The organism is Streptomyces sp. NPDC002671, assembly GCF_053592475.1.
On record NZ_JBSFVU010000022.1, the window covers coordinates 115,343 to 163,288 of the forward strand.

Annotated in this window: 44 protein-coding genes and 2 pseudogenes (1 of these 46 running past the window's edge); 30 read left to right on the forward strand and 16 right to left on the reverse strand. The window is 71.2% G+C overall.

All coding sequences use genetic code 11. The features are described 5' to 3' along the window. The 9 genes from ACWD35_RS30315 to ACWD35_RS30355 form a co-directional block, all read left to right on the forward strand. A protein-coding gene (locus ACWD35_RS30315) for a S41 family peptidase (RefSeq protein ID WP_451354553.1) crosses the window boundary here: on the forward strand, positions 1-1,752 show its 3' portion. Its footprint begins 1,395 nt before the window's first position; 1,752 of the gene's 3,147 nt are visible here — the last part of the coding sequence; its start codon lies beyond the left edge, outside the window; the stop codon is at positions 1,750-1,752. Positions 1,753-1,912: 160 nt separating this feature from the next. Next, the gene (locus ACWD35_RS30320) at positions 1,913-2,266 is read left to right on the forward strand and encodes a histidine triad nucleotide-binding protein (RefSeq protein ID WP_451354554.1); all 354 of its coding nucleotides are present in this window, start codon (positions 1,913-1,915) and stop codon (positions 2,264-2,266) included. A gap of 6 nt (positions 2,267-2,272) precedes the next feature. After that, entirely contained in the window at positions 2,273-3,178 is a 906-nt protein-coding gene (locus ACWD35_RS30325; RefSeq protein WP_451354508.1) for a ribonuclease Z, read from the forward strand. Between the two features lie 21 nt (positions 3,179-3,199). Further along, positions 3,200-4,192, forward strand: coding sequence for an adenosine deaminase (locus ACWD35_RS30330; RefSeq protein WP_451354509.1), 993 nt, complete (start codon positions 3,200-3,202; stop codon positions 4,190-4,192). 155 nt (positions 4,193-4,347) lie between these two features. Next, positions 4,348-5,487, forward strand: a complete 1,140-nt coding sequence (locus ACWD35_RS30335) for a carbohydrate kinase family protein (protein WP_451354555.1) — start codon at positions 4,348-4,350, stop codon at positions 5,485-5,487. 134 nt (positions 5,488-5,621) lie between these two features. Then, positions 5,622-6,701 (forward strand): PhoH family protein, encoded by a 1,080-nt coding sequence (locus tag ACWD35_RS30340; RefSeq protein ID WP_451354510.1) that lies wholly within the window; start codon positions 5,622-5,624, stop codon positions 6,699-6,701. A 12-nt stretch (positions 6,702-6,713) separates the two neighbouring features. Then, positions 6,714-7,211, forward strand: coding sequence for an rRNA maturation RNase YbeY (ybeY, locus tag ACWD35_RS30345; protein WP_451354511.1), 498 nt, complete (start codon positions 6,714-6,716; stop codon positions 7,209-7,211). 16 nt (positions 7,212-7,227) lie between these two features. After that, a complete protein-coding gene (locus tag ACWD35_RS30350) occupies positions 7,228-8,529 on the forward strand; it encodes a hemolysin family protein (protein ID WP_451354512.1) in 1,302 nt (433 codons plus the stop codon). Further along, positions 8,526-8,885, forward strand: a complete 360-nt coding sequence (locus ACWD35_RS30355; RefSeq protein ID WP_451354513.1) for an MmcQ/YjbR family DNA-binding protein — start codon at positions 8,526-8,528, stop codon at positions 8,883-8,885. Before ACWD35_RS30350 ends, ACWD35_RS30355 begins: the two co-directional genes overlap by 4 nt. A gap of 62 nt (positions 8,886-8,947) precedes the next feature. On the opposite strand, the gene ACWD35_RS30360 is transcribed toward ACWD35_RS30355, so the two are convergent. After that, the gene (locus ACWD35_RS30360; RefSeq protein ID WP_451354514.1) at positions 8,948-10,369 is read right to left on the reverse strand and encodes an MFS transporter; all 1,422 of its coding nucleotides are present in this window, start codon (positions 10,367-10,369) and stop codon (positions 8,948-8,950) included. Positions 10,370-10,479: 110 nt separating this feature from the next. Here ACWD35_RS30360 and ACWD35_RS30365 point away from each other — a divergent pair, with 110 nt between their 5' ends. The 5 genes from ACWD35_RS30365 to ACWD35_RS30385 all read left to right on the forward strand — a co-directional run bounded on the left by ACWD35_RS30365 (position 10,480) and on the right by ACWD35_RS30385 (position 14,957). Continuing rightward, the gene (locus ACWD35_RS30365; protein WP_451354556.1) at positions 10,480-11,340 is read left to right on the forward strand and encodes a helix-turn-helix transcriptional regulator; all 861 of its coding nucleotides are present in this window, start codon (positions 10,480-10,482) and stop codon (positions 11,338-11,340) included. 28 nt (positions 11,341-11,368) lie between these two features. After that, positions 11,369-11,731 (forward strand): cytidine deaminase, encoded by a 363-nt coding sequence (locus ACWD35_RS30370; RefSeq protein WP_451354515.1) that lies wholly within the window; start codon positions 11,369-11,371, stop codon positions 11,729-11,731. Positions 11,732-11,915: 184 nt separating this feature from the next. Further along, positions 11,916-12,392, forward strand: coding sequence for a hypothetical protein (locus ACWD35_RS30375; RefSeq protein ID WP_451354516.1), 477 nt, complete (start codon positions 11,916-11,918; stop codon positions 12,390-12,392). A gap of 166 nt (positions 12,393-12,558) precedes the next feature. Beyond that, positions 12,559-13,887 carry a beta-xylosidase gene (locus ACWD35_RS30380; RefSeq protein WP_451354517.1) on the forward strand — a complete coding sequence of 443 codons (1,329 nt, stop codon included), beginning with the start codon at positions 12,559-12,561 and terminating at the stop codon, positions 13,885-13,887. 59 nt (positions 13,888-13,946) lie between these two features. Then, the gene (locus tag ACWD35_RS30385; RefSeq protein WP_451354518.1) at positions 13,947-14,957 is read left to right on the forward strand and encodes a WxL protein peptidoglycan domain-containing protein; all 1,011 of its coding nucleotides are present in this window, start codon (positions 13,947-13,949) and stop codon (positions 14,955-14,957) included. On the opposite strand, the gene ACWD35_RS30390 is transcribed toward ACWD35_RS30385, so the two are convergent. Next, positions 14,851-15,189, reverse strand: a complete 339-nt coding sequence (locus ACWD35_RS30390) for a P-II family nitrogen regulator (RefSeq protein WP_225836951.1) — start codon at positions 15,187-15,189, stop codon at positions 14,851-14,853. The genes ACWD35_RS30385 and ACWD35_RS30390 overlap by 107 nt on opposite strands. Positions 15,190-15,284: 95 nt before the next feature. Between ACWD35_RS30390 and ACWD35_RS30395 the strand changes: the two genes are divergently transcribed. Continuing rightward, positions 15,285-16,478: an RNA-guided endonuclease InsQ/TnpB family protein gene (locus tag ACWD35_RS30395; RefSeq protein WP_451354519.1), complete on the forward strand. Its 1,194-nt coding sequence runs from the start codon at positions 15,285-15,287 to the stop codon at positions 16,476-16,478. Positions 16,479-16,537: 59 nt separating this feature from the next. Here ACWD35_RS30395 and ACWD35_RS30400 read toward each other — a convergent pair. Continuing rightward, positions 16,538-16,822, reverse strand: a pseudogene (locus ACWD35_RS30400) (ammonium transporter); the annotation flags it as partial. A 125-nt stretch (positions 16,823-16,947) separates the two neighbouring features. On the opposite strand from ACWD35_RS30400, the gene era reads away from it, so the two are divergent. Beyond that, the gene (era, locus tag ACWD35_RS30405) at positions 16,948-17,901 is read left to right on the forward strand and encodes a GTPase Era (protein WP_451354520.1); all 954 of its coding nucleotides are present in this window, start codon (positions 16,948-16,950) and stop codon (positions 17,899-17,901) included. 278 nt (positions 17,902-18,179) lie between these two features. Here era and ACWD35_RS30410 read toward each other — a convergent pair whose 3' ends face one another. After that, entirely contained in the window at positions 18,180-19,028 is an 849-nt protein-coding gene (locus ACWD35_RS30410; protein ID WP_451354521.1) for a helix-turn-helix transcriptional regulator, read from the reverse strand. A 135-nt stretch (positions 19,029-19,163) separates the two neighbouring features. On the opposite strand from ACWD35_RS30410, the gene ACWD35_RS30415 reads away from it, so the two are divergent. Beyond that, positions 19,164-20,018, forward strand: coding sequence for an NAD-dependent epimerase/dehydratase family protein (locus ACWD35_RS30415; RefSeq protein WP_451354522.1), 855 nt, complete (start codon positions 19,164-19,166; stop codon positions 20,016-20,018). 19 nt (positions 20,019-20,037) lie between these two features. Here ACWD35_RS30415 and ACWD35_RS30420 read toward each other — a convergent pair whose 3' ends face one another. Genes ACWD35_RS30420 through ACWD35_RS30435 form a run of 4 tightly spaced genes read right to left on the reverse strand, consistent with a single transcriptional unit; the run spans position 20,038 to position 24,024 of the window. Next, complete coding sequence (locus ACWD35_RS30420; protein WP_451354523.1) at positions 20,038-21,300, reverse strand: MFS transporter; 1,263 nt, start codon at positions 21,298-21,300, stop codon at positions 20,038-20,040. Beyond that, positions 21,297-22,610, reverse strand: coding sequence for a GH1 family beta-glucosidase (locus ACWD35_RS30425; protein WP_451354524.1), 1,314 nt, complete (start codon positions 22,608-22,610; stop codon positions 21,297-21,299). Before ACWD35_RS30425 ends, ACWD35_RS30420 begins: the two co-directional genes overlap by 4 nt. 58 nt (positions 22,611-22,668) lie before the next feature. Beyond that, a complete protein-coding gene (locus ACWD35_RS30430; protein WP_451354525.1) occupies positions 22,669-22,935 on the reverse strand; it encodes a protealysin inhibitor emfourin in 267 nt (88 codons plus the stop codon). Between the two features lie 21 nt (positions 22,936-22,956). After that, positions 22,957-24,024 carry a M4 family metallopeptidase gene (locus tag ACWD35_RS30435; RefSeq protein ID WP_451354526.1) on the reverse strand — a complete coding sequence of 356 codons (1,068 nt, stop codon included), beginning with the start codon at positions 24,022-24,024 and terminating at the stop codon, positions 22,957-22,959. Between the two features lie 361 nt (positions 24,025-24,385). Between ACWD35_RS30435 and leuA the strand changes: the two genes are divergently transcribed. Together leuA and ACWD35_RS30445 are read left to right on the forward strand one after the other, a co-directional pair. After that, a complete protein-coding gene (leuA, locus tag ACWD35_RS30440) occupies positions 24,386-26,107 on the forward strand; it encodes a 2-isopropylmalate synthase (RefSeq protein WP_451354527.1) in 1,722 nt (573 codons plus the stop codon). A gap of 205 nt (positions 26,108-26,312) precedes the next feature. Further along, positions 26,313-27,008 carry a TerB family tellurite resistance protein gene (locus ACWD35_RS30445; RefSeq protein WP_451354528.1) on the forward strand — a complete coding sequence of 232 codons (696 nt, stop codon included), beginning with the start codon at positions 26,313-26,315 and terminating at the stop codon, positions 27,006-27,008. 27 nt (positions 27,009-27,035) lie between these two features. Here ACWD35_RS30445 and ACWD35_RS30450 read toward each other — a convergent pair whose 3' ends face one another. Both ACWD35_RS30450 and ACWD35_RS30455 read right to left on the reverse strand, forming a co-directional pair. Beyond that, entirely contained in the window at positions 27,036-27,671 is a 636-nt protein-coding gene (locus ACWD35_RS30450; RefSeq protein WP_451354529.1) for a response regulator, read from the reverse strand. Between the two features lie 320 nt (positions 27,672-27,991). After that, positions 27,992-29,191, reverse strand: a pseudogene (locus tag ACWD35_RS30455) (sensor histidine kinase); the annotation flags it as partial. Positions 29,192-29,362: 171 nt separating this feature from the next. Here ACWD35_RS30455 and ACWD35_RS30460 point away from each other — a divergent pair. The 3 genes from ACWD35_RS30460 to ACWD35_RS30470 all read left to right on the forward strand — a co-directional run bounded on the left by ACWD35_RS30460 (position 29,363) and on the right by ACWD35_RS30470 (position 32,424). Next, positions 29,363-30,451, forward strand: coding sequence for an ABC transporter permease (locus ACWD35_RS30460; protein ID WP_451354530.1), 1,089 nt, complete (start codon positions 29,363-29,365; stop codon positions 30,449-30,451). Next, positions 30,448-31,131, forward strand: coding sequence for an ABC transporter ATP-binding protein (locus ACWD35_RS30465; RefSeq protein WP_451354531.1), 684 nt, complete (start codon positions 30,448-30,450; stop codon positions 31,129-31,131). Before ACWD35_RS30460 ends, ACWD35_RS30465 begins: the two co-directional genes overlap by 4 nt. An 81-nt stretch (positions 31,132-31,212) precedes the next feature. Next, positions 31,213-32,424 carry a sialidase family protein gene (locus tag ACWD35_RS30470; RefSeq protein ID WP_451354532.1) on the forward strand — a complete coding sequence of 404 codons (1,212 nt, stop codon included), beginning with the start codon at positions 31,213-31,215 and terminating at the stop codon, positions 32,422-32,424. Here ACWD35_RS30470 and ACWD35_RS30475 read toward each other — a convergent pair whose 3' ends face one another. Then, a complete protein-coding gene (locus tag ACWD35_RS30475) occupies positions 32,425-32,886 on the reverse strand; it encodes an N-acetyltransferase family protein (RefSeq protein ID WP_451354533.1) in 462 nt (153 codons plus the stop codon). A gap of 239 nt (positions 32,887-33,125) precedes the next feature. Between ACWD35_RS30475 and ACWD35_RS30480 the strand changes: the two genes are divergently transcribed. The 6 genes from ACWD35_RS30480 to ACWD35_RS30505 are packed head-to-tail and all read left to right on the forward strand — an operon-like array spanning position 33,126 to position 39,710. After that, a complete protein-coding gene (locus ACWD35_RS30480) occupies positions 33,126-33,896 on the forward strand; it encodes an SCO2525 family SAM-dependent methyltransferase (protein WP_451354534.1) in 771 nt (256 codons plus the stop codon). Positions 33,897-33,952: 56 nt separating this feature from the next. After that, the gene (locus tag ACWD35_RS30485) at positions 33,953-35,794 is read left to right on the forward strand and encodes an SCO2524 family protein (RefSeq protein WP_451354535.1); all 1,842 of its coding nucleotides are present in this window, start codon (positions 33,953-33,955) and stop codon (positions 35,792-35,794) included. A gap of 3 nt (positions 35,795-35,797) precedes the next feature. Further along, positions 35,798-36,715: an SCO2523 family variant P-loop protein gene (locus tag ACWD35_RS30490; protein WP_451354536.1), complete on the forward strand. Its 918-nt coding sequence runs from the start codon at positions 35,798-35,800 to the stop codon at positions 36,713-36,715. After that, a complete protein-coding gene (locus tag ACWD35_RS30495) occupies positions 36,712-37,692 on the forward strand; it encodes an SCO2522 family protein (RefSeq protein WP_451354537.1) in 981 nt (326 codons plus the stop codon). Before ACWD35_RS30490 ends, ACWD35_RS30495 begins: the two co-directional genes overlap by 4 nt. A gap of 1 nt (position 37,693) precedes the next feature. Then, entirely contained in the window at positions 37,694-38,674 is a 981-nt protein-coding gene (locus tag ACWD35_RS30500; protein ID WP_451354538.1) for an SCO2521 family protein, read from the forward strand. Between the two features lie 46 nt (positions 38,675-38,720). Next, complete coding sequence (locus tag ACWD35_RS30505; protein ID WP_451354539.1) at positions 38,721-39,710, forward strand: hypothetical protein; 990 nt, start codon at positions 38,721-38,723, stop codon at positions 39,708-39,710. A gap of 100 nt (positions 39,711-39,810) precedes the next feature. Here ACWD35_RS30505 and ACWD35_RS30510 read toward each other — a convergent pair whose 3' ends face one another. From ACWD35_RS30510 to ACWD35_RS30530, 5 genes are read right to left on the reverse strand one after another with little or no spacing between them, the layout of a single operon-like run. Then, positions 39,811-40,737: a dihydrodipicolinate synthase family protein gene (locus tag ACWD35_RS30510; protein ID WP_451354540.1), complete on the reverse strand. Its 927-nt coding sequence runs from the start codon at positions 40,735-40,737 to the stop codon at positions 39,811-39,813. Further along, a complete protein-coding gene (locus ACWD35_RS30515) occupies positions 40,734-41,741 on the reverse strand; it encodes an oligopeptide/dipeptide ABC transporter ATP-binding protein (RefSeq protein ID WP_451354541.1) in 1,008 nt (335 codons plus the stop codon). Before ACWD35_RS30515 ends, ACWD35_RS30510 begins: the two co-directional genes overlap by 4 nt. Then, positions 41,738-43,717 carry a dipeptide/oligopeptide/nickel ABC transporter permease/ATP-binding protein gene (locus tag ACWD35_RS30520; RefSeq protein WP_451354542.1) on the reverse strand — a complete coding sequence of 660 codons (1,980 nt, stop codon included), beginning with the start codon at positions 43,715-43,717 and terminating at the stop codon, positions 41,738-41,740. The genes ACWD35_RS30515 and ACWD35_RS30520 overlap by 4 nt, the downstream gene beginning before the upstream one ends. Continuing rightward, positions 43,717-44,673 (reverse strand): ABC transporter permease, encoded by a 957-nt coding sequence (locus ACWD35_RS30525; RefSeq protein ID WP_451354543.1) that lies wholly within the window; start codon positions 44,671-44,673, stop codon positions 43,717-43,719. The genes ACWD35_RS30520 and ACWD35_RS30525 overlap by 1 nt, the downstream gene beginning before the upstream one ends. A gap of 4 nt (positions 44,674-44,677) precedes the next feature. Further along, a complete protein-coding gene (locus ACWD35_RS30530) occupies positions 44,678-46,309 on the reverse strand; it encodes an ABC transporter substrate-binding protein (protein WP_451354557.1) in 1,632 nt (543 codons plus the stop codon). A 281-nt stretch (positions 46,310-46,590) separates the two neighbouring features. Between ACWD35_RS30530 and ACWD35_RS30535 the strand changes: the two genes are divergently transcribed. Further along, positions 46,591-46,866 (forward strand): hypothetical protein, encoded by a 276-nt coding sequence (locus ACWD35_RS30535; protein WP_451354544.1) that lies wholly within the window; start codon positions 46,591-46,593, stop codon positions 46,864-46,866. A 166-nt stretch (positions 46,867-47,032) separates the two neighbouring features. Continuing rightward, positions 47,033-47,770 carry a hypothetical protein gene (locus ACWD35_RS30540; protein ID WP_451354545.1) on the forward strand — a complete coding sequence of 246 codons (738 nt, stop codon included), beginning with the start codon at positions 47,033-47,035 and terminating at the stop codon, positions 47,768-47,770. The last annotated feature ends 176 nt before the right edge of the window (positions 47,771-47,946 follow it).

The window sequence follows — 47,946 nt, forward strand, 5'->3', positions numbered from 1 at the left end:
CTCTCCAACCGCGCCTTCGACCCGGTCTACGACGAGCACGTCTTCGACCTGGCGTTCGTGGTCGGCGCCCGCCCGCACCTGATCACCCTGGCCGCCACCACCCCGTCCCCGTTCGGCCCGCAGCGGCACGGCCGCCCCTTCGAGACCCCCGACAAGGACGAGACCCCCGACAGCGAGGGCACCCCCGCCACCCGGATCGACCTCGACGGCCTCGCCGACCGGATCGTCCCTTTCCCGGTGGAAGCCGGCCGGTACTCCACGCTCCGCGCCGCCAAGGACGGCGTGCTCTGGCTGCGCCACCCCGTCCACGGCGTCCTCGGTGCCTCCCGCGCCCATCCCGAGGACCCCGACCCGCACACCGAGCTGGAGCGCTACGACCTCGCCCAGCGGCGCCTGGAGCACCTGGCCTCCGACGCCGGCCACTTCGAGGTCAGCGGTGACGGCAAACGGGTCCTGCTGTGGACCGACAGCCGCCTCCGGGTCGTCCCCAGCGACCGCCGCACCGGCTCCGACGACGACGGCGACAACAGCGTCGGCGTCGACCTCGCCCGCGTCCGGCAGACCGTCGACCCGGCCGCCGAGTGGCGGCAGATGTACGACGAGACCGGCCGGCTCATGCGTGACCACTTCTGGCGGCCCGACCTCGGCGGCGTCGACTGGACCGCCGTCCTCGACCGCTACCGCCCCCTGCTGCACCGCCTCGCCACCCACGACGACCTGGTCGACGTGCTGTGGGAGGTGCACGGTGAACTCGGCACCTCGCACGCCTACGTCAGCCCGCCCGGCCGGTACCGCGGCGGCCCCCGGCAGGGACTGCTCGGCGCCGACATCTCCCGCCACCCGGACGGCAGTTGGCGCATCGACCGCATCCTGCCGTCGGAGACCTCCGACCCGGACGCCCGCTCCCCGCTCGCCGCACCCGGCGTCGCCGTACGGCCCGGAGACGCGATCGTCGCCGTCGCCGGACACCCCGTAGACCCGGTCACCGGCCTCGGCCCGCTGCTCGTCGGCACCGCCGGACACCCGGTGGAGCTGACCGTCTCCCCGGCGGGCGGGGGCGAGCTACGGCACACCGTCGTCGTGCCCGTCGCCGACGAGGAGCCCCTGCGCTACCACGCCTGGGTCGTCGGCCGCCGCGCCCACGTCCACGCGGCCTCCGGCGGCCGGCTCGGCTACCTCCACGTCCCCGACATGCAGGCCCCCGGCTGGGCGCAGATCCATCGCGACCTGCGCGTGGAGGTCGCCCGCGAGGGGCTCGTGGTCGACGTCCGGGAGAACCGGGGCGGGCACACCTCCCAGCTCGTCGTGGAGAAACTCGCCCGGCGCATCATCGGCTGGGACATGCCGCGCGGCATGCGGCCCACCAGCTACCCGCTGGACGCGCCCCGGGGACCGGTCGTCGCCGTCGCCGACGAGTTCTCCGGCTCCGACGGCGACATCGTGAACGCGGCGATCAAGGCCCTCGGCATCGGCCCGGTCGTCGGCACCCGCACCTGGGGCGGGGTCGTCGGCATCGACAGCCGCTACCACCTGGTCGACGGCACACTGATCACCCAGCCGAAGTACGCGATCTGGCTGGAGGGTTACGGCTGGGACGTCGAGAACCACGGCGTCGACCCGGACGTGGAGGTCGTACAGCGCCCACAGGACTGGGCGGAGGGGCGAGACGCCCAGCTGGACGAGGCAGTGAGGCTGGCGCTGGAGGCGCTGGAGACGGCGCCTGCGAAGACACCGCCGACCATGCCCACCTGAGGGGCGCGGGACTGTATCGATATGCGGCTCCGCCGCGATGGGGGTACCTCCCTGCTCGAACGTAGTTGAGAGCTTGGGGGAGCGACCAGCCCCCACCGACCTGCAGCCGACCGACTACCATGCCCCCGTACTGATCACCGGCGAAAGCGAGCGCAGCGCAATGGCGGGAGAACCGCAGGACGACTGCCTGTTCTGCAAGATCGTCGAGGGGCACATCCCGGCGACGATCGTCCGAGAGACGGAAACCACCGTTGCCTTCCGGGACATAAACCCCCAGGCGCCCACACACGTCCTGGTGATCCCCAAGGTGCACTACAAGAACGCGGCCGAACTCGCCGTCGCGGAACCGGCCGTCGCCGCCGACATACTGCGCGAGGCGCAGGCCGTCGCCGACGAGGACAAGCTGGAGAGCTATCGCATCGTCTTCAACACCGGCAGCGGCGCGGGCCAGACCGTCTGGCACACCCACGCGCACGTCCTCGGCGGCCGTGGCATGCAGTGGCCCCCCGGATAAGTCGCCATGTCGGTCCGTGAATTGGTGGTCCTCGGCACCGCCAGCCAGGTCCCGACCCGGCACCGCAACCACAACGGCTACCTGCTGCGCTGGGACGGCGAGGGCATCCTGTTCGACCCCGGCGAGGGCACACAGCGGCAGATGCTGCGCGCCGGGGTCGCCGCCCACGACCTGAACCGGATCTGCGTCACGCACTTCCACGGGGACCATTCGCTGGGCCTCGCGGGCGTCATCCAGCGGATCAACCTCGACAAGGTCCCGCACGAGATCACCGCCCACTACCCGCGTTCCGGTCAGCGCTTCTTCGACCGGCTGCGGTACGCGACCGCATACCGGGAGACCGTCGAGCTGACCGAGGCACCCGTGGACGCCGACGGCGATCTCGCGGTGACCCCGTCGTACACCCTCGAGGCCCGCAAGCTGTCCCACCCCGTCGAGTCCTACGGCTACCGGCTGACCGAGCCCGACGGGCGCCGCATGCTGCCCGAGCGGCTCGCCGAGCGCGGGATCAAGGGCCCGGACGTGGGCCTGCTCCAGCGCGAGGGCAGGCTCGGGGACGTGACCCTGGACGAGGTCAGCGAGGTGCGGCGCGGGCAGCGGTTCGCGTTCGTCATGGACACCCGGCTGTGCGACGGGGTGTACGCACTCGCCGAGGGCTGCGACATGCTCGTCATCGAGTCGACCTTCCTCGACGAGGACGCCGAAATGGCCGTCGACTTCGGGCACTTGACCGCAGGGCAGGCGGCGGCCGTGGCGCGGGACGCCGGTGTGCGCCACCTGGTCCTCACCCACTTCAGCCAGCGCTACTCCGAACCGGAGGAGTTCGAGCGGCAGGCACGGGCGGCCGGCTTCGAGGGCGAGCTGACCGTGGCGCACGACCTCCAGCGAGTGCCGGTTCCGAAACGGCGATAAAACGCCCCGTACGATGCTTTGATGCCCCTTCCGAAAGCAGAACTGCACCTCCACATCGAAGGCACCCTGGAGCCCGAGCTGGCGTTCGAGCTGGCCGCCCGCAACGGCGTGACCCTTCCGTACGCGGACACGGGCGAGCTTCGCAAGGCGTACGACTTCGAGGACCTCCAGTCCTTCCTGAACCTCTACTACGAGCTGATGGCCGTCCTGCGCACCGAGCAGGACTTCGCGGACCTGGCGAACGCCTACCTCGCCCGAGCCGCCGCGCAGGGTGTGCGGCACGCGGAGATCTTCTTCGACCCGCAGGCCCACCTCGCCCGGGGCGTGGCCATGGGCACGGTCGTGGAGGGGCTGTGGCGGGCGCTCGGCCGCAGCGGGGAGAACCACGGGATCTCCACCCGGCTGATCCTGTGCTTCCTGCGCGATGAGTCCGCCGAGTCCGCCATGGCGACCCTGGAGGCGGCCAAGCCGTACCTGGACCGGATCACCGGCATCGGGCTCGACTCCGCCGAGGTCGGACACCCGCCGGTGAAGTTCCGGGAGGTGTACGAGGCCGCCGCCGCGCTCGGGCTGCGGCGCGTGGCGCACGCCGGTGAGGAGGGGCCGCCGGAGTACATCACCGAGGCCCTGGACGTGCTCGGCGTGGAGCGCGTCGACCACGGGCTGCGCTGCATGGAGGACCCGGCGCTGGTCGAGCGGCTGGTGCGCGAGCGCGTCCCGCTGACCCTGTGCCCGCTGTCGAACGTCCGCCTGCGCACCGTGGACACGCTCGCCGACCACCCCCTCCCGGCCATGCTCGACGCCGGGCTGCTGTGCACGGTCAACTCCGACGACCCGGCCTACTTCGGCGGCTACGCGGGCGACAACTTCCACGCCGTGCGCGCCGCCCTGGGCCTGACCGAGGACCGGATGCGCGAACTGGCCCGCAACTCCTTCCTCGCCTCCTTCCTGGAGGACGACGAGGAGCGGCGGGCCCGTTACCTGGCCGAGGTGGAGGCGTACGAGTTCGGGTGACGACGGCCCGGCGTGGGAGGCACCCCCAGGCCTGCCCGCTTTCGCTCCGCGTCCGGGCGCCTTCTGTGTGATCGGCCGTGCCGGGAGTGTGGTGTGGTGCACACTGGCCAGGTCCGCACCACCGCAGGGAGCGCACCGTGAGCCCGTCCCGCACCATCGCCGGAGAGGAACCCGAGCACCTCACCCGGGCAGCGCGCTGTCAGGCCCAGGTCGATCCGCTCGCCGCCCTGCGCACACCGGGCGACCCGCCCTGGGACGTCTACCTCACCGGCACGGTCTTCCTGGACATCATCTTCACCGGCCTGGACTCCGCGCCCGTGCGCGGCACCGAGTCCTGGGCCCGGGGCATGGGCTCCAGCCCCGGCGGAGTCGCCAACATGGCCACCGCGCTGGCCCGCCTCGGCCTGAAGACCTCCCTGGCCGCGGCCTTCGGCGACGACCACTACGGCGACTACTGCTGGAACGCGCTCGAACAGGGCGAGGGCATCGACCTCACCGCCTCGCGGACCGTGCCCGGCTGGCACTCCCCGGTGACCGTGTCGATGGCCTACGAGGGCGAGCGCACCATGGTCTCCCACGGTCACGAGCCGCCCCCGGAGGCTGTGCTCATCCAAGAGGGCGCCCCCGACTGCCCGCCCCGCGCGCGGGCCGCCGTCGCCTCCCTCACCCCTGGCAGCCGGGCCCACTGGATCGCCCGGGCCGCCCGCGAGGGCACCCGGATCTTCGCGGACGTCGGCTGGGACGACACCGGCGCGTGGGATCTGGGCGGGCTCGCCGATCTGGAGCACTGCGAGGCGTTCCTGCCCAACGCGGAGGAGGCGAAGCGGTACACGGGCGCCGACTGCCCGCGGCTTGCTGCGCACGCCCTGGCCGAGTACGTGCCGGTGGCCGTGGTGACGCTGGGGCCGGAGGGGGCGTACGCGGTGGACCGGCGGACCGGGGAGGCCGCCGAGGTGCCCGCGATCGCCGTGGAGGCGCTGGATCCGACGGGGGCGGGGGATGTGTTCGTCGCCGGGTTCGTGACCGGGTCCCTGGCGGGGTGGCCGCTGGCGGACCGGCTGGCGTTCGCCGGGCTTACGGCCGCCTTGTCGGTGCAGGAGTTCGGGGGGTCCCTGTCGGCGCCGGGGTGGTCGGAGATCGGGGCGTGGTGGCGGCGGGTGCAGTCCCTTCCGGGGCAGGACCCGGCGGCGTTGCAGAGGTATGCGTTCCTTGAGGGGCTCGTTCCCCAGCAGCTGGACCGGCCCTGGCCGCTGCGGCGGGCTGTGCCGACCATCGGGTTCCGGCGGGCCGGCTGACCCGGTTCGCTGAGCAGTGGCCCCGTGAAAAGCCCTTCGGGCTTGTCAGTCCACCGTCGTACCCTGGAATCGCGAGGCCGCCCTCAGCCGTGCGGCCGTGACGAGGAGGAACCGCAGGCCTACAGCGCCGGCCCATGACTCAGACACCCACAGCTCACACCTCCGCGCAGGAGCGGGCGAGAGCACAGTTCACCGTCCCCGCCCAGCACCCGATGGTCACCGTACTGGGATCCGGCGACTCCCTGCTGCGCGTGATCGAGAAGGCCTTCCCGGGGGCCGACATACACGTCCGGGGCAATGAGATCAACGCGGTCGGCGATCCCGCCGATGTCGCCCTGATCTCGCGCGTGTTCGACGAGATGATGCTGGTGCTCCGCACCGGGCAGCCGATGACGGAGGACGCAGTGGAACGCTCGATCGCCATGCTCAAGGCGAGCGAGAACGGGACGAGCGACGGGGCGGAGACCCCGGCGCAGGTGCTGACGCAGAACATCCTGTCCTCTCGCGGCCGTACGATCCGCCCCAAGACCCTCAACCAGAAGCGCTACGTCGACGCGATCGACAAGCACACCATCGTGTTCGGCATAGGGCCCGCTGGTACCGGCAAGACCTACCTGGCCATGGCCAAGGCCGTGCAGGCCCTGCAGTCCAAGCAGGTCAACCGGATCATCCTGACCCGCCCGGCGGTGGAGGCGGGCGAGCGGCTCGGCTTCCTGCCCGGCACGCTCTACGAGAAGATCGACCCCTACCTGCGCCCGCTGTACGACGCGCTGCACGACATGCTCGACCCGGATTCCATTCCGCGGCTGATGGCCGCCGGGACCATCGAGGTCGCGCCGCTCGCCTACATGCGCGGACGCACGCTCAACGACGCCTTCATCATCCTGGACGAGGCCCAGAACACGAGCCCCGAGCAGATGAAGATGTTCCTCACCCGCCTCGGCTTCGACTCGAAGATCGTGATCACGGGCGACGTGACCCAGGTCGACCTGCCGAACGGCACCAAGTCCGGTCTGCGGCAGGTGCAGGAGATCCTGGAGGGCGTCGAGGACGTCCACTTCTCGTGGTTGTCTTCCCACGATGTCGTCCGGCACAAGCTGGTGGGCCGTATCGTCGACGCGTACGAGTTGTACGACAGCAAGCACGGCACCGAGAACGGCACCCACAAGGGCGGCCATGGCAAGACCGGTGCCAAGGGCACCAAGGGGAAGTAGATCAGTACGGCCATGTCGATCGACGTCAACAACGAGTCCGGCACCGAGGTAGACGAGCAGGCGGTCCTGGACATCGCCCGCTACGCGCTCGCTCGGATGCGCATCCACCCGCTCTCCGAACTGTCGGTGATCGTCGTGGACGCCGACGCCATGGAGCAGCTGCACATCCAGTGGATGGACCTTCCGGGTCCGACCGATGTCATGTCCTTCCCGATGGACGAGCTGCGCCCGCCCACGAAGGACGACGACGAGCTCCCGCAGGGGCTCCTCGGCGACATCGTGCTGTGCCCGGAGGTCGCCGCCAAGCAGGGCGCCGAGGCGCCGACGCAGCACTCCATGGACGAGGAGCTCCAGCTGCTCACCGTCCATGGTGTGCTGCACCTGCTGGGGTACGACCACGAGGAGCCCGACGAGAAGGCGGAGATGTTCGGGCTCCAGGCCGCCATCGTGGACGGGTGGCGGGCCGAGCGCGGGCTGACCGGGCCGTCGCCGGCGCCGACCGTCTCGTAAGCGAAACGGTCCTCCCATGAGTCCGCAGATCGTCCTCGGCGCGATCGCGCTCGTCGTCGTCGCCTGGCTCGCCGCCTGTGCGGAGGCGGGCATCGCACGCGTGTCCAGCTTCCGCGCCGAGGAGGCCGTGAAGTCCGGCCGCCGGGGCAGCGCCAAGCTCGCCCAGGTCGCGGCCGACCCCACGCGCTATCTCAACGTGGCCCTGCTGGTCCGCGTCGCCTGCGAGATGGCCGCGGCGGCCCTGGTCACCTACGCCTGCCTGCAGGAGTTCGCGGCCACCTGGCAGGCGCTGCTGGTCGCCATCGGCGTCATGGTCCTGGTGTCGTACGTCGCCGTCGGCGTCTCCCCGCGCACCATCGGCCGCCAGCACCCGCTCAACACCGCGACGGTGGCGGCGTACGTGCTGCTGCCGCTCGCCCGGGTGATGGGCCCGATCCCGTCGCTGCTGATCCTCATCGGCAACGCGCTGACGCCCGGCAAGGGCTTCCGTCGCGGGCCGTTCGCCTCCGAGGCGGAGCTGCGCGCGCTGGTGGACCTCGCCGAGAAGGAGTCGCTGATCGAGGACGAGGAGCGCCGCATGGTGCACTCGATCTTCGAGCTGGGCGACACCCTCGTCCGCGAGGTCATGGTGCCCCGCACCGACCTCGTCACCATCGAGCGCTTCAAGACCATCCGCCAGGCCCTCACCCTCGCCCTGCGCTCCGGGTTCTCCCGCATACCGGTGACCGGGGAGAGCGAGGACGACGTCGTCGGGATCGTGTATCTGAAGGACCTGGTCCGCAAGACGCACATCAACCGTGACGCGGAGGGCGACCTGGTCTCCACGGCCATGCGCCCCGCCGTGTTCGTGCCCGACACCAAGAACGCCGGCGACCTGCTGCGCGAGATGCAGAAGGAACGCAACCACGTCGCCGTCGTCATCGACGAGTACGGCGGCACCGCCGGGATCGTCACCATCGAGGACATCCTGGAGGAGATCGTCGGCGAGATCACCGATGAGTACGACCAGGAACTCCCGCCCGTCCAGCGCCTTGGCGACGACCGCTGCCGGGTCACCGCCCGCCTGGACATCACCGACCTCGGCGAGCTGTACGGCCTGGACGAGTTCGACGACGAGGACGTGGAGACCGTCGGCGGACTCCTCGCCAAGGCCCTCGGCCGGGTGCCGATCGCCGGCGCGTCGGCCGAGGTCGAACTGCCCGACGGCCGCAGGCTGAAGCTGACGGCGGAGGCCGCGTCCGGCCGCCGGAACAAGATCGTGACCGTGCTGGTGGAGCCGGTACCCGCGCCGGCCGCGGAGGAGACGAAGCCGGAGTGACCCCCGAGAAACTGCGCGCCTTCTGCCTGTCCTTCAACGCGGCCGTGGAGGACTTCCCGTTCAGCCCGGAGGTCTCGGTCTTCAAGGTGCTGGGCAAGATGTTCGCCCTGAGCTGGCTGGACGCGCGGCCCCTGACGGTCAACCTCAAGTGCGACCCGGAGGACGCGGTCCGGCTGCGGGGCGAGCACGAAGGGCTGATCATCCCCGGGTACCACATGAACAAACGGCACTGGAACACCGTGACCGTGGACGGCGGGCTCCCCGACCGGCTCGTGAAGGAGCTGATCGAGGACTCGTACGACCTCGTCGTCGCGGGGCTGCCGAGGGCGGAGCGGCTGCGGCTGGACCGGCCGTAGGCCGTTGGTGAACGACGCTGCGCGCGGCCGTGTTGTGCACACGGCCGCGCGCAGCGGGTCGTTCAGGCCCTGGAGTCGGCTCCGCGCAGGCCCAGGGCGACCAGGACCGCGGCGGCGAGGACGAGTGCCGCGTCCAGGGCGAGGACCGTGTGGACGCCGGTCAGCAGGTTGCCGGAGGTGGTGGCCAGCACGCCCAGCAGCGGGATGCCGACCGTGAGGCCGACCTGCTGGGTGGAGGTCACCAGGCCCGTGGCCAGGCCCTGTTCCTCGTCCGGGACGCCGGAGGTGACGGTCAGGCCGTACGAGATGATCGCGCCCAGGTGGCACATGCTGGCCAGGGACACGGCAGCCGTGGCGAGCCAGACCGACCAGTTGTGGGTGTTCAGCGGCAGCAGCGCCCCCACCAGCACGCCCTGTCCGGCCAGCGAGCCCACCAGGGTGCGGCGGGCGCCGAAGCGGCCGATGGCCTTCGGGGCGAGCGTGCCCGCGACCGCCGAGAGCACGCCCTGGACGCCGAAGACCAGACCGGTCTCGAACGCCGACAGATGCAGGATCTCCTGGAGGTACAGGGTCAGCACGAAGACCACCGTCGACATCATCGAGAAGGTGACCAGGCCGCCCAGGTTGCCCCACGCCACCGTGCGGCGGCGCAGCATGGGCAGCGAGACCAGGGGGGCCTGCGTGCGGGATTCGATCACCGTGAACGCGGTCAGCAGGGCGAGGCCGGCGATCAGGGCCGTGATGACGTCGGGGCGGCCGAAACCGTGGTCGGCGGCCGTGGACAGGGCGTAGATCAGCGACAGCAGGCCGGTGGTGACGGTGACCGCGCCGGGCACGTCCAGGCGCGGGCGGTCCGGGGTGCGGGACTCCGGCAGCAGGCCCGGCGCCAGCGGCAGCACGATCAGCGCGAACACGGTGAGCAGGGCCATCGTGGAGCGCCAGCCGAGCGCGTCGGTGAGCCCACCGCCCGCGACCATGCCGACGGTGAAGCCCAGCGACAGCAGCGTGCCCGAGATGCCGAGGGCGCGGTCGCGGGCCGGCCCCTCCGGGAACGTGGTGGTCAGCAGGGACATGCCCGTCGGAACGATCGCCGCCGCCGCGAGGCCCTGCAGGGCGCGCCCGGCGAGGAACGCCGCCGGATCCCAGGCCAGGGTCGCCAGCAGCGAGGCCGCGCCGAACAGGCCCAGGCCGGCGAGGAACAGCCTGCGGCGGCCGTACAGGTCGCCGATCCGGCCGAACAGGAGCAGGAAGCCGCCGGACGGGAGCGCGAACGCCGTGACCGCCCACTGCAGGGCGGAGCGGCTCATGCCGAGGTCGGTGCCGAGGTCGGGCAGCGCCACGTTCAGGACGGAGAAGTCCAGGGCGACCATGAACTGGGCCGCGCACAGGACGAAGAGGACGAGTTTGTCGCGCGTCGACAGCCGGGGGGCGCCGAGCGGTTCGCCTACAGGGGTGGTGGGTCGGGTGGTGGTGTCGATCGCCATGGAACGAGCTTCGGGCCCGCGGAATACGGGTGGGGAGTCGGAACTTATGGTGGTGGTGGCACCACCAGACGCGACGGGGGAGGAGCGGGTACGTGCCTGCTGCGGAGGCGATGAAGAACCACCGGCGGAACGAGCTGCGCGAGTTCCTGATGAGCCGGCGGGCCCGGGTCAGTCCCGAGGATGCCGGACTGCCGGTCGGCGGCGGCCGGCGCCGTACGCCCGGGCTGCGCCGCGAGGAGGTCGCCGTGCTCGCCGGGGTGGGCGCCTCCTGGTACCAGTGGCTGGAGCAGGGGCGGGACATCTCCGTCTCCCCGCAGGTCCTCGACTCCGTCGCCCGGGTGCTGCGGCTGAGCAACGCCGAGCGGCGGCACCTGTACCTGCTCGCCGGGCTGAACCCGCCCGCGCCCGAAGTGGCGCCCGAGAAGCGGGACATGTGCGACGGGCTGCGGCGGCTGATCGACACCTGGATGCCGTATCCGGCGCACATCATGGACCGGTACTACAACTGCGTGATGTACAACGAGGCCGCCGCGCTGGTGCTCGGCATGCGGCCCGGCATCACCCAGAACTGTCTCATCGACTTCTTCACCGATCCGCTGTACCGGTCGCGGAGCAGGAGCTGGGAGCGGAACGCGCGTACGGTCGTCGCTCAGTTCCGGGCCGCCTGTGCCGCCCGGCCGGACGACGAGGGGTACCGGGCGGTGCTCGCCGAGGTGAGCGAGGCGAGCCCGGAGTTCCTGGCGCTGTGGGCCGAGCAGGGCATCGAGGACGCCGGACAGGTCCGCAAGGAGCTGCACCATCCTGTGGTCGGGCTGCTGGCGGTGGAGTCGACGGTGCTGACGGTGCCCGCCCGGCCCGATCTGTCGATCGTGCTGCACACCCCGCTGGACGAGGCGAACACCGCCGCGAAGCTGGAGTGGCTGGCCTCCCCGGAGGGCAGGCGCGGAACGATGTACCCCGTGGCGGGGTGAGCGGCCCGTGTCTCCGTATGCTCGGGGCATGACCGAGAGCAACGCGCTTGACCCCGAGGACCGCAAGATCGTGACCCTGGCCCGCTCGGCACGGGCCCGCAACGGCGTGCCCGAGGGGGCGGCCGTACGGGACGAGACCGGGCGTACGTATGTCGCCGGGTCGGTGCAGCTTGAGCATCTTCAGCTGACCGCGCTGCAGACCGCCGTGGCCATGGCGGTGGCGTCGGGGGCGCAGTCGCTGGAGGCGGCGGCCGTGGTGAGTGAGGCGGCGGAGGTCGCTGCCGGGGACCGGGCCGCTGTGGCCGACCTCGGTGGCGCCGAGACGCCGGTGCTGCTCGCCGGGCCCGACGGAGCCGTGAAGCTGACGGTCCCGGCGGGCGCCGCGGAGTAGTCCGGATTTCATCCTTGCCGTCGCCTGCCTCTCGCGCATCAATGGAGCCGTAAGTTCCGACGACCCGTCAGATCCGCACCGCCGCCGCAGCGTGCCGCACCCACCTGCTCAGGCCTGCCGTTCGTCGGCGCACCTTCCGACCATCCCCACATGGCATCCTCACAGGGAAGGGAAGCGGATCCCCATGAGAGGCAAGCGCACGGCAACAAGTGCGGCGTTAGCGGCCGGGGCCCTCGCGGCCGTCGGGCTCGCCTTCGCGCCCACCGCGGTCGCCGTCACCCCACAGTCGGCGACCATCAACGCGAACTGCGGTATCTACGGCGGCGGAGCGGCCACGCTCACCGCCACCCAGAGCGGCACCTCGGCCACCATCACCATCAAGTCCTCCGCCATCACCGTGCCGATCGCGGTGTCGCGGGACTCGGTCTCGTCCGCCCTCACCCTCGTGAAGGGGAGCGGCGGTACGAGTGTCTTCAGCGGCAGGAAGAACCCGGCCATGGCCGCGGGTTCCACCGTCACCGTCGGTCCGCTCAGCGGCACCGTGGCCTCCGGTGACCGCCTGGAGGCGTACGGCGGCTCGCTGAAGATGACCGTCTTCGGGATCACCATCACCTGCACGGCGACCGCCAAGCAGTCGCCCGGCCCGTTCGTCTTCAGCTGAGCCATGACCAACCCGGTGAACTGAGCGATCTGTTCCGGATGCCGCAGAATCTGATGATCCGTCAGATTTCTGCGGCATCTCCATTGACTTCTCACCCCTGCTCCACATCAATGCCCCCTGTCGGCGCAGACGAGCCGCTGCGCCCGCAACCCTCAGGAGGGGGCCCATGGGTCCGACACCCCACAGATCCCGACGGTGGCGCTGGGCGTCACTGTTCGGGGCGACCGCGCTCGCGGTCACCGCGGGCGGCGCGCTGGCCGTTCCGGCCGGTGCCGCCGGCACGAACGTGGACTTCGCCACGCACTGCATCCCGCCCGCCGTCGCCGGCATCCCGCCGATCGACGGCACCACCACCGCCAGTGTGTCGGTGGACAAGACCAGTCCGAAGGTCGGCGACACGGTCAACGTGACCTACACGGTGGTCACGGCCGCCGCCAGCAACCCCACCGACCTGGCCCTGCCGGCCGACATCATGACCCCGACCGGCAAGGTCACCCTCGGTGGCGCCCAGACCGGTGGCGTCACCGTCGCCGGACCGAAGAAGAACCCCCCGGTGCCGGGGAAGGCGGCCTTCCCGTCCTTCTCCATGACCGGGTCGTTCACCGTCACCAAGGCCGGCCAGATCACCCTCTCGCCGGGCGACTACAACATCCACACCAGCTACATCATGGAGCTGGACACCCCGTGCACGGTCATCAACCCGCCCGCACCGGCGTCGGAGACCATCACGGCGAGCGACGGCACACCGGCCAACACCCGTGCCATCTCGCTCGGTTCGGCCTCCGGTGACCCGGGCGCCAGTGTCGCCGTCAGCGGCAGCAACTTCACGCCGGGCGCCACCGTCACCCTGGCCGGGCGGTCCGGGGGCAACCAGACCGCGGACACCGCCACCGTGACCGCGAACGCCCAGGGCTCCTTCAGCGGTTCGCTGGTCGTCAAGGACAAGACGACGACCGGGATCGTGGCGTACGAGGGCGCCTCCTGGAACGCGGACAAGGGCGCGGGCCCCGCGGCCTACGTCGTCAACGACAACACGCCCGTCCCGCCCGGCAGCCAGAAGCTGACCACCACGGTCAAGGCGGGAACGCTGTCCATGTCCCAGGCCGGGGACGCCGTCGCGCTGTCGGCGGTCGACTTCGGCAAGGGCGGGGCCTCGACCGGGTCCCTGCAGACGGTGACCGTCAAGGACTTCCGTGGCGGGCCCGCGGGCTGGTCCCTGACCGGCAAGGTCACCGACTTCACCGGCCCCGGCGCCAAGATCGATGCCGGGAAGCTGAGCTGGACCCCGGCCTGCGCGACCAAGCCGGGCAGCCCCAGCACCTGCAAGGCCGGTTCGGCGGGCACGGTGGGCACCTCGGGAGCGACCCTCGCGTCGACCTCCGACGCCACGCTCACCGGCGGTGAGTTCACCGTCGACGCCGGACTCTCCCTGGACGTACCGGCGTTCACGCCTCCGGGCTCGTACTCCGGCGTGCTCACGCTGACGCTCACCTGAGCGTGCGGGCGTCCGCACCCGCCCGTTCCCCTGTCTTCCGTCCGTGGGGGTCCGCACTCATGCGCAAGCTGTACGTCGTCCTCCTGGGCCTCCTGCTGGCATGGCAGGCCACGCCCGCGCACGCCGCCGACAACGGCAGCTGGTCCGTGTACCCGCTCGCCTCGAAGGTCGCCGCGCGGCCGTACTTCTACCTCTCCGCCGACCCCGGCCAGACCCTCACCGACAAGGTCGCCGTCCAGAACAAGACCGGGCGTCCGCTCACCTTCCGGCTCTACGCGGCCGACGCCTACAACACCGCCCGCGACGGCGGGTTCGCGGTACGCACCCTGAAGGAGCGGATGCTAGGGGTGGGTGCGTGGGCGCGGATCGCGAAGACGCGGGTCACCGTGCCCGGGCACAGGACCGTCACCGTGCCCTTCACCCTGCGCGTGCCCCAGGGCGCCGAACCCGGCGACCACCCGGGCGCGATCGTCGCCCTCGACGAGCGGATCGACCCCGGCAGCGGTTCACTGGCGCTCGGCGTGCAGCGGGCCGTCGGCGCCCGTGTCTACCTCCGGGTCAGCGGACCCGCACTCCCCGCGCTCTCCGTCGGACAGGTGCGCATCAGCCACCACCAGCCGCTCGTGCCGGGCCTCGGCGACAGTACGGCGACCGTCTCCTACACCCTGCACAACACCGGGAACGTCACCCTCGACCCGAAGGTGGAGCTGAAGGCGCGCGGGCTGTTCGGCCGTACGCTGCTCGACCGGGACCTCACCCGAGTCCCCTCCGAGCTGCTGCCCGGCCAGCGGGTCCGGCTCACCGAACGCTGGTCCGGGGCACCCCAGCTGGACCGGGGCCGCGTCACGCTGACCGCGAGCGCCCAGGGCACCCGCGACTCCGCGGGCGCGTCCTTCCTCGCCCTGCCCTGGCTGCTGACCTCGCTGGTCCTCGGCGCGGGCGCGGTGGGCGGGGTGCTGCTGGTCAGAGCGCGTCGGGGCCGCGCTCGCCGGTCCGTACCCGTACGACCGTCTCGACGGGGACGGACCACACCTTCCCGTCCCCGATCTTCCCCGTCTGCGCGGCCCTGACCACCGCGTCGATCACGTCGTCGGCGACCGCGTCCTCGACCACGACCTCGATCCGCGCCTTCGGCACCAGGTCGACCCGGTACTCGGCCCCCCGGTACACCTCCGTGTGGCCGCGCTGACGGCCGTAGCCGCTCGCCTCGGTCACGGTCAGCCCGTGCACACCCAGCTCCTGCAGGGCGGTCTTGACCGCGTCGAGGCGGTACGGCTTGACGATCGCGGTGATGAGCTTCATCTGATTCCTCCGTGGATACTCCGCCCTTCAGGGCGGACCGCAGTGCTCTGATCCGCAGGTTTGATCTTTACCGATTGCCAGCCTAGTTTGTGAGGATGACCACTCGCGTGAAGCGGGCGTTCAAGTACCGCTTCTATCCGACCGATGCGCAGGCAGCGGAGCTGTCGCGCACGTTCGGATGCGTGCGCAAGGTCTACAACATGGCGCTCGCGGCCCGCACCGAGGCGTGGGCGCGTCAGGAGCGGATCAACTACAACGCCACCTCGGCGATGCTGACCGCGTGGAAGAAGACCGAGGAACTCGCGTTCCTGGGCGACGTGTCGTCGGTCCCGCTCCAGCAGTGCCTTCGGCATCTGCAAGGGGCTTTCGTCGCTTTCTGGGAGAAGCGGGCGAAGTATCCGCGGTTCAAGTCCCGGAAGAGGTCGCGGAGGTCCGCCGAGTACACCACCAGCGGTTTCCGCTTCCGGGACGGCAAGCTGACGCTGGCGAAGATGAGCGAGCCGCTGGACATCGTGTGGTCGCGTGCCCTGCCAAAGGGCGCGGCCCCGTCGACGGTGACCGTGTCCCAGGACAGTGCGGGGCGCTGGTTCGTGTCCCTGCTGTGCGAGGACCCGTCCGTCACGCCGCTCCCGGCCGCGGGCGCGGCGATCGGCGTCGATGTCGGCCTGGACCACCTGCTGACCCTGTCCACCGGCGAGAAGATCGCCAACCCGAGGCACGAGCGCCGCGACCGCGCCCGCCTCGCCAAGGCTCAGCGGGAGCTTGCCCGCAAGGCCAAGGGCGACGGCACCAACCGGGCCAAGGCCCGGCACAAGGTCGCGAAGATCCATGCCCGGATCGCCGACCGGCGCCGCGACGGCCTGCACAAGCTGACCACTCGTCTCGTTCGTGAAAACCAAACGATCGTGATCGAGGACCTGACCGTGCGGAACATGGTCAGGAACCGGAGCCTGGCCCGCGCCATCTCGGACGCGGCATGGAGCGAGTTCCGGAGCATGCTGGAGTACAAGGCCGCCTGGTACGGGCGGGAAGTGATCGCGGTCGACCGCTTCTTCCCCTCCTCCAGGCTGTGCTCCCACTGTGGCACCCTGCAAGAGAAGATGCCGCTGAACGTGCGCACGTGGACGTGCGACTGCGGCACCACGCACGACCGCGACGTGAACGCGGCACGCAACCTCAAGGCCGCCGGGCTGGCGGTGTCGGCCTGTGGAGCCGGTGTAAGACCTCAACGGAGCACTCCGGGCGGGCAGTCGGCGACGAAGCAGGAACCCCCACGGCGCGAGCCGTAGGAATCCCCCTCGTTCACGAGGGGGAGGAAGTCAAGCCTGGGTGACCTTCTGGGCGCGCGGGCGCTGGGGACGGAGTGGCAGACCGGGGCGCCGTGGCCCAGGACGCCGTTGGCGCGCACCGTAAGGTCCAGGCCGGTGTGCTCCTGCTCCTCGCTCGCCCGGAAGCCCAGCGCCTTGTCGAGCAGCTTGCCGAGGCCGTACGTCACCGCGAAGGCGTACACGGCCACGACCACCACGACCACCACGGCGACCAGCTGCTTGCCGAGCGGGGCGAGTCCGCCGCCGTAGAAGAGGCCCTCCGTGCCGCCGGTCATCGCCTTCTCGGCGAGCAGGCCGATCGGCAATGCCGATGACGGGGTTGTGGTGCTCTGTTACGTTCGGTGACTACGATTCCGTGACGTTTCATTGCCTGAGGGTTACGAACCCTCACGGTGCGGCCGGGCCTCGTGGATCAGGGACAATGAACGGCATGAGCGTTCGTACCCAGTCATCCGAAGAGCCGGCCGAGACCGCCCACCGCGCCGGCTTCGCCTGCTTCGTGGGCCGTCCCAACGCGGGCAAGTCCACCCTCACGAACGCTCTGGTCGGGCAGAAGGTGGCGATCACCGCGGACCAGCCGCAGACGACGCGGCACACGGTGCGTGGCATCGTGCACCGGCCCGACGCCCAGCTGATCCTGGTGGACACCCCGGGGCTCCACAAGCCGCGCACCCTGCTCGGTGAGCGGCTCAACGATGTCGTACGGACGACGTGGGCCGAGGTCGACGTGATCGGCTTCTGCCTTCCCGCGATCGAGAAGATCGGCCCCGGCGACCGCTTCATCGCCAAGGAGCTGGCCGGGATCCGGAAGACCCCGAAGGTCGCCATCGTCACCAAGACCGACCTGGTCGACTCCAAGACCCTCGCCGAGCAGCTGATCGCGATCGACCAGCTGGGCAAGGAGCTGGGCTTCGAGTGGGCGGAGATCGTGCCGGTGTCGGCGGTCGGCGACAAGCAGGTGGGCCTGCTGGCCGACCTGATCGTCCCGCTGCTGCCGGAGGGCCCGGCCCTCTACCCCGAGGGTGACCTCACGGACGAGCCCGAGCAGGTCATGATCGCGGAGCTCATCCGCGAGGCGGCGCTGGAGGGTGTGCGCGACGAGCTGCCGCACTCCATCGCGGTGGTCGTGGAGGAGATGCTCCCGCGCGAGGACCGCCCGGCGGACCGGCCGTTGCTGGACATCCACGCCAACGTCTACATCGAGCGCCCCAGCCAGAAGGGCATCATCATCGGCCCCAAGGGCAAGCGCCTGAAGGAGGTCGGCATCAAGTCCCGCAAGCACATCGAAGCGCTGCTGGGTACGCCGGTGTTCCTGGACCTCCATGTCAAGGTCGCGAAGGACTGGCAGCGGGACCCGAAGCAGCTGCGCAGGCTGGGCTTCTGAGTCCTCTTTGCCATCAAGCCCAGCGCGCACATCGAGGCGCTGCTGGGCACGCCGGCCGCGCGGCGGTAGCCGCACGTTGATGCAGCCTGGACCTCCATGTCAAGGTCGCGAAGGACTGGCAGCGGGACCCGAAGCAGCTGCGCAGGCTGGGCTTCTGAGTCCTCTCTCCCGCCATAGGTCGGGGGAGAGGGCGGGATCAAGTCCAGCGCGCACATCGGGACCCGAAGCAGCTGCGCAGGCTGGGCTTCTGATGCACTGGGGCTCTGCCCCGGACCCGGTCAGGGCCGGCTCGGTGACAGGTCCTGGAGGCCCACCACGCGCAGCAGTTGGAGCCGTTCGTGGGACTCCGTGCCCGGGCGGGCGGTGTGGATGATGAGCAGGTGGTGCTGGGCGTCGTTGAGGAGGACCGCGCAGTCCAGCTCCAGGAGGCCCACCAACGGGTGCTGGAAGCGTTTCGTCGACGCGCGGCGCACCGCCACCTCGTGCTCGTCCCACAGCTGGGCGAACTCCTCACTCACCGCCCGCAGTTCGGCCACCAGCGCCGCCGGTTCCGGGTCCGAGGGGCGGGCCGCCGCCACCGCCCGCAGGTTGGCCACGTGCTGGCGCGCGTGCTCCGCCCGGTCCTCCGGCGGGAACAGCTCGCGGGCGGTCGGGTCCAGGAAGTAGCGGCGGACCAGGTTGCGGTCCCGCGGCGGGCGGGCGGACGCGTCGCCCGTCAGCGCCCTCGCCAGCGCGTTCTGGGCCAGGACGTCCCCACAGTCCGTCACCACCTGTGCGGGAGTGTCGTGCAGCCGGTCCAGGACCAGGAGCAGCCCGGGGCCGACATGCCCCGACGCCGCCGTACGGCGCGGTGGCTCCTCGCCCGCCAGGTGGAAGAGGTGGTCGCGCTCGTCGTCGGTCAGGCGCAGCGCCCTCGCCAGGGCCGTCAGCATCTGGCGGGACGGGCGCGGGCCCCGGGACTGCTCCAGGCGCGTGTAGTAGTCGGCGGACATGCCGGCCAGGGACGCCACCTCCTCCCGGCGCAGCCCGGGCGTACGGCGGCGGGCGCCCGCCGTGAGGCCCACGTCGGAGGGTTCCAGGCGGGCGCGGCCACGGCGCAGGAAGTCGGCGAGTTCGGCTCGGTTCACGCCTCAAGACTGGCCGAGTCCGCCCGGCTTATCCAGGGAGTGCCAATCCCCCGATCAGGAGGTCTCTCCCGCCGGGCCCGGATCGCGCCGAAGCTGGAGGCACCCCAGAGGAACGGATCATCGGAGGAGCACATCATGCTGACACTCGTCACCGGCACCACCGGCCAGGTCGGCCGCGCGTTCGTCACCCGCCTGCTGGCGCAGGCCCGCCCCGGAGAGCAGGTGCGCATCCTGGTGCGGGACGAGAGCCGCGGGGCCGCCCTCGCCGACCTCGGCGCACAGGTCGCCGTCGGTGACCTCCGCGACAGTGAGGCCCTCGGCAAGGCGCTCGCCGGAGCCGACGCCGTGGTCAACCTCGCCGCCGCCTTCCGGGGCGTGCCGGACGAGGAGATGCGGGCCGTCAACCGTGACGCCGCCGTGGAGCTGGGGCGAGCCGCCGTGGCCTCCGGTGCACGGCGTTTCGTGCAGGTCAGCACCAACCTCGTCTACGGCGAGGGGCGTGCCCGCCCGCACGACGAGGACGACGCGAGCGTCCCGGGCGGGCCGCTGTGGGGCGCCTACCCGGAGTCGAAGGCCGAGGCCGAGTGGGAGTTGCTGGCGCTCGACGGCCTCGACGTGCGCGTCGGCCGCCTCGCCTTCGTCTACGGCGAGGGCGACCCGCACCTCGCCCAGTCCCTGCGCTGGCTCGCGCACTGGCCCGCCGCCAAGCGCTTCCACCTGGTCCACGTGGCCGACGTCGCCCAGGGACTCATGCGTCTGCTGTACGCCCCCGGTGCCGACGGCCGCGTCTACAACATCGCCGACGACGCCCCCGTCACCGCCCTGGACGTCCACCGACTTCTCGGCGTCGACCTCCCGGCGGAGGCCCACACCCGCGTGGACGAGGACCCCTGGCACGGCATCGTCTCCACCGACCGCATCCGGCGCGAGCTGGGCTTCCGCCCGCAGTACCCCACGATCTGGACCGCCCGGGACGCCGGAGCCCTCTGACCCCGCCCGCGGCCCCGCCTCAGTCCACTCCCCGGATCCGGCCCACCAGCCCCGCCCCCGCCAGCCCGATCACCGCCGCCACCAGGTACAGCACCCGGTAGCCGCCCAGGTAGGTGACGATCGGTGCGGCCAGGGCGGGTGCCGCGACCTGGGGCAGGGCGTTGGCCACGTTGATGACGCCGAGGTCCTTGCCCCGGTCCCCGGCCTTCGGCAGGACGTCCGTCATCAGCGCGAAGTCGACCGACGTGAACACGCCGAAGCCGATGCCGAGGAGCGCCGCCGCCACGATCGCGCCCGGCCAGGTCTGCCACCCCGACAGCGCCGCCGTCGCCACCGCCATCAGCGCACCCGACCAGAGCACGAACGGCTTGCGCCGGCCCACCCGGTCCGACCAGACGCCCCCGACGACGACCGTCGCGAGCAGCGTCAGCCCGTTCACCGCCGTCAGGATCAGCACGCCCTGGTCGGGGTCGTGGTAGTGGATGCGGTCCCGCAGGTAGTAGAGGAGGTAGAGCAGGACGAGCGAGTTGCTCAGGTTGATCAGGAACCGGGTCAGCCATGCCCAGCCCAGGTCCGGGTAGCGGCGCGGGCTGAGCCAGAAGCCCGCGAGAAAGCCCCGCCAGGACCAGGACGGCCGTGCCTCGGGCGGCAGCCGCAGGTCCTCGTGGCGCAGGACGTACGGCAGCACGCCCACCGCCGTGAACACCGCGCACGCGACGTACCCGGCCCCGACCCCGCCCGCCGCGGTCGCAAGCCCCGTCCCGCCGACCACCCCGAGGATCTGTGCCGCCCCCAACCAACCGCCCACAGCGCCCCGTTGGAGCCGCGGCACGCGGTCCGGCACCGCCGCCGTCACCGCCGCGAAGGCCGCGTTCAGCGTCAGCTGGACCAGGCACCAGCCCGCCGCCATCGTCCACACCCCGCCCGCGCCCGCGAGCAGCAGCAGCGAGAGCGCGCCACCCGCCGTCCCGGCCACGATCCATGGCGTACGGCGGCCCCGGCGGGAGGTCGTGCGGTCGGACAGCGCGCCGAAGACCGGGTTCGCCACCAGCGACACCACCGCGCCGGCCCCCGTCACCCAGGCCAGCATCGTCTCCTTCGACATCCCGGAGCCGGGCGCGAAGTCCTTGGCCTGGGAGGCGAGCAGGATCTGCAGCGGTCCGAACCAGCCCACCCATATCGCCCCGTTGGCCAGCGACAGGGCCGCCGTCCAGCCCCGGCCGACCGGTTCGACGGGCTCGGCGAGGGCGAGGGCCGGGCCCGTCGGGCGGGTCGTGGTCATCTCTGCGCCCGCAGCACGTCCCGGAACCAGTGGTACGAGGCCTTCGGGGTGCGCTGCTGGGTCGCGTAGTCGACGTGCACGAGGCCGAAGCGGCGCGCGTAGCCCTCCGCCCACTCCCAGTTGTCCATCAGGGACCAGACGAAGTAGCCGCGCACGTCCACACCCGCCTGCGAGGCCGCCTGCAGGGCGCGGATGTGGGCGTCCAGGTAGGCGATGCGGTCCTGGTCGTCGACGCCCTCGTACGAGCAGCCGTTCTCGGTGATGACGATCGGCGGGAGCCGGTCGCCGTAGCGGTCGCGGAAGCCGGTCAGCAGCTCGGTCAGCCCCTCCGGGACGATGGGCCAGCCGAAGTCGGTGACCGGGCGCCCCTCGATCTCCTGGACGGAGAAGGGGAGTTCGGCCGGCATGGTGATCCCGCCGAACTCGGTCTCCGTGCCCTTCGGGGCGCCCACCCTGGTCGGTGCGTAGTAGTTGACGCCGTAGAAGTCGACCGGCTCGGCGATGACCTTCAGGTCCCCGGCCACATCGCCCGGCATCAGCTCGCCGATGCCCTCCGGGTAAGCGCCCAGGAGGATCGGCTCGACGAACGTCCGGTTCAGCAGGACGTCGTAGAAGTCCGCCGCCTCCACGTCGGCCTGCTCCTTCGAGGCGGCCCAGGTCGGCCCGTGGGAGTTGGCGATGCCGATGTCCGTCGCCCCGGCCGCGCGCAGGGCCCGTACGGCCAGGCCGTGGGCGAGGAGCTGGTGGTGGGCGACGGGGAGGGCGTCGAACAGGAGCTGTTTGCCGGGCGCGTGGATGCCCAGCGCGTGTCCCAGCAGGGTGTGTTCGGCGGGCTCGTTGAGCGTGATCCACTTGTGCACGCGGTCGCCCAGCCGTTCGGCCACCACCGACACGTACGCGGCGAACCGGGCCGCGGTGTCCCGGTCCAGCCAGTCCAGCGCCGCCGGCAGGTCCCAGTGGTAGAGGGTGGGCACGGGCCGTACGCCTGCCGCGCACAGCTCGTCCACCAGGCGGTCGTAGAAGTCGAGGCCGCCGGGGGAGTTCACCCGGGGCCAGGAGATCGAGAAGCGGTAGGCGTCCACGCCGAGCTCGGCGAGGAGGGCCACGTCCTCCGGGTGGCGGTGGTAGTGGTCGCAGGTCACCGCCGCCGTCGAGCCGTCCTTCACCCGCCCCGGCCCGGCCGTGAACGCGTCCCACACGGACGCCTCGCGTTCGCCGACGGCGCCCTCGATCTGGTGTGCCGAGGTCGAGACGCCCCACAGGAAGCCGGCCGGGAAGCGGGGGATCTGATTGCCTGCATCAGTCGCCATGCGCGGGATCATCTTTACCGGCGGTAACAGAAGTCAACGCCCGCGCAGGAAAAGGTGGTTACGCGCCTTCCTTGAGCACCCGCGAGATCAGCTTGCGCTGCTCGTCGGTCAGCCGCGGGTCCGCGCAGTACACCGTGTGCCCGTCCACGGTGATCTCGTAGTTGAAGCCGTCTGGTACTCCCACGGGCGGCGTGCCCCGGCCGTCGGCGACCGCCTGCCCGGCCAGGGCCTGCCACTCGTCCGCATCGGCGCGCCCCGAGGTGTCCACCTCGGCAAACCGCTCGATGCCCGCGAAACCACCCGTGCGCCTCACCTGAATCTGCATGGGTCCATGTCTAGTACGGAACTACGCCGACGGCACCCCGACCTGCTCCCACGCCTTCTGCACGGCCTGCAGCTCGTCCCCGGCGCCGTACCGCTCCCGGGCCGCCTTCACCGTCAGCGCGGCGAAGGCCGCGAAGTCCGCGCCCGATCCCAGCTCGCCGCCGGTGAGGACGTCGTACCAGATCTGCCCGGCCCTCTCCCAGGCTTGCCCGGCGAGGGCCGTGGCGGTCAGGTAGAAGGCGTGGTTCGGGATGCCGGAGTTGATGTGCACGCCGCCGTTGTCGCGGCTGGTGTGGACATAGCCGTCCATCGTCGCGGGCTGCGGGTCCTTGCCGAGGTTGGGGTCGTCGTACGCCGTGCCCGGGGCCTTCATCGAGCGCAGCGCGGTGCCGTGGACGGCCGGGGCGAGCAGGCCCTCGCCGATCAGCCAGTCGGCCTGGTCGGCGGTCTGGCCGAGCGAGTACTGCTTGATCAGGGAGCCGAAGACGTCGGAGACCGACTCGTTGAGGGCGCCGGACTGGCCGTAGTACTCCAGGTTCGCGGTGTACTGCGTGACCCCGTGGGTGAGTTCGTGTCCGATGACGTCGACGGAGGTGGTGAAGTCGACGAAGATCTCGCCGTCGCCGTCCCCGAAGACCATCTGCCGGCCGTCCCAGAAGGCGTTGTCGTAGTTCTCGCCGTAGTGCACGCTCGCGTTCAGCGGCAGTCCGCTGCCGTCGATGGAGTCGCGCCGGTAGGCCTTCAGGTACAGCTCGAAGGTGGCGCCCAGGCCCGCGTAGGCGCGGTTGACGGAGCCGTCCTGGACCGGGTCGTGGCCCTCCGCGCGGACCTTCTTGCCCGGCAGGGTGGTCCGGTGCTGGGCGTCGTAGATCGTGCGGTTCGGGCTGCTGGTGTCGGGCGCCGAGGCGGCGAGGGTGGCCGCGGTGCGGACCGCGGTCACGCGGCGGCGGGTGCGCTGTGCGGAGTCGTGCTCCAGGGTCTGGAGCGCGCGCTGGGCGAGGGAGACGTCGTCGTGCCGCGCGAGGTGGTCGAGGATGTGCGGCGGGACGATCGTGCAGAAGACGGGCTCGAAGCCCCCGTTGGTCGTCATGCCCGGAACCCTTGCACTGAGTGATGTCGCTGTCACTACTAGCGACCTTGATTGGTGAAATACGCGGACATTCGTCATCACTCTGTGTCGCGGAGTGGTAGGGGACGGCGACCGGCGAGTGGCGTGGCGCACTCTTTGTCCTGTTTTCCGACCCGGTTCCGCATACTGATACAGGCCCGCGCACCCGGCGCGGCTCGGCTAGGCTGCGCAGCATCATGCGTTTCGGGCTGCTTCTTCTTAGCTGCCGCGGCGAGGGCCTGTAGTCAAAGGCCGACTCCCTCCCCGCGGAGCTCTGGCGTTGCGTCGTCGGCCGTCCACCGGACCCGCGGACCCGCGGTCTTCTCGAGGAGCCCACGCAATCATGGCGAACCGCCAGCAGCCCAGTTCCATGCCGATCCACAAGTACGGCCGCTACGAGCAGGTCGACATCCCGGACCGCGCCTGGCCGGAACAGCGCACCACCGTCGCCCCCCGCTGGCTCTCCACCGACCTGCGTGACGGCAACCAGTCCCTGATCGACCCGATGTCGCCCGAGCGCAAGCGCCGGATGTTCGACCAGCTGGTCAAGATGGGCTACAAGGAGATCGAGGTCGGCTTCCCCGCCTCCGGCCAGACCGACTTCGACTTCGTGCGCTCGATCATCGAGGAAGAGGGCGCGATCCCCGAGGACGTGACCATCTCCGTGCTGACCCAGGCCCGCGAGGACCTGATCGAGCGGACCGTGGAGTCCCTGAAGGGCGCCCGCCGGGCCACCGTCCACCTGTACAACGCCACCGCCCCGGTCTTCCGCCGGGTCGTCTTCCGCGGCTCCAAGGACGACATCAAGCAGATCGCCGTCGACGGCACCCGCCTGGTGATGGAGTACGCCGAGAAGCTGCTGGGCCCCGAGACCGATTTCGGCTACCAGTACAGCCCGGAGATCTTCACCGACACCGAGCTGGACTTCGCGCTGGAGGTCTGCGAGGCGGTCATGGACGTCTACCAGCCGGGCCCGGGCCGCGAGATCATCCTCAACCTGCCCGCCACCGTGGAGCGTTCGACCCCGTCCACGCACGCGGACCGCTTCGAGTGGATGCACCGCAACCTCTCCCGCCGCGAGTACGTCTGCCTGTCCGTCCACCCGCACAACGACCGCGGTACGGCCGTGGCCGCGGCCGAGCTGGCCGTGATGGCCGGCGCCGACCGCGTCGAGGGCTGCCTGTTCGGGCAGGGCGAGCGCACCGGCAACGTCGACCTGGTCACCCTGGGCATGAACCTGTTCTCCCAGGGCGTCGACCCGCAGATCGACTTCTCCGACATCGACGAGATCCGCCGTACGTGGGAGTACTGCAACCAGATGGAGGTCCACCCGCGCCACCCGTACGTGGGCGACCTGGTCTACACGTCCTTCTCCGGCTCCCACCAGGACGCCATCAAGAAGGGCTTCGACGCCATGGAGGCCGAGGCCAAGGCCAAGGGCGTCACCGTCGACGACATCGAGTGGGCGGTCCCGTACCTGCCGATCGACCCGAAGGACGTCGGCCGCTCCTACGAGGCCGTCATCCGCGTCAACTCGCAGTCCGGCAAGGGCGGTATCTCCTACGTCCTGAAGAACGACCACAAGCTGGACCTGCCGCGCCGCATGCAGATCGAGTTCTCGAAGCTCATCCAGGCGAAGACGGACGCCGAGGGCGGCGAGATCACGCCGAAGGAGATCTGGGCGGTCTTCCAGGACGAGTACCTGCCGAACCCGGACAACCCCTGGGGCCGTATCCAGGTGAAGACCGGCCAGTCGACCACCGACACGGACGGCGTCGACACGCTGACCGTCGAGGCCACCGTCGACGGTGAGGACACCGTCCTGTCCGGCTCCGGCAACGGTCCGATCTCGGCGTTCTTCGACGCCCTGGAGTCCATCGGCCTGGACGTACGCCTGCTGGACTACCAGGAGCACACGATGAGCGAGGGCGCCTCCGCGCAGGCCGCCTCGTACATCGAATGCGCGATCGACGGCAAGGTCCTGTGGGGGATCGGCATCGACGCGAACACGACGCGTGCGTCGCTGAAGGCGGTCGTCTCCGCGGTGAACCGCGCGGCCCGCTGACGGCGGTGACCCGCTCCTGACCGGGCATTTCGGGGCCCCGGCCGCTGCTTGCGGCGGCCGGGACCCGTTCGCTGCTCGTCGCTTCTCGGCCAGCGTGGCCAGCAGGTCACGGAAAGGTCTCTTACGGGGTACTGACTGAACCTCCGTGGTGTGGCTAACATCACGCAAGCGCTGCGATGTTGCCGCGCGGTTACGGAGGTGCGACGTGCTGCCAGTACGGGGACGAGAAGACCGCGCCGCCAGGGCTGTGCGCATCCTGGGCATCCGCACCGCGTGGACACCGGTCGGGGACGGCGAGTTCTTCTGCCCCGGCTGCGGCGGGGACCGCAACTACCAGCGGCTCACCGGCCGCCGCCGCGTCACCCTCTTCGGGATGCCCGTGCTGCCGCGCGGGACGACCGGACCGGTCGTGGAGTGCGCGGCCTGCCGCCACCACTTCGGCACCGACGTCCTCGACCACCCCACCACCCGCCGCTTCGCCGCGATGCTCCGCGACGCCGTGCACACCGTCGCCCTCGCCGTGCTCGCCGCGGGCGGCACCTGCTCCCGTACGGCCCTGGAGACCGCCGCCGGAGCGGTCCGCGCGGCCGGCTTCGACGGGTGCACCGAGGACCAGCTGGCCGCCCTGGTCGAGGCCGTGGCCGCCGACACCGGCCGGGTCCTCGGCGGGCCCTGCGGGTCCAGCCTCGCCATAGAGCTGCACGAGGCCCTCGACCCGCTCGCCCCGCACCTGGCCACCCCGGGACGCGAGTCCCTGCTCCTCCAGGCCGCCCGGATCGCGCTGGCCGACGGGCCCTACACGCCCGCCGAACGCGAAGTCCTCACCACCATCGGCGCGGCGCTCACCATCTGCTCCGACGACGTCAGCCGGCTGCTGGCCGCGGCCCGGACTCCGTCCTGACCGGGGGTCCTCGGCGATCGGGTGCCGTCAGCGCCGGATGAGACCGAGGTCGCTGGCGGCGGCGACGGCGGCGGTGCGTGAGTCGACGCCGAGCTTGGCGTAGACGCGGGCCAGATGGGACTTGACGGTGCCTTCGGTGAGGTGGAGCCGCCGGGCGACGGCCTGGTTGGACAGACCCTCGGCGACCAGGGCGAGGACCTCGGTCTCCCGCCGGGTCAGTGAGGTGCCGGGAGCGCGCAGCCGGTTCATGAGCCGGTCCGCGACCGCGGGCGCCAGTGCCGTGCGCCCGGTGGCCGCCGTGCGCACGGCGGCGGCCAGCTCCTCCGGAGGGGCGTCCTTGAGGAGATAGCCGGTGGCGCCGGCTTCGATGGCCGGGAGGGTGTCGGCGTCGGAGTCGTAGGTGGTGACGATCACGACCCGGGGGGCGCCCGGCCGGGCGGTGATCGCGGCGGTGGCCTCGGCGCCGCCCATCCCCTTGCCGAACTGCAGGTCCATCAGCACGACGTCGATGCCGCCCGCGGCGGCGCGGGCGACGGCGTCCTCGGCGGTGGCGGCCTCGGCCACCACGACGAGCCCCGGTTCGGTCTCCAGGACGGCCCGCAGCCCGGCCCGCACCACGGGGTGGTCGTCGGCGAGAAGGAGGCGGACGGGGTTGTCGGTCACGGGCGGGCCTCGGTCTCGGCGGGCGGGGTCGGCGGGGTCCGGCTCCCGGCGGGCGGGGCCGGCGAGGCCTGGCCCTCTGCGGGCCGGGTTTCGTCTCGCGGGGTCTGGGTTTCTGTGGACGGGGGCGCCGTCTTGGTGGGCGGGGTCGGCAGGGTCCGGCTCTCCGCGGGCCGGGTTTCGTCTCGCGGTGTCCCGGTCTCGGCGAGCGGCTTCTCGGTCCCTGCGGGCCGGGTGGCGGTGCCGGTGGGCCGGGTCACCGTCCGGACGGGCAGGATCCCGGTCTTGTCCGGCGGGGTCTCGGCCAAGGCGGGCGCGGTCCCGGATTCGGCGGCCGGCGTGAGCGGGAGCCGGGCGGTCAGGGCGGTGCCGTGGCCGGGGGCGGACTCGATGGTCAGCGTGCCGCCGAGGGCCCGGATGCGGGCGTGCATGGCGGCCAGGCCGAAGCCGCCCGTCTCGGGGTCCGGCGCGGGCAGACGGCCGGGGTCGAACCCGACGCCGTCGTCGACGACGGCGAGGGTGACCTGGTCGCGGAGGTGGCCGAGCGTGACCTCCACGGCGCCGGCCCGCGCGTGGTGGACGGTGTTGGCCAGTGCGGACTGGGCGATGCGCAGCAGGGCGACCTCGTGGGCGGTCGGCAGGGGAACCGGCTCACCGCTGAGACGGAAGCGGACGGTGAGCCGGTGCCGGGTGCCCGTGGTGGCACACAGGCGCTCCAGCGCGTCCACCAGGGTGCTGCCTTCCAGGGCGGGCGGGGAGAGGGCGGCGACGAAGCGGCGAGCCTCGGCGAGGTTGTCGACCGCGGCCTGGCGGGCCTGGCCGACGTAGCGCGCGGCGTTCTCCGGGGCGGCGGGCAGGGTCCGTTCGGCGGCGCGCAGCAGCAGCTGGATGCTGGACAGACCCTGGGCGAGCGTGTCGTGGATCTCGCGGGCCAGGCGCTCGCGTTCGGCCAGCACACCCGCGGTGTGCTGGGCCTCGGCCAGGTCCGCGCGGGTGGCGGTGAGTTCCTCGATCAGGCGCCGACGCCGTTCGCTCTCCCGGTACAGCGCCTGGTACCCCCACACCACCGCGACCGCGACGGCGGCTCCGAGCGCCGGGCCGATCGCCATCGCCGCGCTGAAGGAGCCCTGATGGGCGGCGTAGGCCGTGATCGCCGCGAGCGCGGTCGAGGCCACGGCGGCCAGTCCGGCCCGGCGCGGCAGCAGATGGAGCTGGAGGAAGTACAGCGGGAAGGCGACCCACACCCCGTCGGCAGACAGCGCCAGCAGCACCAGCCACACCGCGCCGACGGCGGCCAGCCACCAGGCGGCGGCCCGCCGGTCGCCGCGGATCCGGGGCACGAGCGGGCCTGCCGCGTACACGAGCCCGCACACCGCGGCCACGGCGACGGCCGGCGCGGAATGCGGCCCGGGGCCGGTCAACGCCCGTACGGCGGCCAGCGCGAGGAGGCCGACGACCAGCAGGTGCAGGCACCAGGACAGAGTCCGGGTGGTCGGGGTCAGGGCGGGAGCGGCGGTGTTCACAGTGCTTCCAGGGTAAGGAAGCGATCCGCGCCCCGGCCTCTGCCGAAAGTTGCAATCCGGGCGCCGCCGTTCGGTCCGCGAAGTGCTCTCCGCCGCCAGATGCCCGGGCGGGGTGCGGGCGGCGACGGTGGGGGCACACCGCATCCACCACCGCAGAGAGCAGCCGAAGCCGTGTTTGTCGCCTGGAGAGATCTGAGGTTCGCCAAGGGCCGGTTCGCCCTGATGGGAACCGTCATCACACTGATCACCCTGCTGGTCGGGCTGCTGTCCGGACTGACCGCCGGTCTGGGCCGGCAGAACATCTCCGCGATCACCGGCCTGCCCGTCGACAGGATCGCCTTCGCCGCGCCCGGCGGGCAGCAGAGCCTGTCGTACTCCAACTCCACCGTGACCGCCAGGCAGTGGGAACAGTGGGCCAGGGTGCCCGGGGTCACCCGCGCCGAACCGCTCGGGATCGCCACCACCAAGGCCACCGCGGGCGCCCGGTCCACCGCGGTCTCCGCCTTCGGCGTCCAGCCCGGGTCCCGCCTGGCCCCCGACGGCGGCACGATCCACGGGCGTACGGCGGTGCTGTCCACCACGGCCGCCGAGGACCTGGGCGTCAAGCCGGGCGACACCTTCACCCTGGCCGGTCGGAAGCTGACGGTGGCAGCCGTACAGGGGGACGCCTCCTTCAGTCACACCCCCGTGATCTGGACCAGCCTCACCGCCTGGCGGCAGGCGGCACCGCCCAGTGGGACCGGCGACGGTCCGACCGCGACCGTGATCGCCCTGGACACCACCGCCGGCGCCGATGTCACGGCCGCCGACCGGAGCATCGGCACGAAGACCGTCACCAAGGCCGACTCGCTGTCCGCGATCGGCTCCTACACCTCCGAGAACGGCTCCCTCCAGCTGATGCGCGGCTTCCTGTTCGCCATCTCCGCCCTCGTCGTCGGCGCCTTCTTCACCGTCTGGACCATCCAGCGCGGCGCTGACATCGCCGTCCTCAAGGCGCTCGGCGCCTCCACCGCGCACCTGCTCAGGGACGCCCTCGGCCAGGCCGCCGTCCTGCTCGCCGCCGGCACCCTCCTCGGCACCGGCATCGCCGCCGCTCTCGGCGCCACCGTCGTGTCGGACGTGGTGCCGTTCCTCCTCACCCCCACCACCGTCCTCGTCCCCGCCGCCGTGATGATCCTGCTCGGCACGCTCGGGGCCGCCCTGTCCGTCCGCCGCATCACCTCCGTGGACCCGCTGACCGCTCTGGGGAGCGCCCGATGAGCCTGCACCTGTCCGACATCACCCTCACCTACCCCGACGGCGAAGGCCGCCTGACCGCCCTCGACCAGGTCACCCTGGAGGTGCCCAAGGGCACGCTGACCGCCGTGGTCGGCCCCTCCGGCTCCGGCAAGTCCAGCCTCCTCGCCGTCGCCGCCACCCTCGTCACCCCCGACGCCGGCACCGTCACCGTCGACGGCGTCACCACGACCGGCATGAGCCGCGGGGAACTGACCGATCTACGCCGCCACAAGATCGGCATCGTCTTCCAGCAGCCCCATCTGCTTGCCTCCCTCACCGCGGCTGAGCAGCTCCAGCTGATGGCCTCGATCGACGGGCGCTCACCGGCCAAGGCCCGAGGCCGGGCCCTGGAACTGCTCGACGCCGTGGGCCTCGCCGCCCAGGCCGGACGGCGTCCCCACCAGCTCTCCGGCGGCCAGCGCCAGCGGGTCGGCATCGCCCGGGCCCTGATGAACGACCCCACCCTTCTCCTGGTCGACGAACCCACCAGCGCCCTCGACCACGAACGCGGTGCCGCCGTCGTCGACCTGATCACCCGCCTCACCCACGAGCGAGCCACCGCCACCGTGCTGGTCACCCACGACCGCACCCATCTGACCGCGGTCGACCGGATCGCCGAAGTCCATGACGGACGCCTCCGCCTCTCCGCGACGGCCCGCTGACCGGCCCCGGGAAGCGGGCCGCAGTACCGGCTCGGGCGTGGGCTGCGCGCCGGGGCGGGTGGTTGCGGAGAACATGAGCGGATGACCCCGCTCAGCCGTGCTCTCCTCACCGGCCTCGCGCTGCTCACCCCGCTCGCCTCACTCACGGCCGGCCATCCGGTCCACGCGACCGGCGGCTGCACCGCCTCGGTGCCGTACGTGTCGGGCGCGGCCGGCTACACCGCCTACCGCATCCCCGCCGCCGTCGTCACCCGGCGCGGCACGGTCCTCGCCTTCGCCGAGGGCCGGCGCGACGGCTGGGGCGACAGCGGTGACATCGACGTCGTCCTGCGGCGCTCCACCGACGGCGGCTGCACCTGGGGCCCGCTCGGGGTGGTGGCCGCGGGGAAGGGGGACACCCGGGGCAACCCGTCGCCCGTCGTCGACCCGCGCACCGGCGACGTCGTCCTCGTCACCTCGTACAACGGCGGAACCGTCACGGAGGCGCAGATCATGCGCGGCGAGGTCGGTCCCGGGCAGAGCCGCCGGGTGTTCGTGCAGCGCAGCGGGGACGACGGCCGCCGCTTCACGCCCCCGAAGGAGATCACGGCCGAGGTGAAGCGCCCCGGCTGGCGCTGGTACGCCACCGGCCCCGGCCACGCCGTCGCCCTGACCCGGGGCCCGCATTCCCCCAGAGGGGGGACCCCCAGCCGCCTCCTGGTCCCCGCCGACCACTCCACCGCCCCGCCCCCGGGCTCCGCGGACTCCGGCCACGAGCCCGGACACCACGGCGGCCACGCCCTCTACAGCGACGACGGCGGCCACACCTGGCGGCTCGGCTACGTGACCGACACCCACGACGGCGTGACCAACGTCAACGAGACCAGCGCCGCCCAACTCCCAGACGGCCGCCTGTACTTCAATGCCCGCGACCAGAAGGGCACGGCCCGCGGCAACCGCCTGGACACCTACAGCAGCGACGGCGGCACGACCCTCGACCGGCCCTACGCCGTCCAGCCCACGCTGAACGACGTCCCGGTGGTCGAGGGCAGCGTGCTGCAACTGCGGGGCCCCGTGACCCCGCTGCTGTTCTCGGCCCCCTCCGTGCCGACGGCGCGCCGCGCCATGGCCCTGTGGTCCAGCTCGGACGCGGGCCACACCTTCACCAGGCTGCTCACCGTCTCGGGCCGGCGGGCCGCTTACTCCGACCTGGTCCAGCTGGGCCCCACCACGGTCGGGCTCCTTTACGAGACGGGGACGGCGGGACCGTACGAGACGATCGCGTTCCGCCGCATGCGCCTGTCCCGGACCTGATCACCATGCCAGGCGCATGCGCAGCCGCGGTTCTCCCGGGCCGAAGTAGTCCTCCTGGGGGAGGCCCCAGGGCGCGAAACCCAGGTGGCGGTAGAGCGTCACGGCGGATTCGTTGGCTGGGTCCACGGTGAGCAGGACCTCGCTCGCGCCCTCCTTGCGCAGCTGCTGGAGCATCTCGGTCATGAGCGCGCGGCCCACGCCGTTGCGGCGCAGCTCGTGGCCGACGATGAGGCTCAGTATCCAGCTGCGGGCGCGGTGCGGCGGGGTGGCGAGTACATAGCCCCGCAGCCCGTCGCCGCCGTCCACGACGAGCAGATGGTCCCCGAGGGCGTCGTGGAACTGACGCAGGGCGAAGTACGGATACGGCCCCTCCGGGAACGCCTCCTGATCGAGGCGCAGCACCTCGGGCAGGTCGGACTCCACGATCTTTCTGATCCGCTGGTCCCCGGGAAGAGGAATCATTCCGTCCCCCATGCATATTGATGTGACGGTATGCATTTGATCGCTCAACCCGCGATCGGCGCGGCTCCGCCCATCGTGATCCACTGATTCTGGCCGTTCAAGGAGAGATTCGGGCCAATTGTGGTTAAGTGTGTCGGGCGGCCGAAAGTGTACGTTCGCGTGGCGTAATTCAATGATCATCTGCGGTGAATCTTGCGTGGCGCGGGTTCACTGTGCGACTGCTCTGCTACCCTGCGTTAATGACCTCGGGATCGCCGATCGGCGCGGAGAAGCTGAACGATGATGTCGCCTGGGAGGATTTCGATCCCCAGGAGTACATCAAGCACAATTACCTCGTCCTGCATCCCGATGACGAGGCGATCATCGGCATCGTTCGCGATCATTTCAGCGGCCATTTCGGCGCTTCCGGTGGTGTGGCTTCCGGTATCGACGTCGGAGCAGGACCCAACCTCTACCCCGCCCTCAGCATGCTCCCCTGGTGCGACAAGATCACGCTCCTGGAGCGCTCGCCGGCGAACGTGGCGTACCTCAACGGGCAGCGCGATTCCTACGCGCCTCAGTGGGACAAGTTCTGGGGCGTCCTGTGCCGGGACGAGGCCTACGGCCGGCGCTGCGGGGACCCCCGGGCATGCTTCGCGCAGAGGGTCCGCCCCCGGCCTGGCAACCTCTTCGACCTCTCCGCGAGTGACGAGCGCTGGGCGATGGGCAGCATGTTCTTCGTCGCCGAGTCGATCACCACCTCGCTGGAGGAGTTCCGGCGCGGCATCGGCTGCTTCATGAACGCCCTGGAGCCCGAGGCTCCGTTCGCCGCCGCCTTCATGGAGCACTCCCGGGGCTACTGGGTGGGGGAGAGTCATTTCCCCGCGCTCGACATCGACGAGCAGGAAGTCCGGGACACTCTCGGTAAATACGCGTCGAAAATCGAGATCCATCGTCTCGGCAAGCCCGGGGGCCTGCTGCGCGAGGGGTACACGGGAATGATCGTCGCCTGCGGCCACCGGGGCGTCTGAGAAATGCTCATACCAATTCGCCGTCCGGGTGACATACCTGTGTGAGGGGCATGGGGATGCAGATCAAACCCAGACAGAATCTTCTGTCCATTTGGCAGTCGATCGCTCGTCACTTGTATCCGGACGGCGTATGGGACTGGGGGGAATGGGGTGGCCTCAGCAGTGTGGCCGACGCCGAACGGCTGCTGTGCCTGCTGTATCCCGCGACCGAGGTTCCCGCGTTCAGGCTGGACGCGCCCGACACCACACAGCCGGACGTCGAGAAATCCCTGAAGGCTGTCGGCGACGCCACGGAGATCCCGGAGAGCCTGGTCCGGGCGCTCACCGAGTTCATGGAGAAACACCGGTCCGGCGACACCCCCACCTTCTCCGGCGGGCACTATTTCACCGCCGAGGACCCCGATCAGGAACTGACCAAAGAACAGCGGGCCCTCGGCGTCGTCGACTCCTTCAGCCTGTCCGTCACCCTGTGCCTGGCCACCCTCGGATTCCTCAAGGTCTACCAGACCAAGACCGAGCGGTCCGGCACGCTCCAGCTCATCGAGAGACTGCGCAGCGCGACCAGCGACCGCCTCACCGCGGCCATGGTCAGCCTGCTGAGATCCTTCACCGTCGACGTCTACGAGGTCGAGTCACCGCAGGGCCAGGCGCTGTGCCGGCTCATCGGCCAGGGCCGCACACCGGACCGGATGGTCCTCCAGCAGTTCCAGGAACGCTTCCGGGCGCTGCGCGCCGTCATCCGCGAGAGCGTCGTCCTCGGCGTCGACGTGGAGGAGCAACTCGGCAACGAGAACCGGCTCTTCGAATGCGGCTGGGCCTGGAGCCTGGTCAAGGGCGCACCCCAGGTGGAGACCGCCGAGACGATCGGCGACCAGCCCGACGGCGTGGCCCGCGGCGTGCCGTACCTGTACTTCACCGTGGTCGCCCTCGACGGCATCCAGGACCTGTTCTCCGACCGCACCCTCGTCCTCGGCCTGCTCAACCCCGAGCAGCAGAAGCTCGCCGACGCGCTGCGCCTGCGCTGGACCATCACCCAGCAGTACTGGTCGGGCATCGCGCGTTTCGACGACGACAGATGGCCGCTGGAGGACATCCCCTGGCGGACCACGGGCCAGCAACTGGAATCGGAGTACTTCTCCCTCTCCGTAGCCTCCATCCTCGTCCACGACCTGGTACGGCGCCGCGCCACCGACGACGACCTCACCCGCACCGTCGGCGTCATGCAACGCCTCGCCGAACGCGGCCGGATCACCTCCAGCACCACCCGCCAGGACCCGGCGGTCCTGCTGCACAACCCGGGCGTCGCGCTGCCCCTCCAGTCCGACGACCCCCTCGGCCCGCCCATGCGGTGGACGATGACCGACTTCTCGGCCCAACTGCTCAAGCGGGTGATCCAGTTGTGCGCCCTGTCCCGGAACATCGCCGCGCACGACCGGCTGCTCCGGCTCGCCGAACAGACCCTCGACCACCTGTGGGCACGGCGCATCCCCGACGGCGAGGGCGTCGGCCTGTGGGACAACGTGCACGCGGCCTACCCGGACTCACCGGCCCGCCCGGGATCGCTGTCCTGGAGCATCACCGAACGCGTCACCGAGTGCATGGTCGCCGCCCAGCAGCTCTACACCCAGGCACCGATCCGCAGCCCCGAACCGGCGGCGCTGGCCCGTTCCCTGCTCAGCGAGGCGACCCACCTCCTCGGCACCGAGCAGATGGAACAGCCCGCCCCCATCGCCAAGAGCCAGGAGGGCGCGGAACTCAAGGGCATCGAGGCCGACCTGCGCCGCGCCCGCGCACTGCTCGACACCCAGCCCGGTACGTCCTGCGCGCTCGCCCTGAGCGTGCTCGGCAGGCTCGACGCCCTGGCCCGCGCCAGGGCCGCCGGGCGCCAGGGAGTGTGAGCCGTGCTCGTCTTCGCCGCCTCCGACAAGGGAGGCACCGGCCGTTCGGTCACCAGCGCCAACCTCGCCTACCGCCGTGCCCTCGACGGCGACGACGTCTGCTACCTGGACTTCGACTTCGGCTCACCCACCGCCACCGCGGTCTTCGACACCCCGAACGTCAAGGCGGAGGCCGACAACCGGGGCCTGCACTCCTACCTGAAGGGCAAGACCGGCGAACCGCTGCGCGTCGACGTGTGGAGCCGCACCGAGCACCCCGTCCTCAGCGACCGCCCCAGCGGCTCCGGACGCCTGGTCCTGCTGCCCGGCGACCGTGGCGGCGGGGAGTTCGTCACCGACGAGGAGAACCTGCACCGCTGCGTCGACCTCTTCCTGCGGCTGCACCGCGAGTTCGACCTGATCGTGGTGGACCTGAGCGCCGGACGCAGCTACGCCATGGACCTGGCACTGGCCGCCACCGCCCGCGACGAACTGCGCCGCATCCCCGCCCGCTGGCTCCTCTACCACCGCTGGACCCGGCAGCACGTCATGGCCGCCGCCGAACTGGTCTTCGGCCGGCAGGGCATCGTGTCCCACGGCATGGCCATGGGGCACGACCGGACGGCACTTCTCGGCGCCGTCCGCTTCGTCCGGGCCGCCGTGCCCGATCTGGAGTCACCGCAGTGGGCGCAGATGCCCGCGGCCCAGTACGCCTGGATGCGCCAGTGCACCAAGAAGCTGGAGGAACTGGCGGCCACCCTGGACATCGGCAAGTCCCGCGTCCTGGGATCGGTCCCCCTGGAACCCGTGCTCCAGATGCGCGAACAGCTCATCACCGACGACGACGTGCTCGACAGCAAGATCGCCAACTTCAAGACCCGGCAGGCGCTGGTGGAACTGGCGGAGCGGCTGACCGACGACAAGTACTGGGGGCAACTGTGACGGAAGCCGCCGCCTTCCGGGAGACCAGCGCCGACCCGGTCACCGCGTCCCTCCCCTTCTCCCATCTCTCCCTGGAACTGGGCCACCTGTACATGGAGGACTTCGCCGAGGGCGCCGAACGGCTGGTGCGCCACTTCACCGCCGTACGCCCCTGGGCCGAGACCGCCCGCGCCTGGACCGCCGCTCTGCCGACCGGCAACCGGCCCCGGATCAGCACCTGCTTCCTGATCGACGACTACTTCAGCCGGCTGTCCACCCCCGCCGAACTGTTACCGACCCTGCTGGGAGCGGCCGAGCGGGCCGGGCTGACCATCGACTACCTGGCCCGCGAGTCGGGTTGCGCCCTGACCGACCCCGCCCGCCCGGACCGGCCCGGCCTCGCCGACTCCGTGATGCACCGGTTGGTGGAGTCCCCGCCGCCCGGCAGCACCGGCTTCCGTCCGCCGGTCAGCCGCACCGGATGGCTCACCAACGGCAGACGCGCACCGACCCGGCGCACCTCCGCGGCGCTGGACGCCGACGGCGCCTGGCAGCCCCCCAGCGAGACGGGGGCCCGCGGCCACTCCGTCTTCGTCGACGTCGAGCTGTGGGACGACGCCGGCGAACACCGCACCTGGTCCTGCGCGTTCCTCGCCGCCGTCTGGCAACTGGCCCGCCTCGGACTGCTGCGCGACGACGGCCGGCCCGTGATGACCCCCACCCCGTGGGAGCAGGAGGCCTTCCCCGACGACTGGGACGCACTGCCGCCCCTGCTGCGGCTCAATCCCTCCGCGCCGTCCTTCACCGCCTACTACACGTGCAGCGTGCTGCCCACCCGGTTCCTGCCCGTGGAGCACGCCGTGCGGGTCGTGCTGGAACAGGTGCACGTCGACGCGCGCGCTGTCGGCCAGGTCGTCGAGCGCGCCGAGCGGGAAGCGCTCACGGTGCCGGAGGACGTCGCGGCGCGCACCTCCTACCTCTTCCCGCCGGGGCTGTGACATGGGAGCCCAGGCGCGGTCGGCGGGGCCGGCCCTGATGTGCGGCGAGGTCCGCACCTGCCTGCTGCCCACCCGCGACGCCGTCGGCGCCCGCGCCGCGCAACGGCTGCTGCAACTGCGCCCCGACGAACGAGTCCGCCTCTCCCGGCGCCCCAACCTGCACGCGCTCTCCCCGGACGTCCTCACCGGCGTGGACTGCCGGCTGCCCACCGCGAGCGGCGCCAAGGTCCGCGCGATCGGCACGGTGACGGCCCGCGCCGCCCTCACCGAGGGCCGGGTGCTCCAGGCCACGGCGTACTTCTCCGCTCCGGCCACCGGACCCGACCGGCGCCGCCCGTGGGGGTACTACCTGGTCCGCCCCGGCGTGCTGGTCCCCGTGGGCCGCCTGCCGCGCGAGGCGGTCGCCCAAGGCTTCCTGGACGACCCCCACGCCCCGGAGCTGCTCGACATCGGCTCCATCGCCGAGGGTCTGCTGGCCCGGATCTCCCGGCAGCACCGGCTGCTCGACCACAACCCCCCGCTGCGGACCTCCGGCACCCGGCTGCGCTGGGCCGCCCTGCCCGCACCCGCCGGGACGCCGGCCCACCTCGTGAGCTTCACCGTCGACGACGAGGACAGCCTGCGCACCGCCGAACTGCGCGTACCCGAGGACAGCACGCCCGACGCAGTCGCCGGACTCTGCGAGGACCTGGCCCTGCACGACTGGCTGCTCACGACCGTCGGACACAAGCTCGACGGCCTGCCGCTCGCAACGGCGGACGGGGGCGCCGCCCTGAAGGTGCTGCGCCCCCTCGTCGAACATCTGCTGCACGTCTGGATGCCCAGGGCCCGCGTCGACCCGGCGCTCGCACCGCTGTGGCAGACGCTGGAGCAGCGCCCCGGCTTCACCCGCCAGTGGCAGAACCTGGTGCAGCGCGTCCGCGACCAGATGGCCCTGAGAGCGTTGCTGCCCCGCAGCGACGAGGCGCTGGCGGCCCGCTGACCGAACAACCCTCACCCATACGGTCCCGACGGGGGGAGAAAGCGAGATGACCGGAACGATCACACCGCGCGGCCACACCGCGTACGACGACAGAGATGACCGCGGCAGGGAGGATGTCGCGTGGAAGCTGATACAGAAGCTGCTCGTCACAGCGCTGGCGGGCGGCGTGGTGTACGTGCTGAGCACGGTACTGGCCCCGACGGCCGACGACATGTGGCAGCTGGTCCTGTCGGTGCTGTGCGGCGGCGCGGTGCTGATCGTCCAGTTCATGGTGACCTTCGCGCACCAGCTGGGCGATCTGAAGAGCTCCGTCGAGAAACGCTTCGTCGACATCGGGCGGGCCACCAAGCTCTTCAACGAGGTGGAGAAGCTCCGCGACGACGGCGTGCCCCGGCTCGCCGAGAGCGCCACACACGTGGTCTCCATCGGCCCGCAGATCCTGCATGACTTCGCACGCGAGGAGATCAACCGGCTCGCCCTCCAGATGGACGACCTGACCAACCTCAGCGCCGAATGCCCCGGGGAGAACCACGACTGGCTGCTGGGCCTGACCAAGTGCGCCAGGAAGAGCATCGACGCCATCAGCACCTCCGTCGACCAGAACTTCTGGAGCACCGAACCGGCCGGCCGCTATCTGGAGGCCCAGCGCAAAGCGATCGACGAGCGAGGTGTGAAGGTCAGGCGCCTGTTCATCGTCAGGAATCCTGCGGACATCCCCCAGCTGGCGGACATCTGCAAGGAGCAGCGGGACGTGCGCATCGAGGTGCGGGTGGTGGCCCTGTCCCAGCTCCCGCTGTACGTCCAGCGCGGCAAGATGATCGACTTCATCGTCTTCGACGGGGCGCTGTCCTACGAGATCGGCGTCGACCAGCTGAGCGTGAACTCCTGGACGACGGTGAACGCCCGCGAGGACGACGTACAGCAGCGGATCAGGCGCTTCGGCGAGCTGTGGAACGCCAGCCCGAGCGGCAGCCCCAACGGCGTGCCGGACAGCGCCCGGACGCTGCGCGGCGGCCCTGAGCCGACCGGCACCTGAACCGAAGGTCCCGAACCGCGTCCGCCGTACCTCGACCCGAACCCGCACGCGGGGGGTCCGGGGCGAGCGGCGGGCGCAGTGGCGACCAGGGCCTGGCGGGTCACAGCAGCCCGGCCGCCGCGAGGAACTTGCCGACCTTCTCGACCTCCTCGCCGGACAGCGGGACCTGCGGCTCGGCCGTCACCGGGCAGTCGATGATCCCGCGCATGTGCAGCGCCGCCTTGAACGCGCCCAGCGCCGAGGAGCTGCCGCCCATCCGCGCCGGATCCCCGACGCCGACCAGCCCGAACAGCGCGCACAGCCGCTCCTGTTCGGCCCGCGCCCCCGCCCAGTCACCCGCCCGGCTCAGCCGGTAGAGGCGGACGTAGCCGTGCGGGTCGACGTTGGCCAGGCCCGGCACCGCCCCGTCGGCGCCCAGCGCCAGCGCGGCGTCCGCGACCACCTCGGAGCCGGTCAGGACACTGAACCCGGCGAGCGCGCGAGCCCCGGCGACCAGCCCCCGGAAGGCGCCCAGGTCCCCGCTGGAGTCCTTGATCCCCGCCAGCACCCGGTCGGCCGCCAGCCCCAGCACCACGTCGGTGGGGAGCTTGCTGTGCACGGCGGCCGGGATGTCGTAGGCGATGACCGGGACCGGGCTGGCGGCGGCGATCCGGCGGTAGTGGTGGACGATCTCGGAGGGGTGGGTGCGGGCGTAGAAGGGGGCGGTGACGACGACGGCCTGCGCGCCCGCCTTCGTCACGGCGCGGACGTGGTCGAGGACGCGCGGGGTGGTCATGTCGATGACCCCGGCCAGCACCGGCAGCTGCCGGCCCACATGGCCCACGACGGTCTCCACGACCCGCTTGCGCTGCCGGTCCGTCAGAAAGGCTGCCTCCGAGGTCGAGCCCAGCAGGAACAGCCCGTGCACCCCGCCCTCCAGCAGATGGTCGACGAGCCTGAGCAGCGAGGGCACGTCCACCTCGCGGTCCGGTGTCAGGGGCGTGCAGACGGGCGGTACGACACCGGTGAGCGGGGCGGGGAAGGTCATTCAGGACTCCTGGCGGCTAGATCTCGGGTCGACTGGTCCTCCCTCACAGGATGGTGACAGCGGTAGCGGTGTCCGGGCCGTGACGCGGCCGAGAAGCCGGGCATCGCGTCGGCGCACAACTCGTCTGCCTTCCAGCAGCGGGTGCGGAAGGGGCAGCCGCTCGGGGGGCGGGTCGCCGAGGGCACCGGGCCGGTCAGCGGGATCGGGTCGATGGGGTCCAGCAGGCCGGGCGTGGCCGAGAACAGGGCGCGGGTGTACGGGTGCCGGGCGCCGTCGGTCACCCGGTCGGCCGGGGTCTCCTCCACGATCCGGCCCAAGTACATGGTGATCACGCGGTCACTCATCCGCCGTACCGTCTGGATGTCGTGCGAGACGAACACCAGCGCGAGACCGAGGCGTTCCTTCAGGTCGAGCAGCAGGTTGAGGATCTGCGCGCGGACCGACACGTCCAGGGCGCTGGTCGGCTCGTCGGCGACGACGAGCCCGGGGTCCAGGGCGAGCGCGCGGGCGATGGCGACCCGCTGCTGCTGCCCGCCGGAGAGCTGCCCCGGGAGGGCGTCGGCGAGGGCCCGGGGGAGCCCGACCAGCCCCATCAACTCCCTCACCCGTTCCTCCCGTTCGGCCTTGGTGCCGCGCCGGTGGACGTCCAGCGGGTCGCGCAGGACGCGGCGTACGGTCAGCCGGCGGTTCAGGGCGGTGGCGGGGTCCTGGAAGATCATGCCGGTGCCCGCGCCGACCGTGGCCCGGCGTTCGGCGGGCGGCATGGCCCACAGGTCGCGCCCGTGGAAGGACACCGACCCGGAGGTCGGCCGCTGGATGCCCACCAGCACCTGCGCCAGCGTCGACTTCCCGCACCCCGACTCGCCGACCACACCGACCGTCTCACCGGGGGCGACCGAGAGCCCGGCGCCGGTCAGCGCGTACACCCGGTCCCGCGTGAACAGGCCGCCGCTGCGGGCCTTGTGGACGACATGGGCGTCCCGGACTTCCACGACAGCGGTCACTGGAGGGCCTCCTCGCTCTCCGTGGAGGTCAGCTCGATGGCCGGATGGTGGCAGGCGGCGGTGTGCGTGGGGGTGCCCGAGAGGACGGGGACGGTCGTGTGGCAGACCTCGGTCGAGACCGGGCAGCGGTCGGCGAACCGGCAGCCCGCCGGGAAGTCGGCCGGGGACGGTACGACCCCCTTGATCTGCGTCATCCGTTCCTCGGCCGACTCCAGCGAGAGCACGCTGCCGAGCAGACCGCGCGTGTAGTGGTGGGCCGGTGCCTCGACCAGGTCGGCGGTCACCCCGGTCTCCACGATCTGCCCGCCGTACATCACCGCCACCCGGTCGGTGACATCGGCGATCAGCGCCAGGTCGTGCGAGACCAGGATCAGCGAGAACCCCAGTTCCTCGCGCAGCCGCAGCAGCAGCTCCATGACCTGCGCCTGCACGGTGACGTCCAGGGCGGTCGTCGGCTCGTCGGCGACGATCAGCCGCGGGTCCCGGGACAGGGCCATGGCGATGAGGACGCGCTGGCGCTGGCCGCCGGAGAGTTCGTGCGGATAGCTGCGCAGGGTGCGCTCCGGGTCGAGGCCGACCAGCGACAGCAGCTCCTGCGGGCTGCGGCGGCCACCGCGCCGGACGAGCTGCTTCAGCTGGGCGCGGATGGTCATCGCCGGGTTCAGCGAGGACAGGGCGTCCTGGTAGACCATCGCCATCTCGTGCCCGAGCAGCCGCCGCCGCACCCGCATGGGCTCGGCGAGCAGGTCGCGCTGCTGGAACCGCACCTGGCCGCTCACCCGGGCCCCCTTCGGCTGGAGCCCCATGACGGTGAGCGCGGTCAGTGACTTGCCGCAGCCCGACTCGCCGACCAGGCCCAGCACTTCACCGGGGTGCACCTCGAAGCTGACCCCGGCCACGATGTCCACGCCCCGGTGCCGGCCCGGGAAGCCGATGGCGAGGTTCTCGACCGCGAGCACCGGCTGCCCGCCGGGCGCCGGGCGGGGCCGGGCCCGGGAGCGCAGCCGCCGGGCGGCCTCGGTCAGCCCCGGGAGCCGGACCGCCTCTCCGATACCGGGTTGCGGGGTCTCCACGCGATCCTCGGGAGCCTCCACCTCCCGGGGCGCCAGGGCGGCCCAGGCGTCCGAGACGCCCTCGGAGAGGATGTTGAGGGACAGCACGGTGATGAGGATCAGCAGCCCGGGGAAGACGGTCGCCCACCAGCCGCCGGTCAGCACCATGTTCTTGCCGTCGGCGATGACACTGCCCCAGGACGGGTCCGGGGGCCGGACCCCGGCACCGATGAAGGACAGCGAGGCCTCGAACACGATGGCCTCGGCGACCTGGACCGTACAGAACACCAGGACCGGCGCGGCACAGTTGACGGCGACATGCCGCAGCACGATGTGCGGAGTGCGCGCGCCGATCACCCGTTCCGCGGTGACGTAGTCCTCCCCGTACTGGTCGAGCACGTTGGCCCGCACCACCCGCGCCACGGGTGGGGTGAACAGGAAGGCGATCGCGCAGATCAGGACGGTGATCCCGCCACCGAAGACCGCGACCAGCACGGCGGCCAGGGCGATCCCCGGGAAGGCCATCACCACGTCCAGGCAGCGCATCAGCGTCTCGTCGACCGCCTTGCGGGAGGTGGCGGCGAGCGCGCCGAGCACCGCGCCCACGACCAGGGCGAGCGCGGTGGCGCCGAGCCCGATCGCGAGCGACCAGCGGGCGCCGTACATCAGCCGGCTGAGCAGGTCCCGGCCCAGACTGTCCTGCCCCATCCAGTGCGCGGCGGACGGGTGCCCGCTGCCGTCGACCGGATCCTGCTGGTCGAGCGGGTCGTCCGGGGCGAGCACCGGGGCGAGTACGGCGACCAGGACGACGACCGCCAGGAAGCAGACGGCGGCCTTCGACAGCGTGGGCAGCCGCCCCCAGCCCCGCAGCCGGACGCCGCCGGGCCGCGACAGCCGCTCGGTGAGGCTCGCGCGTGTACTCATCAGGCCGCCCTGAGACGTGGGTTGACGAGCAGATACAGGATGTCGATGACGAGATTGACGACGACGAACCCGGCGGCCGTGGTGAGCACGACTCCCTGCACCACCGCCGGATCCCCGTTCTTCACGGCGTCGATCATCAGCTTGCCCATGCCGGGCAGCGAGAAGATCGTCTCGATGACGACGGCACCGCCGAGGAGATAGCCGACGCGCAGCCCGAGCACGGTGAGCGGATTGACGAGCGCGTTGCGCAGCACGTTCCGCCCCACGACGACCCGTGGCGGCAGCCCGCTGCCGATCGCGGTCCGCACGTAGTCCTTGTCCAGCTCTTCCACGACAGAGGTCCGGACGATCCGGGTGAGCTGGGCGGCCACCGGCAGGGAGAGGGCGAACGCGGGCAGGGCCATGGTCTTCAGCCAGCCGGTGAAGGAGTCGGCGGGGTTGATGTACCCGCCGGTCGGGAACCAGCCCCGGTCCACCGCCAGGTACTGGATCATCAGCAGCGCCAGCCAGAACCCGGGAGCGGCGACTCCGACGAGCGAGACGACCCGGATGACCTGGTCCGGCAGCCGGTCCCGGTAGACGGCGGCCGTGACCCCGCCCGCCAGCGCCAGCACGACCGCGAGGGCGAGACCCAGGAAGGTCAGCTGGAGGGTGAGCGGCAGCGCGGTGGTGACCTGGTCGACGACCGGCGCCCGGGTCAGGGCGCTGGTGCCGAGGTCGCCGTGGAGCAGATCGCCGACGAAGTGGACGTACCGCACGGGCAACGGGTCCAGCAGCCCGTTGCGCTCCCGGAAGTCGTGCAGCTGCTGCGGGGTCGGGTTGGCTCCCTGGAAGAACGCGGACGCCGGGTCGACGTCCGAGAACCGCATCACCAGGAAGACGAACAGCACGATCCCGAGCAGCAGCGGCACGAGCAGGGCGATACGGCGCAGCAGGATCCGTACGACCGCTGTCATTCCGTCAGACCCACTTGGCCTGAAGGAGGTTGATGCCCGGGTACGGCTGTGCCCTTATGCCGGTGAGCTTGCGCGGGTCCCAGGCGGTCATCAGCTCGTTGTGTACGACGGGGTAGAGCACGGCCTGCTCGGCGACGACGTCGATGTAGTCCTGGATCATCGCGGCCTTCTTCGCCGGGTCCGGCTCCTGGGTGGCGCGGTCCATGTCCTTGAAGAGCTGCTTGGCGACGGGGTTGCCGGCCCAGCGGGTGTACTGCATCCAGACGTTCTGGGGCCCGTAGTTGTAGTGCATGATCAGGTCGGCGTCGAGCCCGAACTGGTTGGGATTGGATGCGGCGACGACGACTTGGTAGTCCTGTTTCTGGTCCATCTTGGTGAAGACGGCCGTGGTCTCCTGCGGCGAGAGGGTGGTCTCGACACCGATGGCGTCCCAGGAGGACTTGATGGTGGGCAGGCAGTCGACGATCCAACTGACGTTGTTGGACAGGATGTTGACCTTGAGCTTGCTGACCCCGGCGGCCTTGAGCAGCGCCTTCGCCTTCTCGGGGTCGTAGTCGTAGACGGTCTTGGCCCGCCGGTAGCTGGGGTTGCCCTCGTTGAGGAACGACGACGCGGGCTTGCCGTGCCCCTTCAGGGCGACCTGCACCATTTTGTCGGTGTCGATGGCGTAGTGGAGAGCCTGCCGCACCCGCACGTCGTCGAAGGGCTTGTGCTGGGTGTTGAACATCATGAAGAGGTTGTTCATGCCGGCACCGCCGGCGACCGTGAGCCCGCCCTTTTCCAGCCGCGGGATATTGGCGTAGGGGATGTTGTCGGCGATCTGCGCACCGGCGTCGCTGCCGGAGATCTTGGCCACGCGGGGAGCGGCGTCCACTATCGTCAGCCAGTTCATGCGCTTGAAGGCGGGCGGGCGGGGGCCGTTGTAGGCGGCGTAAGCCTCGAAGGTGGTGTTCGACTTCGGGTGGTGCGCGGTCTGCCGGTACGGCCCCGAGCCGATCGCCTTGCCCTTGATCGCGTCGTCCCAGGCACCGGGCTGCGAGAAGACGTGCTTCGGCATGATCTTGGCGAGCGTGAGCCGGGAAAGCCCGTCCGGGAAGGGGAACTTGAGGATGAGTTCGACGGTGCGGGAGTCGACCTTCCTGACCTCCTTCAGCCAGCCGGCGAAGAACCCCTTGGCGAGGGTCTGGGTGTTCGGGTCGAGGATCCGGTCGAAGACGAACACGACGTCGTCGGCGGTGACGGGCTTGCCGTCGTGGAAGGTCGCGCCGGAGCGCAGGGCGAACCGCCAGGTGGTGGCGTTCGCGTCGCTCGGGATCGCGGTGGCCAGGGCCGGGTACGGCGCCCGGGAGATCGGGTCGGTGTCGAGGAGCCCCTCGTAGATGTGGTTGTTGGCGGCCATGCCGAACGCGGACGCGGTCTGCGTCGGGTCCCAGCTGCCGTCGTTGCCGTAGCCGATCACCGCGGTCAGCGTGCGGTCCTTGCCGCTGCCTCCGCCGCCGGTGTCGTTCGTGGACTCCGGCCCGGAGGAACAGGCGGCCAGGGCGGGGGGCAGTGCGGCTGCGGCGCCGAGCATCCCCGTGAACTTCAGGAACGACCGGCGGCGCGGTGCCGGCACGTCGTGGGTCACGTCGGTCACGTCGTCGCGCACGGTTCCTCCAGCGAGGTCGGGAGGGGAGGGGGAGGAAGGAGGGAGGTACGACGTCCTACGTCCTACGTCTGGTCGGTAGCGCGACCATAGGAGCGGCCCCGGGGGCGGTCAAGGCGCCGCGCGCGAATGGCGTAGCCGCCAGAGGTCGAGCCAATGGCGGCGCGTGTTCAGTGAGTTGCGGCGGCATCCCGCACCAAAGGCCGTGTACTCTCCGTGACGGATCAGCTGCAATGAGCTACCAATCGTGCTGTCGTTCGGAAGGAACCGTGATGCTCAAGCGTCTCGCTGCCGCCCTCGGCGGTCTCACCCTCGCCCTCGGGGGCACCGTGGCTATGGCCCCGGCGGCCCACGCGACCCCGCAGGCCTGCTTCTACCAGGTGCTGGAGAAGCATCCCGGCGTGAATCTCGAGGTCGTCGAAAATGCCTGTGTCACCGCAGCCGAAGGCACCCCGGTGAGCATTCAGGTCTGCTACTTCGAAATGCGGGCGGTCTATGTCCCCGCGACGGAGGCCTTGGCAGCCTGCCGACTCGCGGCCGAGGGGTAACGGCAGCACTGTGAGGCATTCCACCGCGCAGAGGACCCGACGTCTCACCACTGTCCTGACCGCTGTCCTCCTGTTGGCAGGAGCGAGCAACGCCGTCGCTTACGAGACGCCGGCCGGCCGCCCGGCCCCAGGGCGGGCACGTGCTGCGGCCCTGTCCCAGCCCGTGATGGTCACTGGCGCAACCAGGGGCATGGGCCCCAGCGAGGTACAGACGGCATGGGTGCAGTGCCCCGCGGGCTACTACGCGACCGGAGGCGGCGCCAACACCAGCGGCGGTGGTGTGCCCGGCCCCTTCCTGTCCATTTCGGTCGGCACTCCCCGGTCCGACAACGCCAGCGGGGCCAGCAGCCCCACCGGCTGGTTCGTGGAGGCCCGGAACTACAGCACTACCGCCCCGGCGACCATCACGGCCTACGTGATCTGCGACCAGACCTACCACTACGTGCGGGAGGTGACCTCGGAGTCCGTACCGGCGGGGCAGGTCGGTTATGCGAGGGCGGAGTGCCCGTCCAGCACCACGGCCAGCGGCGGCGGCTACTTCCTGTCCGGCGACCGCGCCCAGTTCTTGGCGACCGACTCGATCACGAACGGGAGTGACTGGGCGGCCGAGGGAATCAACTACGCTTCTGAACCCGGCATCATGTCGGCGCAGGTGATCTGCTCGACCGCGACGAACATCATGCGTCTGGGCCAGCTCGACAAGCCGTCGGGGCACGCGGACGGCTCCTCGGGTGCGTACTGCAAGCCGGGCGAGACTCCCGTGGGCGGAGGCCAGTACGTTGGCGACCAGGTCAGTCTCTTCGCCTCGTACCCCTCGTCCTTCGGCTGGGATACCCGGGCCTACAACGGCAGTGACATCCCGCAGCACATCCTCGCAGAGGTCATCTGCCGCCCCACGGGCTGAGGCCCTTGAAGACCGCCCTTCAGGAAGCCTGGCGCTCGGATCGTTCTTCACCCTGTGAGGTGGCTGGCACTGAGGGGTGAGGGTGGGCCGGTGCTGGATTGGTTGCCGTTGGGCCACTCGCTTCTCGGTAGAGTCGTGCTTCCGTGAGGCGAGTCAAGGGCGCTCCCGTTGCGCTG

Excerpts from the sequence above, each read along its gene's own strand:
- ACWD35_RS30465 (WP_451354531.1), top strand. The coding sequence starts at position 30,448 with ATGAGCCTGCACCTGTCCGACATCACCCTCACCTACCCCGACGGCGAA.
- ACWD35_RS30330 (WP_451354509.1), top strand. The coding sequence starts at position 3,200 with ATGCCCCTTCCGAAAGCAGAACTGCACCTCCACATCGAAGGCACCCTG.
- ACWD35_RS30320 (WP_451354554.1), top strand. The coding sequence starts at position 1,913 with ATGGCGGGAGAACCGCAGGACGACTGCCTGTTCTGCAAGATCGTCGAG.
- ACWD35_RS30370 (WP_451354515.1), top strand. The coding sequence starts at position 11,369 with ATGACCGAGAGCAACGCGCTTGACCCCGAGGACCGCAAGATCGTGACC.
- ACWD35_RS30340 (WP_451354510.1), top strand. The coding sequence starts at position 5,622 with ATGACTCAGACACCCACAGCTCACACCTCCGCGCAGGAGCGGGCGAGA.
- ACWD35_RS30435 (WP_451354526.1), bottom strand. The coding sequence starts at position 24,024 with ATGACGACCAACGGGGGCTTCGAGCCCGTCTTCTGCACGATCGTCCCG.
- ACWD35_RS30485 (WP_451354535.1), top strand. The coding sequence starts at position 33,953 with ATGCAGATCAAACCCAGACAGAATCTTCTGTCCATTTGGCAGTCGATC.
- ACWD35_RS30420 (WP_451354523.1), bottom strand. The coding sequence starts at position 21,300 with ATGACCACGACCCGCCCGACGGGCCCGGCCCTCGCCCTCGCCGAGCCC.
- ACWD35_RS30375 (WP_451354516.1), top strand. The coding sequence starts at position 11,916 with ATGAGAGGCAAGCGCACGGCAACAAGTGCGGCGTTAGCGGCCGGGGCC.
- ACWD35_RS30475 (WP_451354533.1), bottom strand. The coding sequence starts at position 32,886 with ATGATTCCTCTTCCCGGGGACCAGCGGATCAGAAAGATCGTGGAGTCC.
- ACWD35_RS30385 (WP_451354518.1), top strand. The coding sequence starts at position 13,947 with ATGCGCAAGCTGTACGTCGTCCTCCTGGGCCTCCTGCTGGCATGGCAG.
- ACWD35_RS30525 (WP_451354543.1), bottom strand. The coding sequence starts at position 44,673 with ATGACAGCGGTCGTACGGATCCTGCTGCGCCGTATCGCCCTGCTCGTG.
- ybeY (WP_451354511.1), top strand. The coding sequence starts at position 6,714 with ATGTCGATCGACGTCAACAACGAGTCCGGCACCGAGGTAGACGAGCAG.
- era (WP_451354520.1), top strand. The coding sequence starts at position 16,948 with ATGAGCGTTCGTACCCAGTCATCCGAAGAGCCGGCCGAGACCGCCCAC.
- ACWD35_RS30365 (WP_451354556.1), top strand. The coding sequence starts at position 10,480 with ATGAAGAACCACCGGCGGAACGAGCTGCGCGAGTTCCTGATGAGCCGG.
- ACWD35_RS30360 (WP_451354514.1), bottom strand. The coding sequence starts at position 10,369 with ATGGCGATCGACACCACCACCCGACCCACCACCCCTGTAGGCGAACCG.
- ACWD35_RS30480 (WP_451354534.1), top strand. The coding sequence starts at position 33,126 with ATGACCTCGGGATCGCCGATCGGCGCGGAGAAGCTGAACGATGATGTC.
- ACWD35_RS30380 (WP_451354517.1), top strand. The coding sequence starts at position 12,559 with ATGGGTCCGACACCCCACAGATCCCGACGGTGGCGCTGGGCGTCACTG.
- ACWD35_RS30325 (WP_451354508.1), top strand. The coding sequence starts at position 2,273 with ATGTCGGTCCGTGAATTGGTGGTCCTCGGCACCGCCAGCCAGGTCCCG.
- ACWD35_RS30500 (WP_451354538.1), top strand. The coding sequence starts at position 37,694 with ATGGGAGCCCAGGCGCGGTCGGCGGGGCCGGCCCTGATGTGCGGCGAG.
- ACWD35_RS30510 (WP_451354540.1), bottom strand. The coding sequence starts at position 40,737 with ATGACCTTCCCCGCCCCGCTCACCGGTGTCGTACCGCCCGTCTGCACG.
- ACWD35_RS30535 (WP_451354544.1), top strand. The coding sequence starts at position 46,591 with ATGCTCAAGCGTCTCGCTGCCGCCCTCGGCGGTCTCACCCTCGCCCTC.
- leuA (WP_451354527.1), top strand. The coding sequence starts at position 24,386 with ATGGCGAACCGCCAGCAGCCCAGTTCCATGCCGATCCACAAGTACGGC.
- ACWD35_RS30430 (WP_451354525.1), bottom strand. The coding sequence starts at position 22,935 with ATGCAGATTCAGGTGAGGCGCACGGGTGGTTTCGCGGGCATCGAGCGG.
- ACWD35_RS30390 (WP_225836951.1), bottom strand. The coding sequence starts at position 15,189 with ATGAAGCTCATCACCGCGATCGTCAAGCCGTACCGCCTCGACGCGGTC.
- ACWD35_RS30395 (WP_451354519.1), top strand. The coding sequence starts at position 15,285 with ATGACCACTCGCGTGAAGCGGGCGTTCAAGTACCGCTTCTATCCGACC.
- ACWD35_RS30540 (WP_451354545.1), top strand. The coding sequence starts at position 47,033 with ATGGTCACTGGCGCAACCAGGGGCATGGGCCCCAGCGAGGTACAGACG.
- ACWD35_RS30415 (WP_451354522.1), top strand. The coding sequence starts at position 19,164 with ATGCTGACACTCGTCACCGGCACCACCGGCCAGGTCGGCCGCGCGTTC.
- ACWD35_RS30350 (WP_451354512.1), top strand. The coding sequence starts at position 7,228 with ATGAGTCCGCAGATCGTCCTCGGCGCGATCGCGCTCGTCGTCGTCGCC.
- ACWD35_RS30470 (WP_451354532.1), top strand. The coding sequence starts at position 31,213 with ATGACCCCGCTCAGCCGTGCTCTCCTCACCGGCCTCGCGCTGCTCACC.
- ACWD35_RS30425 (WP_451354524.1), bottom strand. The coding sequence starts at position 22,610 with ATGGCGACTGATGCAGGCAATCAGATCCCCCGCTTCCCGGCCGGCTTC.
- ACWD35_RS30505 (WP_451354539.1), top strand. The coding sequence starts at position 38,721 with ATGACCGGAACGATCACACCGCGCGGCCACACCGCGTACGACGACAGA.
- ACWD35_RS30520 (WP_451354542.1), bottom strand. The coding sequence starts at position 43,717 with ATGAGTACACGCGCGAGCCTCACCGAGCGGCTGTCGCGGCCCGGCGGC.